General features: G+C 62.3%; 42 protein-coding genes and 3 pseudogenes. 38 read left to right on the forward strand and 7 right to left on the reverse strand.

Annotated features, from left to right (window positions below; translation table 11 throughout):
- The first annotated feature begins 92 nt into the window (after positions 1-92).
- The 4 genes from M1617_04215 (at position 93) to M1617_04230 (ending at position 6,006) form a co-directional block, all read left to right on the forward strand.
- The gene (locus M1617_04215; GenBank protein MCL5887496.1) at positions 93-1,238 is read left to right on the forward strand and encodes an iron-containing alcohol dehydrogenase; all 1,146 of its coding nucleotides are present in this window, start codon (positions 93-95) and stop codon (positions 1,236-1,238) included.
- Between the two features lie 203 nt (positions 1,239-1,441).
- Positions 1,442-2,944, forward strand: a complete 1,503-nt coding sequence (locus M1617_04220; protein ID MCL5887497.1) for a cell wall-binding repeat-containing protein — start codon at positions 1,442-1,444, stop codon at positions 2,942-2,944.
- A 91-nt stretch (positions 2,945-3,035) separates the two neighbouring features.
- Positions 3,036-5,261, forward strand: coding sequence for a bifunctional 23S rRNA (guanine(2069)-N(7))-methyltransferase RlmK/23S rRNA (guanine(2445)-N(2))-methyltransferase RlmL (gene rlmKL / locus M1617_04225; protein ID MCL5887498.1), 2,226 nt, complete (start codon positions 3,036-3,038; stop codon positions 5,259-5,261).
- Positions 5,254-6,006: a M48 family metallopeptidase gene (locus M1617_04230; GenBank protein ID MCL5887499.1), complete on the forward strand. Its 753-nt coding sequence runs from the start codon at positions 5,254-5,256 to the stop codon at positions 6,004-6,006. Before rlmKL ends, M1617_04230 begins: the two co-directional genes overlap by 8 nt.
- 34 nt (positions 6,007-6,040) lie before the next feature.
- Here the strand turns inward: M1617_04230 and M1617_04235 are convergent, their stop codons facing one another.
- Complete coding sequence (locus M1617_04235; GenBank protein MCL5887500.1) at positions 6,041-7,216, reverse strand: acetoin utilization protein AcuC; 1,176 nt, start codon at positions 7,214-7,216, stop codon at positions 6,041-6,043.
- A gap of 178 nt (positions 7,217-7,394) precedes the next feature.
- Between M1617_04235 and M1617_04240 the strand changes: the two genes are divergently transcribed.
- The 5 genes from M1617_04240 (at position 7,395) to M1617_04260 (ending at position 13,042) form a co-directional block, all read left to right on the forward strand.
- Entirely contained in the window at positions 7,395-8,678 is a 1,284-nt protein-coding gene (locus M1617_04240; GenBank protein MCL5887501.1) for a 3-isopropylmalate dehydratase large subunit, read from the forward strand.
- A 1-nt stretch (position 8,679) separates the two neighbouring features.
- Positions 8,680-9,180: a 3-isopropylmalate dehydratase small subunit gene (locus tag M1617_04245; GenBank protein MCL5887502.1), complete on the forward strand. Its 501-nt coding sequence runs from the start codon at positions 8,680-8,682 to the stop codon at positions 9,178-9,180.
- Between the two features lie 32 nt (positions 9,181-9,212).
- The gene (locus tag M1617_04250; GenBank protein ID MCL5887503.1) at positions 9,213-9,905 is read left to right on the forward strand and encodes a hypothetical protein; all 693 of its coding nucleotides are present in this window, start codon (positions 9,213-9,215) and stop codon (positions 9,903-9,905) included.
- A gap of 31 nt (positions 9,906-9,936) precedes the next feature.
- A complete protein-coding gene (locus tag M1617_04255; GenBank protein MCL5887504.1) occupies positions 9,937-11,151 on the forward strand; it encodes a hypothetical protein in 1,215 nt (404 codons plus the stop codon).
- A 505-nt stretch (positions 11,152-11,656) separates the two neighbouring features.
- A complete protein-coding gene (locus tag M1617_04260; GenBank protein ID MCL5887505.1) occupies positions 11,657-13,042 on the forward strand; it encodes a hypothetical protein in 1,386 nt (461 codons plus the stop codon).
- Between the two features lie 1,010 nt (positions 13,043-14,052).
- Here M1617_04260 and M1617_04265 read toward each other — a convergent pair.
- Both M1617_04265 and M1617_04270 read right to left on the reverse strand, forming a co-directional pair.
- Positions 14,053-14,352, reverse strand: a complete 300-nt coding sequence (locus M1617_04265) for a hypothetical protein (GenBank protein MCL5887506.1) — start codon at positions 14,350-14,352, stop codon at positions 14,053-14,055.
- A 687-nt stretch (positions 14,353-15,039) separates the two neighbouring features.
- Entirely contained in the window at positions 15,040-16,398 is a 1,359-nt protein-coding gene (locus M1617_04270) for a hypothetical protein (GenBank protein MCL5887507.1), read from the reverse strand.
- Between the two features lie 57 nt (positions 16,399-16,455).
- Between M1617_04270 and M1617_04275 the strand changes: the two genes are divergently transcribed.
- The 13 genes and pseudogenes from M1617_04275 to M1617_04335 all read left to right on the forward strand — a co-directional run bounded on the left by M1617_04275 (position 16,456) and on the right by M1617_04335 (position 31,195).
- Positions 16,456-17,787, forward strand: a complete 1,332-nt coding sequence (locus M1617_04275; protein MCL5887508.1) for a discoidin domain-containing protein — start codon at positions 16,456-16,458, stop codon at positions 17,785-17,787.
- A 504-nt stretch (positions 17,788-18,291) separates the two neighbouring features.
- The gene (gene ilvB, locus M1617_04280; protein MCL5887509.1) at positions 18,292-20,046 is read left to right on the forward strand and encodes a biosynthetic-type acetolactate synthase large subunit; all 1,755 of its coding nucleotides are present in this window, start codon (positions 18,292-18,294) and stop codon (positions 20,044-20,046) included.
- A 1-nt stretch (position 20,047) separates the two neighbouring features.
- Positions 20,048-20,542, forward strand: coding sequence for an acetolactate synthase small subunit (gene ilvN, locus M1617_04285; GenBank protein MCL5887510.1), 495 nt, complete (start codon positions 20,048-20,050; stop codon positions 20,540-20,542).
- 67 nt (positions 20,543-20,609) lie between these two features.
- Positions 20,610-21,605, forward strand: a complete 996-nt coding sequence (gene ilvC, locus M1617_04290; GenBank protein ID MCL5887511.1) for a ketol-acid reductoisomerase — start codon at positions 20,610-20,612, stop codon at positions 21,603-21,605.
- Between the two features lie 6 nt (positions 21,606-21,611).
- Positions 21,612-21,731: pseudogene (locus tag M1617_04295) on the forward strand (alanine--glyoxylate aminotransferase family protein).
- A gap of 1 nt (position 21,732) precedes the next feature.
- A pseudogene (locus M1617_04300) lies at positions 21,733-21,981 on the forward strand (ketol-acid reductoisomerase).
- A gap of 6 nt (positions 21,982-21,987) precedes the next feature.
- Positions 21,988-23,136: an alanine--glyoxylate aminotransferase family protein gene (locus M1617_04305; protein ID MCL5887512.1), complete on the forward strand. Its 1,149-nt coding sequence runs from the start codon at positions 21,988-21,990 to the stop codon at positions 23,134-23,136.
- A gap of 13 nt (positions 23,137-23,149) precedes the next feature.
- Positions 23,150-24,730: a phosphoglycerate dehydrogenase gene (gene serA, locus M1617_04310; protein MCL5887513.1), complete on the forward strand. Its 1,581-nt coding sequence runs from the start codon at positions 23,150-23,152 to the stop codon at positions 24,728-24,730.
- Positions 24,731-24,749: 19 nt separating this feature from the next.
- Positions 24,750-26,348 (forward strand): 2-isopropylmalate synthase, encoded by a 1,599-nt coding sequence (locus tag M1617_04315; GenBank protein ID MCL5887514.1) that lies wholly within the window; start codon positions 24,750-24,752, stop codon positions 26,346-26,348.
- A gap of 19 nt (positions 26,349-26,367) precedes the next feature.
- The gene (leuC, locus tag M1617_04320) at positions 26,368-27,633 is read left to right on the forward strand and encodes a 3-isopropylmalate dehydratase large subunit (GenBank protein ID MCL5887515.1); all 1,266 of its coding nucleotides are present in this window, start codon (positions 26,368-26,370) and stop codon (positions 27,631-27,633) included.
- Positions 27,634-27,833: 200 nt separating this feature from the next.
- Entirely contained in the window at positions 27,834-28,637 is an 804-nt protein-coding gene (locus M1617_04325) for a tetratricopeptide repeat protein (protein ID MCL5887516.1), read from the forward strand.
- The gene (locus tag M1617_04330; protein ID MCL5887517.1) at positions 28,634-29,890 is read left to right on the forward strand and encodes an NHL repeat-containing protein; all 1,257 of its coding nucleotides are present in this window, start codon (positions 28,634-28,636) and stop codon (positions 29,888-29,890) included. Before M1617_04325 ends, M1617_04330 begins: the two co-directional genes overlap by 4 nt.
- A gap of 204 nt (positions 29,891-30,094) precedes the next feature.
- Positions 30,095-31,195: a hypothetical protein gene (locus tag M1617_04335; protein MCL5887518.1), complete on the forward strand. Its 1,101-nt coding sequence runs from the start codon at positions 30,095-30,097 to the stop codon at positions 31,193-31,195.
- A gap of 347 nt (positions 31,196-31,542) precedes the next feature.
- On the opposite strand, the gene M1617_04340 is transcribed toward M1617_04335, so the two are convergent.
- Positions 31,543-31,941: a hypothetical protein gene (locus M1617_04340; protein MCL5887519.1), complete on the reverse strand. Its 399-nt coding sequence runs from the start codon at positions 31,939-31,941 to the stop codon at positions 31,543-31,545.
- 1,574 nt (positions 31,942-33,515) lie between these two features.
- Between M1617_04340 and M1617_04345 the strand changes: the two genes are divergently transcribed.
- The 12 genes and pseudogenes from M1617_04345 (at position 33,516) to M1617_04400 (ending at position 46,851) form a co-directional block, all read left to right on the forward strand.
- Positions 33,516-33,902, forward strand: a complete 387-nt coding sequence (locus M1617_04345; GenBank protein ID MCL5887520.1) for a hypothetical protein — start codon at positions 33,516-33,518, stop codon at positions 33,900-33,902.
- Positions 33,903-34,153: 251 nt separating this feature from the next.
- On the forward strand, positions 34,154-36,001 hold the full coding sequence (locus M1617_04350) for a hypothetical protein (protein MCL5887521.1): 1,848 nt from the start codon (positions 34,154-34,156) through the stop codon (positions 35,999-36,001).
- Between the two features lie 41 nt (positions 36,002-36,042).
- A complete protein-coding gene (locus tag M1617_04355) occupies positions 36,043-37,503 on the forward strand; it encodes a mannose-1-phosphate guanylyltransferase/mannose-6-phosphate isomerase (GenBank protein MCL5887522.1) in 1,461 nt (486 codons plus the stop codon).
- A 5-nt stretch (positions 37,504-37,508) separates the two neighbouring features.
- Positions 37,509-38,480, forward strand: a complete 972-nt coding sequence (gene gmd / locus M1617_04360; GenBank protein ID MCL5887523.1) for a GDP-mannose 4,6-dehydratase — start codon at positions 37,509-37,511, stop codon at positions 38,478-38,480.
- Between the two features lie 7 nt (positions 38,481-38,487).
- Positions 38,488-39,858: a glycosyltransferase gene (locus M1617_04365; protein MCL5887524.1), complete on the forward strand. Its 1,371-nt coding sequence runs from the start codon at positions 38,488-38,490 to the stop codon at positions 39,856-39,858.
- Positions 39,855-40,724 carry a glycosyltransferase gene (locus M1617_04370; protein MCL5887525.1) on the forward strand — a complete coding sequence of 290 codons (870 nt, stop codon included), beginning with the start codon at positions 39,855-39,857 and terminating at the stop codon, positions 40,722-40,724. The genes M1617_04365 and M1617_04370 overlap by 4 nt, the downstream gene beginning before the upstream one ends.
- Positions 40,725-40,808: 84 nt before the next feature.
- Entirely contained in the window at positions 40,809-40,952 is a 144-nt protein-coding gene (locus M1617_04375; protein ID MCL5887526.1) for a hypothetical protein, read from the forward strand.
- Positions 40,898-41,395, forward strand: coding sequence for a hypothetical protein (locus M1617_04380; protein ID MCL5887527.1), 498 nt, complete (start codon positions 40,898-40,900; stop codon positions 41,393-41,395). Before M1617_04375 ends, M1617_04380 begins: the two co-directional genes overlap by 55 nt.
- Before the next feature lie 110 nt (positions 41,396-41,505).
- Positions 41,506-42,411 (forward strand): annotated as a pseudogene (locus M1617_04385) (GDP-L-fucose synthase).
- Between the two features lie 470 nt (positions 42,412-42,881).
- Positions 42,882-43,988: a DegT/DnrJ/EryC1/StrS family aminotransferase gene (locus M1617_04390; protein MCL5887528.1), complete on the forward strand. Its 1,107-nt coding sequence runs from the start codon at positions 42,882-42,884 to the stop codon at positions 43,986-43,988.
- The gene (locus M1617_04395; GenBank protein MCL5887529.1) at positions 43,985-46,009 is read left to right on the forward strand and encodes a glycosyltransferase; all 2,025 of its coding nucleotides are present in this window, start codon (positions 43,985-43,987) and stop codon (positions 46,007-46,009) included. Before M1617_04390 ends, M1617_04395 begins: the two co-directional genes overlap by 4 nt.
- A complete protein-coding gene (locus M1617_04400; GenBank protein MCL5887530.1) occupies positions 46,006-46,851 on the forward strand; it encodes a hypothetical protein in 846 nt (281 codons plus the stop codon). Before M1617_04395 ends, M1617_04400 begins: the two co-directional genes overlap by 4 nt.
- Here the strand turns inward: M1617_04400 and M1617_04405 are convergent.
- Positions 46,848-48,218: an oligosaccharide flippase family protein gene (locus M1617_04405; GenBank protein ID MCL5887531.1), complete on the reverse strand. Its 1,371-nt coding sequence runs from the start codon at positions 48,216-48,218 to the stop codon at positions 46,848-46,850. The genes M1617_04400 and M1617_04405 overlap by 4 nt on opposite strands.
- 146 nt (positions 48,219-48,364) lie before the next feature.
- Here M1617_04405 and leuD point away from each other — a divergent pair, with 146 nt between their 5' ends.
- Positions 48,365-48,868, forward strand: a complete 504-nt coding sequence (gene leuD, locus M1617_04410) for a 3-isopropylmalate dehydratase small subunit (GenBank protein MCL5887532.1) — start codon at positions 48,365-48,367, stop codon at positions 48,866-48,868.
- A gap of 2 nt (positions 48,869-48,870) precedes the next feature.
- Here the strand turns inward: leuD and M1617_04415 are convergent, their stop codons facing one another.
- Positions 48,871-49,665, reverse strand: coding sequence for a hypothetical protein (locus M1617_04415; protein MCL5887533.1), 795 nt, complete (start codon positions 49,663-49,665; stop codon positions 48,871-48,873).
- Positions 49,652-50,800 (reverse strand): glycosyltransferase, encoded by a 1,149-nt coding sequence (locus M1617_04420; GenBank protein ID MCL5887534.1) that lies wholly within the window; start codon positions 50,798-50,800, stop codon positions 49,652-49,654. The genes M1617_04415 and M1617_04420 overlap by 14 nt, the downstream gene beginning before the upstream one ends.
- A 40-nt stretch (positions 50,801-50,840) precedes the next feature.
- On the opposite strand from M1617_04420, the gene M1617_04425 reads away from it, so the two are divergent.
- The 3 genes from M1617_04425 to M1617_04435 all read left to right on the forward strand — a co-directional run.
- Complete coding sequence (locus M1617_04425) at positions 50,841-51,722, forward strand: glycosyltransferase (protein ID MCL5887535.1); 882 nt, start codon at positions 50,841-50,843, stop codon at positions 51,720-51,722.
- Positions 51,719-52,858 (forward strand): glycosyltransferase family 4 protein, encoded by a 1,140-nt coding sequence (locus M1617_04430; GenBank protein ID MCL5887536.1) that lies wholly within the window; start codon positions 51,719-51,721, stop codon positions 52,856-52,858. The genes M1617_04425 and M1617_04430 overlap by 4 nt, the downstream gene beginning before the upstream one ends.
- Before the next feature lie 56 nt (positions 52,859-52,914).
- The coding region (locus M1617_04435; protein ID MCL5887537.1) for an isocitrate/isopropylmalate family dehydrogenase at positions 52,915-53,311 on the forward strand (397 nt) is incomplete at its 3' end.

Genomic DNA, 53,311 nt, shown 5'->3' on the forward strand with positions numbered 1-53,311 from the left:
AGTATCCGCATGAAAACTTGACAGAGTGCCCACTTTGTGACTATAGTTACAATCGGTAGGTGAAACACTATTACTGAATGGGGTGGTAGCCAATGTACAGCTTCTTTATGCCGACAGTAAATCTGATGGGCGCCGGGTGCGTGAAAGAAGTCGGAAACCGCGCGAGTATCCTTGGTGCCAAAAAAGCTCTAATTGTCACAGACGCCGACTTGAGAAAGCTCGGTCTGCCTGACCAGATCGCTGGCTACCTGGAAAACGTCGGCGTCAGTTCCGTCATTTTCGACGGCGCCATCCCTAACCCCACTGACATCAACGTTCACGACGGCGAAAAAGTTTACAAAGACAACAACTGTGACATGATCGTTTCCGTTGGCGGCGGCAGCTCACATGACTGTGCCAAAGGCGTCGGCCTTGTCGTTGGCAACGGCGGCCATATTCGCGACTATGCCGGTATCGACCAATCCACTAAGCCCATGCCTCCGATGATTGCCGTTAACACCACCTCCGGTACCGCTTCCGAAATGACCCGTTTCTGCATTATCACCAACACAGATACCAAAGTTAAAATGGCGATCGTGGACTGGCGGGTTACTCCCCAGGTGTCCATCAACGACCCTGAAATCATGGCAAAGATGCCACGTGGCCTCACAGCTGCAACCGGTATGGATGCGTTGACACACGCGGTTGAAGCCTATGTTTCAACCATCGCCACCCCAATCACAGATGCCTGCGCCCTAAAAGCGATAGAGCTGATCTCAAAGCACCTTCGCACTGCTGTTGCGTACGGCGATGACATGGCTGCTCGCGACGCCATGACATATGCTCAGTTTCTGGCTGGAATGGCGTTCAACAACGCCTCCCTGGGATATGTGCATGCCATGGCTCATCAGCTCGGCGGATTCTATGATTTGCCCCATGGCGTTTGCAATGCCATTTTGCTGCCCCACGTCCAGCGCTTCAACCTGATCGCCAACCCACAACGCTTCGTTGATATTGCAGTAGCCATGGGCGAGGTTGTGGATGGGCTGTCCGTTCGCGAAGCTGCCGAGAAGGCACTCACGGCCATCCAGACTTTGTCCCAGGACATCAACATTCCTGACGGCCTTTCCCAGCTGAATGTGCAGGAAGCAGATTTCGAAATCATGGCCAAGAACGCCATGGTCGATGCTTGCAGCTTCACTAATCCTGCAACCGCGAAACTTGAGGACGTTGTCGGCATCTTCCGGAACGCGATGTAAACACCGTCCTCGGCCCCTAAACAAGCCTTTCCCCTAAGCCCTTGTGGATCACGCCCCTGCTAATGGGTCGACGATCTCATGTGACGACCTCGGAGTGATAAATCGGTTACAATACTTGAGGAGCCGCTAAATCGTAGCCACTTTGCAGCCGATAACATACCAGTAAGCTACCAGATGAACAGATCACACCAGGGATACTCCGGATGACTCCATCACGCGACCCACTCCTTTTCGGCGGATGGCGTGATGCCTCGCATCGCGGGGGAAGGCTTGCAGCCACTCTCATCGCGCTTGTCCTACTCGTTGCCGTCGTGGTGATCTCCGGACCTGCCGAGGCGTACGCTGTTACTCGCGATGGCATCATCACACGGGCCCAGCGGTGGGTCGACCTGCGGGTGCCGTACAGCCAGCGCGCCCTCTTTGAGGGTCATCGCACAGACTGCTCGGGCTTCGTGTCGATGGCGTGGGGGCTACCCGGTCCTGGTAGGACGACGCGCGATCTTGCGGCGGTCTCAACGACGATCACCCGCGATCAGCTACAGCCCGGCGATATCATGCTCAAACCGGGCACCCACGTGGCGATCTTCGCGGGATGGCACAACGCTGAGCGCACCATCTGGCGCTCACTCGAGCAGAGCAACTCACAAGATGGCGCCGTCTCGCGACTGATCCCGTATCCGTTCTGGGGGGAGACAGGCTACGTACCCCGGCGTTTCAACGGGCTCGGCGATGACTTCCTCGACGTACTGGAACCTGTGTATGGACGGTGCAGGTACGAGACCGCGGTCAGGGCCTCCTGGACCGCATTCCCCGTACCGACCCAGTCGCGCGATGTCGTGCTGGCGACCGGCGAGCAATGGCCAGATGCGCTTGGCGGTGCCTCGCTGGCAGGTGTCCTGAGGGCCCCGGTACTGTTGACACGCCAGAATGCGTTGCCGACCTCGGTGCGGGATGAGATAGTCCGCCTCCGAGCGACTCGAGTCATCATCCTAGGCGGGCCCGGCGCGGTGGCAACCGATGTCGCACAAGCCGTGGATGCCATCGCCGGAGTCCAGCAGGTGGAGCGCATCGGTGGGGTCGACCGCTTCGAGACAGCTGCTGCGATCGCAACGAGAACGGCTGGCGAGCGACGACGATCGGGACTCACGACACCGACCCCGGTGTACCTGGCGACCGGCGCAGACTTCCCGGATGCGCTCGCTGTCTCGCCGATAGCCTATGCGAGAGCCCGGCCAGTGTTGCTCACGGGACTTTCGGCGGTGCCGACACAGACGATTGAAGCACTACGCACCCTGGCAGTCACCGATGTCACCATCCTCGGTGGCACCGGGGTCGTTGATGACAGCGTGATGGTGCAACTCGCAATCGAGGTCCCCGGCGTGCGCATGACGAGGATACATGGGGCCGACCGCTATGCGACCGCGCTCGCTGTCGCAGCGCACGGCAGCTCGCTGGGTCTGCGGTGGCGGGGACTCGGATTGGCCGCCGGCACCTCGTTCGCTGATGCGCTGGCAGGCGGAGTCGCGCAAGGCCGCCTCGGCTCGCTTCTGTTGCTCACGCCGCCGCGGAGCGTGAATGAGGCTGTCGAGTCGGCGGTCCGCACGCGGCGCACGGACATCGTGCGCGCTCGCGTCTACGGCGGCTTCGGCGCCGTCGGCGAACTGCCACGCTCCCGCAAGGGGCACGCACTCAGGAACACCCGCTGACTGCGTAGCGAGCGCATACGCGTGACCACAGGTCGCCCGCTGCATAGCGACTTCTCGCCGCTTCGGCCTTCGATGTGATAGTTTCACACGCATGACGATACACACTTATTTCGCTCCTGCGCCGCTGGGCCTCGAAGAGCTCGCTGCCGAGGAGATCAGGGCTCTCGGTGCCAGGAAGGTCCACGCCTCGCGCGCGGGGGTCTCGTTTTCCGGGCCGCTTGCCGTAGGCTACAGAGTCTGCCTTTGGAGCCGAACAGCGTCGCGTGTGCTGATGCGCCTCGCCGAAGTGCCCGCGGACTCTCCCGAGGAGCTCTACGAGCACGTCATCGCGCTTCCCTGGGAAGATCACATGGCCGCCGACGCTTCGCTTGCGGTCGACTTCACGGGCAGCCGCTCGCCGATCACGCACACTCACTACGGCGCGCTAAAGGTCAAGGACGCCATCGTCGACAGGTTCCGATCTCGCACAGGTGTGCGTCCCGACGTCGACGTCGTGGCCCCGGCCCTGCTCGTCAACGTTGCGGCGCGTTCGCGCTCGGCGGTCATAAGCATCGATCTCTCCGGTGATGCGCTGCACCGCAGGGGATATCGAACCCCGGGCAAGCAGACGGTCGCGCCACTCAAGGAGACGCTCGCGGCATCGGTTCTGCTCTTCGCCGAGTGGCCGGGTATCGCTGCAGGGGGCGGATCGCTCGTCGATCCCGCGTGCGGTTCGGGAACGCTGCTCATCGAGGGGGCATGCATCGCTGGCGACCGCGCTCCAGGACTCCTGCGATCGAGATGGGGCTTCGACCGATGGCTCGGGCACGACTCCGCGGCGTGGGATGATCTGCTCGACGAGGCGGATACGAGGGCCGAGGAGGGGGCCTCGGCGATTCCGCCGATCGTCGGACTCGATATCGACCCTGCGGCAGTGGAGCTTGCGACTGCCTGCGTGACCAGGGCGGGGCTTGCAAGCGCAATCCGCATCGAGCGAGGCGACTTCGCGGGCAGCCTGCCGCAGCAAAGCGCCATCACGCAGGTGGCTATGGGCGCACCCGGCCTGCTGGCGGTCAACCCGCCGTACGGGCATCGCCTGGGTGAGGCCGATGACCTCGGCGTGCTCTACGAATCGCTCGCCAACTTCACGCGGCAGACATTCCCCGGTTGGCGTCTGGCCACGATCACCGCCGACGAGGCGCTCGTGGACCGCATCAGCCTGCCATTTCGCAAGTCGCACCCTGTCTACAACGGGCGCATCCCGTCGCGCGTGAGCCTGTTCGACTCGCCGAGGAAGCCGGTGTTCTCGGCGGCGGCGGTCGGTGCGGGCGGGGGCGGGGCCGCAGGTGAGGGTGTAGCCGAAAGAGACCCGGCATTCGCGAACCGCCTGCGCAAGAACATCAAGCGTCTGCGCGGCTGGGCGAAGGCCGAGGGCGTGACGTGCTACCGGCTCTACGACGCCGACATGCCCGAGTATTCCGTGAGCGTCGACAGGTACGAGGGCGCTGGCCCCGACGCGGGCCGGACCTGGGCGTATGTGTGTGAGTACGCGCCGCCGCGCGACATCGATCCGCTGGCCGCGCAGCGCCGACTGGCCGAGGCGGTCGCAGCGATCCCCGAGGTGATGGGGGTTTCCGCCGACGATGTGCACGTGAAGGTGCGGCAGCGCCAGAGGGGCGCCTCGCAGTATGAGAAGCTCGCGGCGCGCGGCGAGTTCCACACGGTCGCCGAGGGCGGGCTGCTCTTCGAGGTCAACCTGACCGACTACCTCGATACCGGGCTCTTCCTCGACCATCGCCTGACGCGGGCGATGCTGCGGGACTCAGCCGCCGGCAAGCGCTTCCTGAATCTGTTCGCGTACACGGGATCCGCGACGGTCTACGCGGCCGCAGGCGGGGCGGCGAGCACCTGCAACGTCGACATGTCCCAGACCTACATCGATTGGGCGGGGCGCAACATGGCGCGCAACGGGTTTACCGGCCCCGAGCACACGAGCGTGCGTGCCGACATACTCGCGTGGGTTGGCACAAGTGATGCCGAGAAGGCGGGGCCGTTCGATCTCATCTTCTGCGATCCGCCGGCGTTCTCGACCTCCAAGCGCATGGAGTCCACCTTCGACGTGCAGCGCGACCACGGCGCGCTCCTGGCCGCGGTGTCGCGCCTGCTCGCGCCGGGGGGAGTCATCGTGTTCTCCAACAACCTCCGCCGCTTCAAGCTCGACGCCGCGGCGCTGACGTCCGCCGGCCTGACCGCCCACGAGATCACGGCCGACACCATGCCGGCGGACTTCGGGCGGAACCGGCGCATCCACAACACCTGGCGGATCACGCATGGCTGAAGCCGCGGGGCTGCCTGAGTACACGTTGCGCCGGTCCGCCCGCGCGAGGCGCATACGCCTCGCAGTCAGCGCCTCCGCAGGGCTCGTGATCACGCTGCCCCCCGGCGCGACCTCGGCTGACGCCGAGCGCGCGCTTGTAAGTCGCGCGCACTGGGCGCGCCTCCACCTCGCGGCCGTCGCTGAGCGCCGTGCGGCTCTGCGGGCGCACCCCCGCGACCTCATCCCGCAGGCGGTTGAACTCCCTGCGACCGGCGAGTCACGGGCGGTCGTGTTGCGCCCGGAGCCGCTTGCGCGCGTACGCGCGCGCCCGCAGGGCGGCGCTCACCTCGAGCTCGCGGGGCCCGTCGGCGACGCGCGTGCGTGCCTTGAGGCACTGCGTCGCTGGCGCGACGCAGTTGCCCGCGCCCGGCTGCCCGCCATGCTCGAGGAGCTCTCGGGCGAGGTCGGCATCGGTTATGCGAGGGTCTCGGTGCGCGGGCAACGCACGCGCTGGGGGAGCTACTCGGCTTCTGGCACGATCTCGCTCAACCGCAACCTGATCTTCTTGCCGCCCGAGCTTGTGCGCTACGTGATGCTACACGAGCTGGCGCACGTACGCGTGCCGGCGCACTCGCCGCGGTTCTGGGCGCTGCTTGTAAGCTTGTGTCCCGATGCGCCCGAGCTACGCAGGCGGATGCGCACGGCGGGTGACTTCGTACCGCCATGGGCGGACAACCACCAGGAGCCTGCTGACTCAAGCAGCTGAGTCCTCCTCGGCAGCTTTGGGTGTTCGCTGGCTCCTAACCCCGCAGCAGCGGTGAGGCACCCCGCACGCGCTCCACGACAGAAGCCGTCTCGGCGCCGGTCTGCTCGGCGATGCCCGGCAGGCGCGTGAACGAGTCCTCCAGCAGCCCGGCAGGCGCGACCTTCTCGGTGATGCCAGACACCCGCTCGCGCCAGGCTTCGGGCAGCGCCGGCGGCGGGTCGACCCCCAGCAGGGCCGCGAGTAGCAGCGTCCACGCCCTCGGCGTGCCGACGTAGGCGTCGTAGCCCCCGCCGCCCGTGGCGCAGATGCGCCCCGAGCAGACCTTATCGGCGACTTCGACCAGCCCCCGCACGAGATGGGCGTAACCGGGAAGCGTGAGCGCGAGGTGGGTGAGCGGGTCGGTGTGCAGCGTGTCCGAGCCGCACTGCGCGACGATCACGTCGGGAGCGAATGCTTCGAGCGCGGGCGCGATGACCTCGCGAAGGACCAGTCGGTAACAGGCGTCGTCTGCGAGCGGGGGCAGCGGCACGTTGATCGCGAAGCCTTTCCCGGCGCCGATGCCGGTGTCGAGCACGGCTCCTGTCCCCGGGAAGAGGTACCGGCCGCTCTCATGCACCGATATCGTGAGTACGTCGGGGTTAGTTGCGAAGACCGCTTCGACGCCGTCGCCGTGGTGCGCATCGATGTCGACGTACGCTACCCGCAGACCCGGATGGTCGCGTAACATCACCGCTATCGCGACCGCGGGGTCGTTGTAGACGCAAAAGCCGGCCGCCCGTTCGGGCATCGCATGGTGCAGGCCGCCCGCAACACTCATCGACCTGCGCACATCGCCTTCGACGACGCTTCTGAGTGCGGCGATCGTGCCTCCGCAGATCAGCGCCGAGACCTCGTGCATCCGATGGAACGCCGGGGTGTCACCAGCACCGATGCCTCGCCTGGGAAAGAAGCCACCACCACCTTCGGAAGCTGCAACCACGACCTCGATATACGCCTGGCTGTGTACAGTGAGCAGATCCTCGGCAGATGCGGGTTCGGGCGAGACGACGCGCGCTGCAGGGCCGTTTGCGGGTGGCGCATCCTCGGCGTGTAGGAGTCCGTACGCTTGCATGAGATCGACTGCCAGCGTGAAGCGCTCCGGCCGCATCGGATGAGAAGGTCCGAAGTCGTATCCGGCCATCTGTGTGCTGTACGGGAAGAGCACTCGCATGGGACACCTTCCATTAGCTGCGTCCGCCGAGTCCACTGCATTTCGAGCATCAGCCGACACCGCAGATGGGTATAACTAGAACGGTGTGTTTTGGGTTATTATATGACGCTACGCTCTGATCCGGCCAACGGGCTCGATCGGACGTGCGATTCCTTGATTTGAAACCGCCAGCAACCGCATGTCGAGACTTGAAAGGGTGATAACGATTCCAGGGAAGACGATCTCCGAGAAGATCCTTTCAGCGCACTCGGGCAAAGATGCCCGCGCCGGTGACATCGTCATCGCAGATGTGGATTTCGTGATGGGCCAAGACGGCACCTCGCCGCTGGCTATCAGGGCGCTGCAGGAGATGGGCGTCGATGCTGTTTTCGACCCGACCCGCGTGGCGCTCGTGATGGATCACTCCAGCCCCAGCCCGATCGAGGGCGTGAGCGCGCTGCACACGATCATGCGCGACTTCGGCAAGAAGACAGGCTGTAAGATCTACGACGTCGGCGAAGGGGTCTGTCATCAGCTGATCCCCGAGAACGGGCACGTGGTTCCCGGCGATCTCATGGTCGGATGTGACAGCCATACCTGCACCTACGGCGCGCTCAATGTGTTCTCGACCGGAGTCGGCAGCACCGACGGAGCGGCCGCAATGGCGTCGGGCAAGCTCTGGTTCAAGGTTCCCGTCACCATGAAGGTCACCTACACCGGCGAGTTGCAGCCCGGTGTCTACAGCAAGGACCTCATCCTCGATCTTGCGGGCAGGATCGGCGTCGATGGCGCCACCTACGAGGCGATCGAGTTCCATGGGCCGGTCATCGACGCGATGTCGATCGACGCACGTATGACGATCTCGAACATGGCCATCGAGGTCGGAGCGAAGGCCGGGCTCATGAAGGCCGACGCCAAGACGCTCGCCTGGTTCGAAGGCAGGGGCGATCGCACTCCCGCTCCCGTCGACCCCGATGACGACGCAGTCTACGTGAGGGAGCTCGTCATTGACGCTTCACAGATCACGCCGCAGATCGCCAAGCCGCATGCGGTCGATAACGTCTCGCCCATACAGGACGTTGTTGGCACACCGATCGCGCAAGGTGTTCTCGGCACTTGTACGAATGGACGCCTGGAGGATTTCCGGATCGCCACAGAGATCCTGCGCGGCAAGAAGGTCCACCCGGACGTGCGCTTCATCGTGGCTCCCGCCAGCAAGCGCGTCTTCCTCGACGCGATCGCCGCGGGTTACGTCAGCGATCTCATCGAGGCGGGTGCGGTGTTCGTCACTCCCGGTTGCGGCCCTTGCGTCGGCACGCACAACGGTGTGCCCTCCGACGGCGAGAACGTGATCTCCACCGCGAACAGGAACTTCAAGGGCAGGATGGGCAATAGCAACGCATTCATCTACCTGGGATCACCCGCCACAGTCGCAGCTTCTGTGATCGCCGGGAAGATCACAGACCCCCGGGAGGTGGTGTGAGATGAAACTCACCTCGAAAGCGTTCAAGTACGGCGACGACATCAACACCGACTACATCATCTCGGGCAAGTACAAGTTCAAGTCCACCGACATGAAGGCCATGGCGGTGCACGCGATGGAGGACCTGGACCCGGATTACCACGCCAAAGTCAGCCCCGAAGGCGGATTCCTCGTCGCGGGCAAGAACTTCGGCATGGGATCGAGTCGCGAGCAGGCGCCATTGGTTCTCATCCACTCGAACACCAAGGCCGTCATCGCCAAGGGTTTCGCACGGATATTCTTCCGCAACGCGATCAACACCGGCCTGCCCGTGGTCGAGTGTGACACGGATCTCATCGACGATGGTGACGAGCTCACTGTCGACCTTGAGGCCGGGGTCATCGTGAACCACACGAAGTCGATCGAGATACCCTTTCCGCCGCTTCCGCCGGTCATGGCGCAGCTACTCGCCGACGGCGGTCTGGTAGAGCACTTCAAGAAGCACGGCGGATTCGCCCTGTAGGAGCAAGGATCAGGATCGGAGCGGTGGCCTCTATGGGCGCCAGTGAAAGCATCACAAAGCCAGACGTGAGTTACAAGGACGGGATCCTTACCGGAACCGCCGAGGAGATCGCCGCTTGCGCGATGACGCGCAAGCGCCTGCGTGCAGATGTCATCAAGGTCCTTGCGGGTGAGGGTCGATCGCAAAGAGCGCTGGCTGCGCATGTCGTGCAACTCATCTCGGAGCAGAAGCCCGAACTCGTGGTTGAGTTCGCGCCTCAGCTCACAGACGCGCTTTTCCGCCCCGAGGCTCAGACCAGATGGAGGGCCTTGTCGGCGCTTGAAGCGATTACCAAGGTGAACGCGAAGGCTGTCGACAAGACGATCCCGCACGCGGTGACCTCGCTGCACGATGTCGACTCCGGGATCGTCAGGCTCTCGGCGTTCAGATTGCTCTGCGAATACGGCGGCACCACCAACCGTCGTTCCGAGACCGTCTGGCCCTACATCGATGAGGCGCTGCGTGTCTATCACGGCGACCCGGAGTTCCCGCACATGCTCACCGCAGTGCATCGCCTGGTGTCGTGCTCGGCATCGGATGAGGTCAAGATTGCGGTGGTCTCGCGCCTCAAGTTCGATGCCGACAATGCCTCCGGGATCGTCGGCCACAGAGCCAAGCTCATCCTGAGTTGTGCATCCCCACCGCCGAAGACTCGCAAGAAGAAGGCGCCGGTAGCCACAGACTGACATCAGCCGAAGCGACAGGGGTGGAGTTTCAGTGGGAGTGTGTCGCCGCGGACACCGAAGCGATGAGCCGAGCAGGGCTCCGACTCGCACCTTGGTCTGCGCCCTGGCACTTCTGGCCGTGGCGGCAGTGCTGCTGGTTGTCGCAGCGATCTCCCTGAGACCTGATCCCGCCGCCGACGGCGTCAGGCTTACACCCGATGCCGACCTTCTCGCAGAAGAGACGCCGACAGCACTGCCGACGTCTCCGACGCCGACTCCAAGCCCGAGTGCGACGCACACCCTGACTTCGAAAACGCTACCCACGACGTCGACTTCGGGCGCCAACGTCGGCGGGATCGCCTCTCCCGATGCTGTAGTGCCCCCCACCCGAGCCCCGCTCATGGCTTTCTTTCGCGGGGAGGCGCTGTGGGTAGCCCGTGAGGATGGATCCACACAGCGTCAAGTCGCACGCATCGCCGATGGAGTGTTCGCACTCTCTCCTGACGGCAGGGTCATCGCGCTGGTCCGCTCGGGGGCGCTCAGTATGATTGACGTCGCCACGGGCAGGGTTTCCTCGGCAGGCCGTGCGCACGGGTCGCGTCCTGTCTGGACGCACGACTCCTCCAGCGTGTTCTACGTGCGCGAACTCGCGACCGGAGCTGGCGATCTCGAGGTCTGGCGGGTCTCGGCATCGGGAGTCGGCGCACGCAGGGTGCACGCCGGATTCTCGCCCGCAGTCGCGCCCGACGGAACGATAGCCTGCCTGTCCGCCGAAGGTGGCGTCTGGATCCTTCGGCAGGGGAGAGCACCGGCGCAGTTTCCGGTTCAGGGATTCGTAACGGCCGTCGAAGTCTCATCCTCCCAGGTCGTCTATGCCACCGACGTTGTGACCAGCGGGTCCCGAGCTACCGAGCTATGGACCGTCAGGACCGATGGCTCCGGAGCTCGCAGGATCCTTAGCGAGACGCCGGGAGACAGGCCGTTCTCGATCCGGGAACTATCGTTGTGTCCCAGACAGACACACCTGCTGGTCACGGTCACCGGAGACGACGGATTCTCTAGGACGCGGGTCGTGGAGATGGCCACGGGCCGGGCGACGCCGTTAGCGATCCGACGCGACACCTACCCGATTGGCTGGAGCGCGGATGGCATCGGCATCAGACTCGCCGAAGGAAACGTGTTCCAGGGCGAGACGAGCTCAATTATCGCCGTACGCCGAGACGGCACCGGCAGGACCTTACTCGCCGAAGATGCGAGGATATATTAGCCGTGTGATGTTACACGCTATACCTTTCCGGGTATTGCCAACTTGTGATGCAAATCACATAATGTGCATCAAGCTCCGCAAGCGAGTGTTCTATTCTATCATCAGGAACACAGCTCTGCTATGATGTCGGTGTCACCAAACATGGGGAGTAATTGAAGTAGTGATAAGCAGATGGAAAGCGATCCTCATAGTTGCAGTGTTCGCTTCTCTGGTCGGAGCCTCGGGTGCATTCGCCCAACAACCCACTGCGCCTTTTGACACTAATGCGGAGTGTTTGGTGTGTCACAGCTACACAGCAGCGATACCGATTCAGACCCCCCTCGACTTCACGGCACCGGCAGTTGACTATAACCGATGCCTGACATGTCATTTCAATCTGCCGGACCAGGGGGTTTTTGCGGGTCGGCCAGTCCTAGGGCATCTACACAGCTCGTTGCAGAATTGCGCAGGCTGCCACGATGGTTACGAAGCCTTTGCCTTTACTTACCCTCGGCCAGCGGTTGACATGCTCACCCTGACGCAGTTCGGTTGGTTCCAAAGCGCGGCCTCCTTGAGTGCTACTCCCGGTCTCTTGCACGAAGTTCACATCAGCGAGGGTTGGGTCGAGACCACCTTTGGGCTGGAGGGCTCCTTGGCTCACACAGTGCGACCCGAGAATACCTGCTCCCGCTGTCATGCGTCTGCCGCATGTTCGGCGTGTCATGTCAACGTGCCATTGTCGCACGAGAATCACGCTATACCGGCTTATCCTGCGGTCACCACCACTACCACGGATGGAATGGTAGTAGCTAGCAGGGCTTCCACTTGCATCAACCCGGCATGTCACTCCGTTGCTGTTGCTGCATCGACCGCATTCGTCCCCGGCTGCACCGCGGTCTGCCATCCGGGCTTCGAACGTGACCACGCCCGCCCGGCCACGTGGAACTGGAGGAACGACTACTACGCATGGACCATGGGCGGCCAAGATGGGAGAGGGACCATCCTCGCATCCATCGGTGCCAATCCTTACAACCCGGGCGTGCACGGTAATTACCTAGCCAATACCGCCAAGTGTGGCGTGTGTCACTCGGTGCACCGAGCCCGTGGTGACGGAGTCATGTTGCTGAACACAGGTGATCCGACCTGTGCAGGTTGCCATTTGATTGGCTCCACTGTGACCGACGTGGTTGTCAACTGGGGCGTTGGGCCCCATGGCGCTGGCGATCCTGCCTCGTGCCAGGCACGAGCATGTCACCTTGATAACCCACATGGAGCGAACGGTTCGCAGTACGCGATCGTCTCTCAAAAGTTGCTCAATCCTGCAACCGATGCCCTGCTCGTCACCGCAGTGGCTGAGGCGGGGTCATCGGGCATCTCTACCACTGAACTCAACGCCCAACCTGGCTCTCTGTGGCCAGAGTCCACACGGTCGCTAGTCCGCACTGGCTACAACTGCAACATCTGCCACTCTTCGACACAGCTTGCAGTGGTCAACCGCGGGTGGGCCGAGCCCAGGCACGCCAACATAGATGCTACAGCACAGCCGTTGGTTCTAAAGCAAGGTCATATTGGAGTGGCCGGAGTCAGTGTTGATACATCGGAGACTTGGCGTCCTGGCGTGTGGCATGATGAGACCACCCAGACAGCATTCGCACCGGTCTCCGACTGCGAGAGCTGCCACGATCAGACCGATGATCGCACCCGAACAGGATTCACCTTCCCCCATGGCCAGACGCCAGTAGGGGCCAGCAACTTGGGAGCAGGCAGGGCGCTTCTATGGATGGGTTGGTCTGGTGGGGCTGGAGCCACACTCACTCCTATCACCACCGAAGATATGAAGGCCTACGACGGCAACTGCCTCAAATGCCACCGTACCAGTGCGGGCGATGCCGGCGTGGGAGTCAGCTACTAGCTACCGCTCGTCGCTAGCATAATCAGACTTTTCATGCTCTTTATACCCACCACGGTATTGTCAACTTGTGATGGAAGTCACATAATCCACAATATGTACACATTTGAGTAGTTCAGATGTCTGCGGAACGTTGAATTATGGGGCTAGCAAACGACACGAGGTGGGGAACTACCATGTATGGTTATCAGCGATGTATGGTTTTGCTGGTGCTGGGGATTGTTTTGTTCGGGGGCGTCGGTGTAGCGAACGCACAACAACCCCAAACGCCGTTCCAGCTACCTGAACCGCCGTTCGAAACCAACGCCGAGTGTATTGCTTGTCACGACATTGCGGCGCAGGCTCCGGTGTTCAGTCGGACCGACTTCTCCGCGCCGAGGGTGGACTACGCTAGGTGCCGAACATGCCACTTCAATCTTCCCGATCAAGGCGTCTTCGGTAGTCAGCCAACTCTCGGACACCTGCATAGCGAGCTGCGATTCTGCGCCGGCTGCCACGATGACTACGAAGCCTTTGCCTTTACTTACCCACGGCCCGCAGTCAACAATCTGACATTGACACCGTTCGGGTGGTTTCAGAGCGCAGCCTCATTGAACGCAACCCCTGGCCTCCTTCATGAAGTACACATCAACGAGGGTTGGGTTGAGACGACTTTCGGCCTGGGTGGCACGTTGGCACACACGGTCCCTGCCGCCGACACGTGTTCCCGCTGTCATGCTTCTGCTGCATGTTCAGCGTGTCACGTGGGGGTCCCATTGTCTCATGAGGACCACGCCTTACCGGCCTATCCGGCAGTTACCACAACAACTACTGACGGGATGATCGTTGCCAGCAGGATCTCCACTTGTATAAACCCGGCATGCCACTCCGTTGCGGTGGCCGCATCTGCAGAGTTCGTCCCCGGCTGCACAGCAGTCTGTCACCCTGGCTATGACGCATATCATGGGTACGACAGCATCGATCATGTCGCCGATGACGGCTTGATCAACGGAATCAGCTGCTCTGCATGCCACTCACTGGATCTCGCGACCGAGCACGAAAGGCCGGACTCGAGTACCGTTGGACAGCAGTGCATCGCGTGCCACCCCGCACCTAGGGACACGTACACGGTCTGGAACCAGGGTTGCATCCAAGCCGGATGTCACGGACCCACTTCGGCGGATCCCTTCCACTCTCAGATAACAACGGGTCATGCGATCTTGGCGAACAACCGGGTGTGTCTGGACTGTCATGCCGGTGATGATCTGGCCCAGGTGCATACCCGGGCTGTCGATCCGATCGATCCCACAAGGACCTCGTGTCTTGTCTGCCATGAGCCGATTCCATCGCAGTTCGCAACGGCACACCCAGCTACACCACCTGTAAGGGACTGTACGGTTTGCCACTTCACCTTTGAGGAACATTACGATGAAGCTGCGCACCTCAGCACCTGGAGCATGGTTGGCTGTGGTGGTGCTGGGTGCCATACCACGCCCGATCTGATGCTGGCACACACCGAGATCGTTCCGACCTTCACCTGCATGGATTGTCATGCATCTCCGGATCCCATCGTAGTTGCGGCAATTGAGCAGAGACTGACAGCGTGTGATGCCTGTCATGTCGGCATCGAACAGGATGTTGCGCACAGGTCAGCCCACTGGGCCAACCCCCTTCTGATTGGCCCACAGGGTCCGAACTACGCATACTGGACCGGCTCGGTCTCTGGACCGTTCACACGCGATTGCGCCTTGTGTCATACAAGCAACCTAGTCGACGAGCACCAGGGCGTCAGTGAGATGGTTACCGGCACGGCCGTGATCACGAGGCCGACCCGCTACGATGCGCAGGGCAGAGCGCTCACTTGCGCAAGCTGCCATGTGTCAAGGGACGCAAAGACGGTGAGTGCCATCGCTACCCGGGATACCGCCTGCGATGCCTGCCATGTGGTCCATGGACCCGTAGGAGAGATCCACCAGTCGCGCTTCGCAGACGTTCAAGAGGTTTCTTGCATCGATTGCCATTCACCGGATTTGACCATAGAGCATGGTGGGGGAATGGTAGCCACAACCTCGGTGACGGGCCGCCAGCTTACTGGCTGCGATATCTGCCATTCGTACTTCGAGGGAGAGATGGGCCAGCGCTCTGAGCTGGCGATCGAAGCACGTGATACCCGCTGTACTGCGTGTCACGTAACCTATCACGATGATCTCAGTGTCCACTTGGCGACCAGTGCTGATTCTCTCCGATGTGGCGCTTGTCACGGTCAGGTCGTCGGAGGTGCGATAGACGTCGCACCTGTTCATGCTGGAGCCCCGCTGGGCTGTAATGTCTGCCACCGCAACCCCTCCAGGATCCCGAACCTTTCGGCCAGAACAGCCGAGTGCGCAAGTTGCCATGCGACAACAGGGGTGGACTACCATCGCAATATGCAGGCCGACCACACCTTCGGTGAGATGGATCCCTCGTGTGCCACGGCGGGCTGTCATGGGACGAACACACTGCCGGAGGTCCACGAACCTTACATGGATAGCTATCCTCAGTACGCCGACACATGCGCACTGTGCCACCGCAACAGTGATCCAGCGCGCATCGATTGGAACACTGCCACCGCTGATTGCGCCACCTGCCATCAGGTCCACGGTGATATCGATCAGATTCATCAGGCACCCGATAGCCAGGAGTGCGTGGCGTGTCATGGGACGACTGATATCATCCAACTGCACCCCGCATGCTCTACCTGTCATAGGGTCGGCGTGGATACTACCGTCGGTGCACGGTGCGTAGCGTGCCATGACTACTCCCCAGCAGAGACGCGGCACCCAATACGTCCGGCTGCGCACGATGCGACCCTGCAGCGGGACTGCCTTGCTTGTCACGTGGTCGATCTGGTTGCAGAGCATCGCAGGCCAGGGGTAACACCCGTCGGCTGTGTTGCGTGTCACACGTACACCAGGTTCCCGGCCACCTGGGATCGTGGATGCAGTCAATGTCATCCTGTCGTGCATGACCGGATGGCTCAGGCACATGTTTCCACCGATGTAGCCTGTGGTGGGGCAGAGTGTCACGCTATACAAGATGTAGCCGTGATTCACGCGAACGCCGCCCCCGGTGGAGGTTGCTCCGTGTGTCATGTCAGTCCCAGCGTACCCGCGACCACCACTGCATGCGCTGCGTGTCACGGACAGGTGGGTGCGGACCGCCACCGGGCTGTTCACGATGGTAGGCGTGCCAACGACATCGGCTGTGAGGGTTGTCACTTCCGCTTCGTCGACCAAGAGCATGAGGTTCTTGGGTTCAACTGCTCCACTTGCCACCGGTCCACTGACCCTGTGGTTCAAGGCGCTATCCAGGCGAACGATCTCAACTGCCTGACTTGCCATCCCAACTCGCCTCACAACCGCAGGCAGGCCATGGAGTTCGATCCACGGAATGCTTCGATGCACAGGGTAAGAGCGGACCTACCCGGAATGCGCGATCGCTTCGTCGTCAACGGAGTGACATACACATGGGCTATCCCACCCGCATCGTCGTTCCTCCTGCCCGGCTGGAGGATCGACTCGATCACGAGGTGTAGCGATTGCCACACCTATACCGGTGCTGAGGGTCCCCATGGGGCAGCGATGAGGATCAACATAGATCCCAGGTTCCCCAACCCCTATCGTGTCATTACGGGCAACGAGAACTTCACAGCTCAGCTCAGTGCCAACTCACCTACCGGCATGAGTATGACGAAGAACGGTTCGCGTCCAGCCGGGATAATCTGCGAGAAGTGTCATGACCTTCGCTCTCCGAGCGGTGTCTGGAGTACGAATGCCCACCAAGAGCATGACGATCGGGGTTACGAAGGTGCTTTCTGCAACCAGTGCCATGTGGCTATCCCGCATGGCTGGGGTCGCCCCCGACTGTTGGGAACAGTATATGATCCACCAGCCTACAGGGTCTGGCCGGGCACTCCTGGACGCAACGACGCAGGTACCTCGCGTATCAGTATCAGGAGCTACACCCCGCAGGGCTGGCAGGAGCAGGATTGCGGTGCCGCTTGTGACGTCTCGGAGCACCCACTTCAGGGCACCTCCTGGCCCAACATCATGCCCGGTGGAATACCTGGTACTGGTGGAGTCACCGGACGTGTGACCGACGCTTCGACGACGGCTGCCGTCGCTGGTGCCACAGTGACACTGAACACCGGAGTCTCTGCAACCACCGGAACCGATGGGCGCTACTCGCTAAGCGGCGTTGCGCCGGGTGCACGCACCATGACCATCACAAGATCCGGGTACAACAATTGGTCCGGACCAGTCACTATAGCCTCTGATGCAACGGCCACGGTGAATGTAGCCCTTTCGCCTATGGCCGTTCCTCAGCCTGTCAACCTCGCACTGAACAGAACGTTCACTGCGTCCAGGTCGGACAGCAACCATCCTCCCGCCCGTGCGGGAGACGGCAATCTGCAGACCTTCTGGTGGTCGAACAGGACTGGAGGGGCCACGACAACAGAGCGTTTGTCGGTTGACCTAGGATCCTCACGTAGCATCAGGACAGTCGAAGTCGCCTGGAGCGGAAACCTATGGGCCAGATCCTTCAGGATTCAGACCTCGACCGATGGCACCAACTGGACCACGGTGTTCAGCACCACCACTGGAACGTCTGCGATGCAGCGGATTACGTTCAGTGCCCGGAATGCACGGCACGTCAGGATTGAGTGTCAGGCAACCGGTACTGGTGCGGCCAATGGTTATGGGATCGCCGAGTTCAGGGTATTCCAGTAGAGTTGAGTAGGCTTGTAGCGGAGCGAGTCCGATTCCGGACTCGCTCCGTGGTCTGTCTCACACGTTGTGAGATTTCCCGAAACGTCTTATACTCCGGTCTTACACTTGAATATCGAAATATGGCTTTGACGGAGAACAGTAGAGGCCAACCCTGACCACAGCGAGCCGGGCAATTCGTGGAAGCCGGCGCAGGGCGACTCGAAACCACTCCTGAGCCGCTCGACCCAACGCGTTGCGTGATGCCGGATGATCTTCGGCGATTGCGGACGACGAGTAAGTCGAGTCGGTGACATCCGTTATCTGTCGCGTGATTCAACATCGCCAGAGTCTTTAGCGAGACCCCCCGATGCTGAGCTGTTCTTTTTGCGGAGAACGCCCCTGACTACGCGGCACAACGGATGTCCACCTGATCTGAAAGCGATGGTGCGATATGGTGCGAAGCGTTAGGCAGGGATTGTTTTATTTGAAGGCTGCGTTCAGCCCCGATTCAGGGGTAGGCCGATCATGAGTGGGAGGATCACAGGCGCCCAAGCTCTGGTCAAGTGCCTACAGGCGGAAGGTGTCGAGACGATCTTCGGCTATCCGGGTGGGGTGGCTCTGCCGATCTTCGATGCGCTCTATGACTGCGAGGGGATACAGACGATTCTTCCTCGGCATGAACAGGGTGCTGTACACATGGCCGACGGATACGCACGCGCAACGGGTAAGTGCGGAGTCGCACTGACCACCAGCGGCCCTGGGGCGACCAATACCATCACCGGGATCGCCAACGCATACATGGACTCGATCCCGATGGTTGTGATCACGGCACAGGTCGCGACGTCGGTAATCGGTACCGATGCATTCCAGGAGTCGGATATCACGGGCATTACTCTGCCGATCACCAAGCATAACTACCTGCTCAGTTGCGCGTCGATGGTGCCTGAGGTCGTACACGAGGCATTCCACATCGCCACTACGGGCAGGCCCGGGCCTGTCCTCATCGACATCCCGGTGGATGTGAGCAAGGGTGAGCTGGACTTCGTCTTGCCCGACTCGATTCACCTTCCCGGCTACAAGCCCACTGTGCGGGGGCATGCAAAGCAGATCAAGCAGGCGGCGAACCTGATTTCCAAGGCGGAAAAGCCTTTGCTGTACGTCGGTGGTGGCGTGATAGCCAGCGGAGCATCCAAGGAGCTCAAGGAGCTCGCTGAGTTGATGCAGATCCCGGTGACCACGACCATGATGGGCAAGGGATCCTTCCCTGAGGACCATCATCTTTGGATTGGCATGCCTGGGATGCATGGGGCGAAATACACCAACTACACGATGACCGACACGGACCTCCTGATCGCAGTCGGCGTGCGTTTCGACGACCGCGTGACCGGCAAACTTTCGGCGTTCGCCACCAAAGCACAGGTCATCCACATCGACATCGACCCGGCTGAGATAGGTAAGAACAAGGCGGTCGACGTGCCGGTGGTGGGAGAGGCTAAGTCCATCCTCGCCGGCATCGTCGCAGAGTTGCGTAAATCGGGTGCCGAGCCGGTGAGTACCGCGTGGATGAAGGTCATCGATGATTGGCGGCGGCGCTTCCCGCTGCACTTCGCTTCACAGGAAGGCGTCCTGCATCCTCAGCATGTCGTCACTCGGGTCAGCGATCTGACCGCAGATCGCGACACGATCATCTGCACCGAAGTCGGGCAGAACCAGATGTGGGCGTGCCAGTATTACACCCTGCGCAGGCCCAGGTCGTGGATATCCTCTGGCGGTCTGGGGACCATGGGCTTCGGACTTCCAGCGGCCATCGGGGCTCAAGCTGGACGCCCTGACGCACTTGTCATCGACATCGCTGGCGATGGGTCGATCCAGATGAACAGTCAGGAGATGGCAACCGCAGCAATCAATCAGCTCCCAGTCAAGGTTGTCATTTTGAACAACGGATTCCTCGGCATGGTGAGGCAGTGGCAGGAGCTGTTCTACGATCGCAGGTACTCGTCATCGGTGCTGTCGCAGGACATCCCTGATTTCCTGAAGCTAGCCGATGCATATGGATGGCTCGGCGTGCGGGTGACGAGCCCGGACGAACTCGACGCTGCGCTGATGCAGGCGTTCGATCATCCCGGTCCGGCGCTTGTTGATTGCCGCGTTGCTCCTGAAGAGTGCGTATTCCCCATGGTCGCGCCGGGGGCCAGCATCGATGAGATGCTCGGCGGCGTTCCCGGATGCCCCGTGTCAGAGATGTTGGACGACGATATCCTCGAGGAGGTGTGGGAGTAAGATGACGCATACTCTCTCGGTTCTGGTTGAGAACAAGCCCGGCGTGCTGACCCGCGTAGCATCGCTCTTTGCGCGCAGGGGATTCAACATCGATTCGCTCGCGGTAGGTCCCACAGAGGATCCGACCCTGTCGCGCATCACCATAGTGGTCAGTGCTGCCGACATTCCTTTGGAGCAGATCACCAAGCAGCTACACAAGCTGGTCAACGTCATCAAGATCCAAGATCTCGATCCCGAGGATATGATCGCTCGGGAGCTCGTGCTGTTCAAAGTCAACGCATCCCCGGAACGCAGACACGAGATCATAGAGATCGCCAACGTATTCCGTGCAAAGATCGTCGATGTGGGCAAGAACTCATTGACGATCGAAGCCACCGGCTCGGCAAGTAAGATCGAAGCGCTAGAGGACTTGTTCCGCGCCTATGGCATCAAGGAACTCGCACGCACAGGGCGAATTGCCCTGGGGCGCGGGCAAAGGGATAGCACGAAGAGCTGAACGAGCAAGACGACCTGATTACGACACGTACCACAACGCAACGTGCCAAAGAGAGAGGAACCCCAGAATGGCCCAGATATTCTACGAGAAGGATTGCGACCTTGGACTGATCAAGGGTCGTAAGATCGCGGTGATCGGGTACGGCTCACAAGGCCACGCCCACGCACTCAACCTGCACGACTCGGGATGCGATGTGCGCGTAGGGCTGCGCGCGGACTCCAAGTCATGGGACAAGGTCAAGACCGACGGACTGAAGGTCATGACCCCGCGTGAAGCTGCTGCAGAGGCCGAGATCATCATGATCCTCGCCCCCGACGAACTCCAGGGCCACATCTACTATTCGGAGATCCACGAGCACATGACGGCGGGCAAGGTGCTTGCTTTCGCGCACGGCTTCAACATCCACTACGGTCAGATCGAGGCTCCCGCCGACGTCGATGTCGTCATGATTGCGCCGAAGGGTCCCGGCCACATGGTGCGCCGCGTCTTCACCGAGGGCTCGGGCGTCCCGTGCCTCGTGGCCGTCCACCAGGATGCCAGTGGCAGCGCCCTTGAGATCGCACTCGCGTGGGCTGCCGGGGTCGGCGGTTCGCGGGCCGGGATCATCGAGACAAGCTTCGCCGAGGAGACCGAGACCGACCTTTTCGGCGAGCAGGCAGTTTTGTGCGGAGGCGCCACGGCTCTTGTCATGGCTGGATTCGAGACGCTCGTCGAGGCTGGCTACCAGCCGGAGATCGCATACTTCGAGTGCCTTCATGAGCTCAAGTTGATCGTCGACTTGATGTATGAGGGCGGCATGGCCAAGATGTTCGACTCGATCAGCAACACAGCCGAGTACGGCGCCTACGTCACCGGGCCGCGGATCGTCACCGACGAGACCCGCGAGAACATGGCCCAGGTTCTGTGGGAGATCCAGAACGGTGAGTTCGCTCGCAACTGGATGCTCGAGAACAAGGTGGCTCAGCCCCACTTCAAGGCGATGCGGCGCATCAACGCCGAACACCTGGTCGAAGAGGTCGGAAGCGACCTTCGCACCATGTTCACCTGGCTCGAGAGGGGCTGAGAATCGATGAAGAAGCAGTACCTGATGACGCCTGGGCCGACTCCGGTACCTGCCGAGGTGCTGTTGACCCAGGCAGCGCCTATCATCCATCACAGGACGCCGGAGTTCTCAAAGGCATTCGCTGATGTCGATCAGCAACACAGCCGAGTACGGCGCCTACGTCACCGGGCCGCGGATCGTCACCGACGAGACCCGCGAGAACATGGCCCAGGTTCTGTGGGAGATCCAGAACGGTGAGTTCGCTCGCAACTGGATGCTCGAGAACAAGGTGGCTCAGCCCCACTTCAAGGCGATGCGGCGCATCAACGCCGAACACCTGGTCGAAGAGGTCGGAAGCGACCTTCGCACCATGTTCACCTGGCTCGAGAGGGGCTGAGAATCGATGAAGAAGCAGTACCTGATGACGCCTGGGCCGACTCCGGTACCTGCCGAGGTGCTGTTGACCCAGGCAGCGCCTATCATCCATCACAGGACGCCGGAGTTCTCAAAGGCATTCGCTGATGCCATCGAGGGGCTCAAGTATGTCTTCCAGACGCAAGGCGATGTCCTGCTCTTCGCGAGCTCGGGCACCGGTGTCATGGAGGCGGCGATAGCCAACTGCTTCTGCGCTGGCGACAAGGTCATCGTAGCCCGCAACGGCAAGTTCGGCGACCGCCAGAAAGCGATCTGCGAGGTCTACGGCCTCGATGTGATCGATCTGCGCTATGAGTGGACCGAGGTCGTGCGTCCCGATGACATCGCTGCTGCGCTTTCGGCGAATCCGGATGCACGGGGCGTCATCGTCACGCAGTCCGAGACCTCCAGCGGCGTGCTCAACGATGTGCAAGCCATCGGCGCGATCGTGCGCGACTACCCTGAGTGCGTGCTGATCGTCGACAGCATCACCGGTATCGGCGCTGTGGAGTGCCGCACCGATGACTGGGGACTCGATGTCGTCATGACCGGCTCGCAGAAGGGCCTCATGCTGCCACCCGGCCTCGCCGCATGCACCGTGAGCGACAAGGCCTGGCGCGCGTACGAGAGATCGACTTTACCTGCGTTCTACTTCGACTGGATGAAGTACAAGAAGAACATCGAGAAGGACACGACGCCGTTCACGCCTGCTGTCTCGCTCGTGCTCGGCCTCAATGTCGCGCTCGCCATGATCGCCGAGGAGGGCCTGGGCAACACGATTGCCCGCCACTCCCGCCTGGCAGAGGCGACCCGCAAGGGCTGTGAGGCACTCGGACTAGCCCTCTTCGCCCCGCCGGAAGGCCGCGGAAGCGCAGTCACGCCGGTGTGGGTGCCCGAAGGTGTGGACGGCAAGGCGATCGTCAAGATCATGAAGAGCGCACACGGCGTGACCATCGCCGGCGGACAGGACGAGTACACTGGACGCATCATCAGGATCGGGCACCTGGGTTACTTCGGCGAGCTCGATATCATCGTCACGCTCTCAGCGCTGGAGATGACTCTTGCGTCACTAGGTTATGGTTTCGAGCGCGGTGCCGGGGTAAAGGCCGCCCAGTCCGTCTTCGTAGAAGCGCAGTGAAGGGGAGACATATATGAAGGTATTAGTAGCCGAGAAGATCGCGAATAGCGGCATCGAGAAGCTGCGCGAGCAGTTCGACGTGACGGTCTCCACCGAGCTGACTCCCGACCAGCTTGTCGCCGAGATACCCGCTTATGACGCGCTCATTGTGCGTTCGGCCACGCGTGCCTCGCGCGAGGTCATCGAGGCCGGCGTGAACCTGAAGATCATCGGACGCGCAGGCGTCGGGGTCGACAACGTCGACGTCCAGGCCGCCACCGAGCGTGGGATCATAGTATGCAACGCACCGACCTCCAACATCGTTTCGGCTGCGGAGCACACGATGGCGCTGCTGCTCTCGCAGTCGCGCAACATCGCGCAGGCGAATGCGAGCATGAAACAGTGCAAGTGGGAACGCTCGAAGTACACAGGTGCCGAGCTCTACGAGAAGACACTCGCGATCTTCGGCTTGGGGCGGATCGGTTCGCTCGTGGCCGAGCGTGCGCGCGGATTCGGCATGCGCATCATCGGATTCGACCCTTACACGACCGCAGAGCGGGCGACTGCGATGGGCGTGGAACTCGTCGATGACGTGGACGCGATCCTTGCGCAGGCGGATTACATCACCGTCCACCTGCCCAAGACCAAAGAGACGATCGGTATGTTCGGTGCAGAGCAGTTCGCCAAGATGAAGGACGGCGTTCGGCTGATCAACACGGCGCGCGGCGGCATCTTCCAGGAGCAGGCGCTCATCGATGCAGTGAAGAGCGGCAAGGTCGCAAGCGCCGCGATCGACGTCTTCGAGGTCGAGCCGTGCACCGACTCGCCACTCGTCGAGCTGGAGAACGTCATACTCACACCTCACCTGGGAGCGAGCACCGCCGAGGCACAGGACCGCGCAGGCGAGCAGATCGCCGAGTTCGTGGCAGCGGGTCTCAGAGGCGAGATGGTCCCCACGGCCGTCAACATCGCACCGGTCTCGCCGGAGGTCTACGAGAAGGTCGGCCCATACCTCAAGGTATCCGAGGACCTCGGCAAAATGGTCGCGCAGATGGCGCGCCAGGGACTCGAATCCCTCGACATCCGGTTCATCGGCGCATTGGCCGAGACCGACACCCGCATCCTTCGCACCGCAGTGCTCAAGGGAATGCTTACAGTAGTCAGCGCAGAGTCGGTGAACTTCGTCAACGCCGATTACTACGCCGAGCAGCGCGGTCTTCGCATCACCGAGACCAAGCAGCCCGAGACTGCGGACTACGTGTCATCGATCTCGGTGACGGGCACCGGCGCCAGCGGACCCGTTGAGGTCTCGGCATCGCTAATTGGCAAGAAGAATGAGCCGCGCATCGTGTCGCTCTTCGAATACGACCTGGACATGGCTCCCGCACAGTACATGGCGTTCTTCCTCTACGCCGATAGGCCCGGCATGATCGGCAAGGTCGGGACGGTCCTGGGCGCTCAAGCGATCAACATCGGCTCGATGCAGGTTGCACGCAAGGAAGCGGGCGGACAGGCTCTCATGGGGCTTACCATCGACAGTCAGATGACCGCAGAACTGCTCGGCCAGATCATCGAGGCTGCCGGAATGGACGAGGCCTGGAGCGTCGAGCTGTGAAGGTGAGGACGGATCGCTAGTGAGTGAGTCGACGATACCTGCGGCAGCCGCAGACAAGGTCTACATCTTCGACACGACCTTGCGCGATGGGGAGCAGTCCCCGGGCGCCAGCATGAACACCGAGGAGAAGCTCGAGATCGCAAGGCAGCTCGTCCGCCTCGGCGTAGACGTGATCGAGGCTGGCTTTCCCGCATCGAGTCCCGGTGACTTCGAGAGCGTGCGGCGTATCGCTGCCGAGGTAGGCGACGCCTGCGTGGTCTGCGCCCTGTCGCGCGCGGTACCCAGCGACATCGAGAGCGCGGCTGCTGCCCTGGCTGGCGCAGCGCGCCCACGCATTCACACGGGCATCGGCGTCTCGGAAAGCCACCTGACGCACAAGCTGCGCATCGATCGGGCGACAGCCCTCGAGCGGGCTGTGGCAGCGGTGAAGTTGGCGCGCTCACTCGTCGGCGAGGTGGAGTTCTACGCCGAGGACGCTGGGCGTGCCGATCCGGCCTTTCTCTACGAGATGGTCGAGACTGTCATCGCGGCCGGAGCCACCGTCGTCAACATCCCCGACACCACGGGCTATACCTACCCCGGCGAGTTCGGAGCGTTGATCGGCGGCCTCTTTGAGCACGTCAAAGGCATCGAGGACGTGATCGTCGCGGTCCACTGCCACAACGACCTCGGGATGGCCACCGCCAATGCGCTCGCTGGCGTGAAGGCCGGCGCGCGCCAGGTGGAGTGCACCATCAACGGCATCGGCGAACGCGCAGGCAACACCGCGATGGAAGAGGTCGTCATGGCCCTTCGCGCCCGGCGGGAGTACTTCGGCGCCGACACCACGATCAACACGCGGGAAATCATGCGCACCTCGCGCCTAGTGAGCAACATCACCGGCATCTTGGTGCAGCCCAACAAGTCGATCGTCGGCGCCAATGCGTTCGCTCACTCCAGTGGCATCCACCAGGACGGCGTACTCAAGGAGCGCACCACCTACGAGATCATCGACCCTGTCGAGGTCGGCGTTGGCGGCAGCTCGATCGTGCTCACGGCACGAAGCGGGCGCCATGCCCTGCGCCACCGCCTCGAACTGCTCGGATACGAGCTCGCCGAGGAGGAGTTCGAGCGCGTCCACCACGACTTCCTGGAGCTCGCGGACAAGAAGAAAGAAGTCTACGACGAGGACATCGAGGCGCTGGTCTCAGAGTCCGAGCGTACCTCGGCAGGAGAGGTGTACCACCTGCGCTCTCTGCACGTCATGAGCGGGGAGCCCGGGATACCGACCGCAACCGTCGAACTGGTGGAGGTCGCCACAGGTTCGGTGCTCATCGACTCGAGCCACGGGACCGGCCCGGTCGATGCACTGTACCGCGCCATCAATCGCGTCATCGAGGTCGAGAACGACCTGATCGAATTCAGCGTACAGAGCGTGACCCGGGGCATCGACGCCCTGGGAGAAGTCACCATCCGCATCCGCAGCGCCGACGGGCGCGTTTTCACCGGCCGAGGAGCCCACAGCGACATAATCACCGCGTCGGCACGTGCTTATGTGAACTCGCTCAACCGATTGCTGTTGGCGCACCGGCAGGAGCTATCCGCCGAAGCCGATTCACCATCAACCGACCGCCCCTGACACAGGAGGAACCAGACCGATGCCCCGCCCCATGACCATCACCGAGAAGATTCTAGCTGCGCACGCCGGCCTCGACGAAGTCGAACCCGGACAGCTCATCACATGCAAGCTCGATATCGTGCTTGCCAACGACGTGACCGCGCCGATCGCGATCCGTGAGTTCCGTCGCACGGGTGCAACTAAGGTGTGGGACAAGGACCGTGTCGTCCTCGTGCCCGACCACTACGCACCCAACAAGGACATCAAATCCGCCGAGCAGGCCAAAGTCATGCGCGATTTCGCTCGCGAGCAGTCGATATCCCACTACTACGAGATCGGTTGCATGGGCGTCGAGCACGCGTTGTTGCCAGAGCAGGGAGTGGTCGTTCCTGGCGATGTCATCATCGGAGCGGACTCCCACACCTGCACCTACGGTGCGCTCGGGGCGTTTTCCACCGGCGTCGGCAGCACTGATGCGGCGGCCGGAATGGCCATAGGCGAGGCGTGGTTCAAAGTGCCCGCATCGATCAAGTTCGTCGTAGATGGCGAGTTCGGGCCCTGGGTATGCGGAAAAGACCTTATCCTGCACATCATTGGGCTGATCGGTGTCGACGGTGCGCTCTACCAGGCCATGGAGTTCACCGGTTCGACCTTCGATGCGATGGGCATGGACGACCGAATGACCGTCTGCAACATGGCGATCGAAGCCGGTGCCAAATCCGGAATCATCGCGGTCGATGACGTCACGCGCACCTACCTCACGGGTCGCGCCGAGCGCCCCTGGGTCGAGTACCACTCGGATCCCGACGCCCACTACCCGCGCGTCATCGAGATAGACGCAGCGGCCCTCAAGCCGACGGTGTCCTTCCCGCACCTGCCATCGAACACGCGCCTCGCCGAGGACTCTCGCGACGTCACAATCGATCAGGTCGTGATCGGGTCTTGCACAAACGGCCGCCTGGAAGACCTCCGTATAGCCGCCGAGGTCCTCAAGGGCCGCAAGGTCGACGACCGCGTGAGGCTGATCATCATCCCAGCCACCCAGGAGATATATCGCGCTGCCATGACCGAAGGACTTTTCGATATCTTCCTGGACGCCAATGCTGCGATCTCGACCCCGACATGCGGGCCTTGCCTTGGCGGTCACATGGGTATCCTTGCCGCGGGAGAGCGCGCAGTCGCGACCACGAATCGCAACTTCGTGGGCAGGATGGGCGACCCCACCAGCGAGGTGTATCTGAGCTCACCCGCTGTGGCCGCAGCCAGTGCCGTGGCTGGGCATATCGCGCTACCAGATGATCTGTAGCCGAGCCGCCTTTCAGGCACTCGATTTGCTAGCGAATGGAAATAAAATCATGTCCTCACGCTCATGTGAGAAGATTCACGCTTCTGGTATGTCCACTCTGGGGCGTGTGATGTAAACTGGCACGCACTGTCCGCACACTGGGACAGTCCATAAGAACCTGACCCAGCAATCTGCCGCTTAGTCGACGACGGAGGAAATAGATGCAGCAAGATCGCCCAGACGATCGCGAAGGTTTCCAGTTCGATGAAACCACAAAGCCCGCTCCTCGCAAGCAGGTTCGGCGTAAGAGCTCGATCTTCGACGATCCCGTGGTTCGCAAGATGTCATTCGCCGCAGTCGGTATTCTGATCCTATTCCTTGTAACAGTCGTGAGCGCCCTTGTTACAGGAGTTATACAGCCCGGTGGGCCGCGGACAGCCCTAGAGCGTGACATATCGGTGACGGGCGCTGCGGTACGTGCCGGCACAACGGATACGAGCGTGTGGGCTCGTCATATCTCGGCTCTCATACTCGACGGCCAATTGGGTCGGGCCGAGAACATCCTGAGCACTGCCAAAGCTAGCTTGGATGATTCTTCGACAGCTGACATCGTTCTGAGTGAGGCGCGCCTGTTGAGGGCACAAGGACAGTATGAGGAGGCCCTTGAAGTCGCCGATGCCGCCCGGACCCAGATTCGCGAGCATCACGAGGCGCAGCTTGCTGAGGGCGGAGTCATCGCCAACGCGGCGCGTCTAGCCGGATACCACGATAACTATCACATCGCCCTCATCGTCAAGGCCGACATCTATCGCGATATGGAGGACTGGGACAGAGTGCTGGAGCAGTACAACGCCTTCATTGAATCCAACCCTGGAGCCGCCGACATCCTGACTGATCGCGGGAACGTCAAGTTCGAAATGGGCGACAGGACCGGTGCAGAAGCTGATTACCGCGAAGCGCTTAGATTCTACCCTGACTACGAAGAGGCCCTTGCGGGGCTAGAGAGGATCGGATCGTCTCAATGACCGATACAGTTGCAGAAAACCCCCCAGCTGCTCAAAGCCCGGAAGTGGTCTCTAGGCGCGGACGAAGGATTCTGGGATTGGTTCTCGCCGCCCTGCTCCTTCTCCTTGGTCTTGCTACATTCCTTCTGCTCCGCTTGCTGGATCCCCCTGGCGATATTCCTGCTACCGAGGAATTGCTCGGCATCGAGTGGGTACGCTCGATCTACGGGATGAGTGTAGCGCCGGAGGACCAGTTCCAGCGTACCGCTGCAGCTGCTCCGGGCCCAGATGGGTCTATACATATCACTGATGCACAGCATGGTGCGATCATGAGGTTCACTCCTGATGGTCGCTATATTGAGACCTTTCGTGGCCCTGAGGCTGATCCGCTGGTCGTACCGGGTCGCCTTACTGTCGGACCGGATGGCTTGATTTATGTCGTGGAAACCCAGAACGACCGGGTCCGCGTCTTGAATCCAGACGGATCTTATATTGGTACGTTCAGCGTTCCCAGACCAGTCTCGATCGCGGTGAGTGAAGACAAGATCGTTGTAGGCTCGGTCAACGGGTTTGCGATATTGGACCCCACCGACGGCAGTCCAGTCCGTGTGATAGGATCCCGCGGCCAAGCTGATTATCAGTTCGATTACGTACACGGGGTGGCCATCGGTGAGGATGGCCGGATATTCGTTGCGGATTCGTTCAACAACAGGATCAGCGCATATGATGCTGAGGGCAATCGCCTGTGGATTGTAAGAACCGGAAAGCCGTCTAACCGCGCAGAGATGATCGATGGACGTCTCACGGTGCGAGAGCTCGAGGACCAAGCGCTCACGGGTGAAGAAGCCCTGCAGTTGCCCCTAGGAATGACTCTCGATGGTGCTGGAAGAATCGTAGTCGCAGACATGTTCGAGTGTGCGCTGGCGGTTTTCGATCCGGAAGACGGATCCCTGATAGGGAAGTACGGCACGCCAGGGCCAGAGGACGGGAAGTTCTTCTATCCGACGAATGTCAGTTATGACCCTCAGCGCGACTGGTTCACCGTCTCGGATACGCAGAACAACAGGGTCCAAATCGTGAGACTTCCGGACTCTGCCGGTGGCGGTGATGCTGCAGCTGCGGCGAGACGGGTGCTCGATGGACCGATACGAGCATGTGCGATCCCGCTGGCTCTGGTGATTATTGCTGTCGGAGTCGCTCTGTTCTTGCGCAGGAAGAGAAATCAGGCTACAAGCACGACACCGAGTCCAGAAATTCTCGACCGTTCCACATAAATCATGGACATTTATGTGTGCGTTTTGTGATAGACTCCGTATGTACAGTTTCGTTAATCGAAACCGCACGTAGATTGCGTGTGAACTGTTCAAGCTTGATGCAGTCGATGACTGCAGAGCGGTTCACAAATCCGCTTGGGAAAGGAGGTGCAGTACATGAAACAAGCAACGACCCATATGTCTCTTACTAAAGGAGATTATTCGGTGAAAAGAAGAAGTGTTCTTGTTATTGCGATCGCGGTCGCTCTCGTCTTTTTGTTCGCAGCCTCCGCATACGCATCGTTCCTAGCCCCGACACGGGCCAGGACCTGGAACTGGATGGCGGATTACTACACTTGGGGATCACCCATCGGATCAGGAGTTGCTGGTGGAACCCTGTTGAGTGCCACTGGCGCCAACCCCACGAACCCCGGCGTTCATGCCAACTACCTGGCCAACACAGCCAAGTGCGGCATCTGCCACTCGGTTCACCGTGCAGCTGGTGACGGCGTCATGCTGCTGGGGACAAACAACCCTACATGCGCAGGGTGTCACGTTATCGGCTCGACAGTGACCGATTTGGTGGTCAACTGGGGTGGAGGCCCTCACAGCGGTGGTAACCCACTGGCTTGTCAGGCTCGCGCCTGCCATCTGAACAACCCGCATGGTGCTAACGGCTCGCAGTACGCCATCGTCGCTGCAGCGTTGCTCAACCCGGCCACCGACGCACTGCTCGTGACCCCGACAGCCAACCCTGTTGCATCCGGGATCTCGGTTGCAGAGCTAGATGCCGTTGCAGGCTCGGTTTGGCCGGACAGCACGCGTTCGCTGGTCCGCACAGGCTACAACTGCAACATCTGCCACTCATCCACGACGCTGGCAGTGGTCAATCGCGGTTGGGCTGATTTGCGCCACGCCAACATCAACGCGACCCAGGCACCTTTGGTGCCCAAGCAGGGTCACATCGGTGTCGCTGGAGTGACAGTCGATGCAGCCGAGCAGTGGGTGTCGAATGGCGTTACCACGACCATCGTCGAAACCACTCAGACAGCGTTCGCTGGCGTTAGTGACTGCGAGAGCTGCCACGATCAGACCGATCCGCAGACCAGCTCAGGGTTCACGTTCCCCCATGGTCAGACCACAGCCGCTGGTGCTGGGTCCAACATGCCTGATGGCACCAGAGCTTTCCTCTGGATGGGTTGGTCCGGTGGCGCTGGTACTACGCTTACGCCTATCACCACCAACGATATGAAGGCGTATGACGGTAACTGCTTGAAGTGCCATCGCAACAACGCTGGCACCGCAGGTGTTGGACTCACCTACTAGGATTATCCTAGCTGGTAAATGATCTGTTTCATCAGAACTGCTGTTGAACAGACGGTTGAGGGGTCGGCCCCGATATGGGGTCGGCCCCGATTCATGCACATCGTTACTTGCTCATACTCCGGGTGTCCGCAGCAATGTCCTTAGCGATTTGGGGTAATGCCTTGCGCCTGATCCGAAAATCACTACTCTGGCTCATCGTCGCAGTGCCGCTTGCCCTACTCATCCCGATAAGCGGCTATTTCTATATGGGGTTTGCGCCCTGTGCATCGTGTCACCAGGAGGAGTCTTTCTTCGATGCAACCCAGATGAGTGCTCATGCCGCCATCCGGTGCGTTGACTGTCATGCCTCAGGTGGGGTTGTAGGAAGAGTGGACTTCGGATTTCGCCACCTGGCCAACGTCCTGCCTATTGGTGCGGATGGGTCGAGGGATCTGGCCGCCGTCGACGACCGGAGTTGTCTGCAGTGTCATCAGACCGTGATGAATCGCGCGATCGATACCGGTGCCATCAATATCAACCACGCATATTGCTCGGCGACTACCCCATGTACCGACTGTCACTCCACCGTCGCGCATGGGAAGGAGATTTCCTGGGTCCGCACGTATGACATGGAGACGTGTCTCTCCTGTCACGTGGAGGCAGGCTCCGTAGATTGTGCTCTGTGTCATGTAGGCCGGTTGCCCAAGGATCGAATCACCACCGGCACCTTTGCTATCACCCATGGTCCCCAGTGGGAACAGACCCACGGTATGGGAGACTCCTCGACCTGCGCTGCCTGTCACACCGCTGCTGCTTGTCAAACATGTCATGGCGCAGGGGTACCGCACGAGCCGGATTTCGTAAGGGTCCATTCTGAGTACGCTGTGGACCCCGAACAACTCTGTGTCGACTGTCATGATCAAAGATTCTGCGACGACTGCCACGGCCTGGCTATGCCTCATCCGAATAGATTTGTACGGGCGCACGCACAATACGCCGAAGAGGATGAGGAGCTCTGCCGTCGTTGTCATTTGGAGCCCGACTGCACTGTATGTCATGAGACTCACATCCATCCCGGTGGCGCCCTTGATACCTTGCCACAAGGCGGTGAGACCCGCTAATGGAAGAGATTTTGACATCACTCTCTGGTTTGTGGACTCGGCTCCTGACCCTTCTGCTTGATCCTGCCACGGATATTGGTGCGGCCCTGGCACTCTACGCGATTCTGGGCACTCTGTTAGCGATAATTCTGGTCATCGCCATCATGTTCGTTGTTGGATCCCCCGAAGATGAGGCGATCGATTCCGAGCATATGGGCATAGACCACCCCCCGCTCGAGAAGCTATCAGAACCACCTGACTCGGATGTGCCTCCTCCGCTTCCTCCCCGTACACCCAAGGAGCGGTTGGCTGCTCTGGGCATCACTGTTGCCGTCGCATCTCTTGTCTGGGTGATTGCCGGGTACTCGACAAGCACGACATGGGTTTGCGCCTCTTGCCATACCGAGACCGTCCACACTGTCTCGGATACTGCGGCTGATCCACACTCTGGAGTTTCGTGTGTGGCCTGTCACGAACCGGGCGGATTGCTCGCAAGGGTTTCGATAGGCTTGCCCGACAGGAGTATGCACTTTCTGTCCCAACTTGCCGGAATCCCCGAACAGTACCCATATGGACGGCCCACTCAGGCCGCGTGTTTGAATTGTCATTCCCCAGACGTCGCTGGTGTTGCTCTTGACGACTATCGAGGGATACGGGTCTCGCACCAAGAGCCGCTTGAGGCAGGAGCTACATGTTTGGACTGCCATCGTCTAGCGGATGGAAGTGTGGCCGCTCATAACGCGGGCATGAGTCCATGTTTGCGCTGTCATAACGCGACGATAGCCAGCGCTGCTTGTGATACTTGCCATGTGGGCGATCCCGCAGCCGCAAGCGCTCCTAGCACCGCCAACGCTACTGTTCAGATTGAGAACCTCTCCTGCGGTGGCTGTCACGATGAAGAGCGTTCCTGCGATCCATGTCATGGTGGCTTCAGGCTTCCGCACTCTCGTGAGTTCATCATGGTGTCCCATGCAAGGGTGGCATTCGTAGACTTCGTTGAGAACGACGGGCGGCGTTGTGCGCAGTGCCATACCGAGACTCGGAACCCCTGCTCGCAGTGTCACACTCCTATGCTAGGCTCCGCTCATGGCCCCGGTTTGATGCAGGACCACCAAGGGGCAACCGCGGCTGGCTGCGATACTTGTCATCAGCAGTGGGCGTTCAGTCAGGAGCGCGATTTTTGTGCCGATGTCTGCCATACTGACGCCGCCATCAGGTATAGCCCCCGCTAGGCGGCGCAGATGCCCGATCACACCACGACAGTCCCTGGATACCAGAAGTATGTGCTGCCGGCTCTCTTGCTAGGTGTGCTTCTGTCGCCCGGTGCCTGGTTGATTGTCAATCTCCCCCCGGTTCCTGTATCTCAAGCCTTCCATCTTGCGACAGCTGGAGCAGCTTTGCTTGCGTCGGCAACAGGGACCCTCATGCTTGCCAGCCTCGATCGTCGGCTGCTGGCTGGCCTCGCGGGCATCTTGGGTGTTGTGGTGACATCCTGGGTAGCTGCGGGAGATATGTTCGCAGCCGTTTTTTATGATCTGTATGCGAGTGCGATCCATGTCATGGTGGCTTCAGGCTTCCGCACTCTCGTGAGTTCATCATGGTGTCCCATGCAAGGGTGGCATTCGTAGACTTCGTTGAGAACGACGGGCGGCGTTGTGCGCAGTGCCATACCGAGACTCGGAACCCCTGCTCGCAGTGTCACACTCCTATGCTAGGCTCCGCTCATGGCCCCGGTTTGATGCAGGACCACCAAGGGGCAACCGCGGCTGGCTGCGATACTTGTCATCAGCAGTGGGCGTTCAGTCAGGAGCGCGATTTTTGTGCCGATGTCTGCCATACTGACGCCGCCATCAGGTATAGCCCCCGCTAGGCGGCGCAGATGCCCGATCACACCACGACAGTCCCTGGATACCAGAAGTATGTGCTGCCGGCTCTCTTGCTAGGTGTGCTTCTGTCGCCCGGTGCCTGGTTGATTGTCAATCTCCCCCCGGTTCCTGTATCTCAAGCCTTCCATCTTGCGACAGCTGGAGCAGCTTTGCTTGCGTCGGCAACAGGGACCCTCATGCTTGCCAGCCTCGATCGTCGGCTGCTGGCTGGCCTCGCGGGCATCTTGGGTGTTGTGGTGACATCCTGGGTAGCTGCGGGAGATATGTTCGCAGCCGTTTTTTATGATCTGTATGCGAGCATGCCCCTTGTGCAGTGGATGGCCTTTCCCTTGGTGTTCATTCTGGCTGCAAAAGTCGCCTTCACGCGTAGGAGCATCGAAGACGCCCTTGTCGTGGTCGTAGGTTTCGGCGTGGTGCTGTCACTCGTGCTCGTCTTTCAGCAGGTCACCACTGCAACGATACGGGTGTTCGGCTCTACTGGGTACAGTACCGCTGCGCTGATGCCGCTGGTCCCGATTGCCGCGATCATCGCTGCATCGCGCAAGGACTGGAGTAGACCCGCGTTGTACGCAGCAGCAGTGACCATCTGCCTCGCCCTAGGTGTATTCTCTGGCTCGGTGATGGCGTCTCTGGCAGCGGTTTTCGCAGTAGCCGTGACGGTCGCGGTCCACCCTGCACTCGGATCGTTCAAGGGTATGCTGGCTCGCATCGTGAAATCCGCCGCGTTGTTTGTGGGCGCAGCGATGTTCTTGGGGCTAATGGTGATTCAGGTGCCCGCTGTTTCTTCGGCGGTTGTGGATATGGAGTCGATCGTTGGGACTGATGGCAATATGCTGTCGCGCGTGCAGATGTGGGGTGGGGCCCAGGGCATGCTTGAGGACCGCCCGCTGTTGGGTTTCGGGCCGTCGGGATACAGGATGTACGCGGCCGAGTACCTACCCCCTGAGATGTTCCAGCACACTCCCGATCGGGTAGGTAGCATCGACCCTGAGGTCTACAGTCCGCAATCCCCGCATTCTTGGCTATGGGAGATTGCGACTCGACTGGGGCTAGTCGGCGTACTGGCGTTCGCCTTCATGCTGGGATGTTGGGCCTGGACACTACGGGATAGGGTGGCGGCTACAAACGACGAGGCCCACTTGCGCCTGGCTTTGGCCGGAGGTTTTGCCATCGCCATGTTCGCGCTGCTAGTTAACCCCGTGATCTTTGCGATCGGGTTGTTCGCTCCGCTCATGGCCGGGCTGGCGGTGGCACCGTGGACTTCCGTGGATGTGGGTCGCTCGGCGGGTTGGTTCCGGCCTCTCGCTGCTGCCGGCGGGGTTGCAATCATCGTCGTGGCCCTTTGGCTCGGTGTCGGCGGATTCCGGCTGTTCTCGGTCTCGTCAGACGATGCGAATCTAGCCGCGCACCAGCTTGAGCGAGTGCGCGGGATCATGCCGGGACATCCGGTGGTCGAGCGCAGGTCTTTGGAGGTCGCCCTTCTGCTGGCTCCCGACGAGGCTCAGGTGAGGGCTGTGCAGGATCGAGTGGATCGGGCGCCTCGGCACATACATGAGTTCGCACCCAATCTAGTCAGCCTTGCCACCTACTCCTTGGCCCAAGCGAGTCGAACCGGACGCACTGATCTGGTGTGGGAGCAGAAGATGCTGGATACAGCAGCCGAAAGGCTTCCTCCGACACCAGCGCTTGTGGCAGAGCAACTGCACCTAGCGGTGCTGTCCGGTGATCCCGAGCGGGTCTGGGCTGCGCTTCCGGAGGCGCAGCGTTGGGGGAGCTACTATCCGTTCATCGGCGATTATCTTGCGCGCGCCGAGGCGGTAGTCGGTCAGCCGCTGCGCTAGGTTATGATGCAATCATAGGCTCGAAGAGAAGGAGTCCTTACTTGAGTACGGAAGATTCCGTTTACGCGGTTATCCTTGCGGGAGGCAGCGGCACGAGGTTTTGGCCACTCTCGCGGGAACTCTCGCCAAAGCAGATGCTCACTGTTTTCGGGCATGAGTCGCTCATCGCACAGGCTATCCGTCGGGTCGATGATTATGTTGCCCCCGGCGATGTGGTCGTCGTGACGAACGAGCGACTCTTCGACGAGCTTCGCAATCACCTGTCATCACAGGCTGACTCGCGAATGAGGCAGGCGCGCTACCTGGTCGAGCCGCTTCCGCGCAACACCGCACCAGCGATCGCTTATGCTGCGGCCACGTTGGTGCTCGATGACCCCGAGGCAGTGATGATAGTGCTACCTTCTGACCACCTGCTCGAGCGCGATGGTGTCTGGGACGCTTGCGTGGCTTCGGCGATCGCGGCGGCGCGCGATGGTTTTCTGGTCACCATCGGCATCACGCCGACCCGACCCGAGGTCGGCTACGGCTACATCCAGGCGGGCGAGGCGATGCCCGAGTACTCGCGCGCCGAGGCCGTGCCGCAGTCGGCCACCCGCTTCGTCGAAAAGCCCGACCTTGCTACCGCCGAATCGCTGCTGGCGGCAGGCGGTTACCTGTGGAATGCGGGCATCTTCGTCATGCGTGCGTCGCGGGTGCTCGAGGAGCTTGATGCCCACGCTGACACCTCTCCAATTGCTGATACGGCGCGTTGGCTCGCCGCCGAACAGGCCGCGGGGCGCTGCGATGCCGATGAGGCGCGCAGGCGCTTTGGGGAGATCGCGTCGATTTCGGTAGATCATGCGATCATGGAGCGCTCGGGCAGGGTTGCTGTGATTCCTTCGGCGTTGAACTGGAGCGATGTCGGGTCGCTACTGGCCCTGGGGGACGTACTGCCTGCCGATGATGATGGTGTGGTGCGCGTGGGCAGGGGAGTCGATCTGGATACCCGAGACACGATCGTCTACTCGACCGACCGATTGGTGGCGACGTTGGGTTTGACCGACATGCTAGTCATCGACACCGCTGACGCCACCCTCGTGGCCAGCAAGGACCGGGCGCAAGACGTTCGACTGGTGGTCGAGGCGCTAGCACTGGCTGGGGCGGAAGAGGTCGTGCAGCCCAAGGTGAGCTTGCGGCCATGGGGCTCGTGGACGAGCCTGCTGAAGGGACCGGGCTTCCAGATCAAGCTACTCGAGATCCACTCGGGCGCCAAGCCTAGTCTCCAGCGGCATCATCACCGCTCCGAGCACTGGATAGTCGTTGCAGGGACGGCGCTTGTGACCCGTGGCGAGGAACGCTTCGAGGTCCACGTGAATGAGAGTGCTTACATCCCTGTTGGCGCGGAGCACCGCATCGAGAACTGCGGCAAAGTGCCGCTCAAGGTCATCGAGGTCCAATTGGGCGAATACCTAGGCGAGGACGATATCGTGCGCCTGGAAGACGACTGGAACAGAAAGGACTGAACGCTGTGGAGAAGCGTGCGCTCATCACTGGATTCACTGGGCAGGATGGCTCGTATCTGGCAGAGCTGTTGCTCGACAAGGGCTACGAGGTCTACGGCATGGTCCGGCGCCTTTCGATGGAGAACTACGGCCGGGTCGAGCATCTTCTTGACCGCGTCGAGTTGGTCGAGGGAGACCTGCTCGACGAGTACTCAATCATCGACGCGCTCAAGATAGCCGAGCCACACGAGGTCTATAACCTAGCGGCGCAGTCGTTCGTGCCCACGTCATTCACACAGCCGGTCCTGACCGCAGAGTACAACGGCATCGGGCCACTCCGCTTCCTCGAGGCGATTCGGCGGTTCTCGCCCCAGACGCGGTTCTATCAGGCATCCACTTCCGAGATGTACGGACACGTGCGGGAGGTCCCTCAGACCGAGCTGACCGCATTCCACCCTCGCTCGCCCTATGGAGCTGCGAAGGCGTATGCGTACTACATCACAGTGAACTATCGAGAATCTTACGGACTCCATGCCAGCAACGGCATCCTGTTCAACCACGAGTCGCCCAGGCGAGGAATCCGCTTTGTGACCCGCAAGATCACAGACGGCGTGGCCCGCATCAAGCTGGGCCTGGCGAGCGAGCTTCGACTGGGCAACCTAGAAGCCAAGCGCGACTGGGGATTCGCGGGTGACTCGGCAGAGGCCATGTGGCTCATGCTCCAGCAGGACGAGCCGGACGATTACGTCATCGCGATGGGCCACGAGCACTCAGTGCGCGAATTCTGCGAGATTGCGTTCACGTATGCCGGGCTCGACTATCGCGAGTATGTGGTCGAGGATCCTGCGTTCTGGCGACCCGCGGAGGTCAATCGCCTGCTAGGCGATTCGAGCAAGGCTCGCGAGAGACTTGGGTGGGTGCCGAAGGTGACCTTCGAAGCGCTGGTCGAGATGATGGTCGACGCGGATATGGATCGGCTTTCGGGATCGCAGGGGTGATCGCCTCGTGAGGATCCTGTCGGTCAGCCCGGCGGTGCGCGGCGGAGGCGCTGAACGAGTGGCGCTTCTGTTGCACGAGGGCTATCGCGCCCGCGGGGCCGAGGCGTGGCTTGCAGTCGCGACCCCCAACGCCGAGGCAGACGGCGTTATCGCGATCGAGCGTGACCAGAGGCGGAGCGCGTGGGCGCAAAGCCTGCTGCGTGCTGCATGGAGACTTCAGGCGGCAAGTGTCGCCGAGGGCGATGCGCGTGCACTGCTTTCGCGAGCGATGCGGGTCGCAGCCGAGCCTTCACGCTGGCTGGCGGTCGTGCGTGGGAGCGAGGACTTCGACTTCCCGTGGACCGAGGGCCTCGCGTCGATTGCACCGCAGGCTCCCGACATCGTGCACCTCCACAACTTGCACGGTGGCTACTTCGACATTCGTGCGCTGCCTGGGCTTTCGGCCCGAATCCCGACTGTCATCACCATGCACGATGCATGGCTCCTCACGGGACACTGCGCTCAGCCGCTGGATTGCGAGCGCTGGCTTGACGGCTGCGGATCGTGCCCCGGCCTATCGCGATACGTGCCGATAAGAGGCGACCGGTCCGCAGCCAACCACGCACGCAAGCACGCGGCGGTGGCGAGCATCAGCGCGGCGCTGGTGGCTCCTTCGGCGTGGCTGCTCTCGATGGCTGAGCGAAGCGGGCTGCTTGAGGGCGGCCGAGTAGCACGCGTGATCCCGAACGCTGTCGACACGCAGGTGTTCGCGCCCGGGAGCCGCGCAGACGCGCGCCGGCGTCTGGGGCTCCCGGAGGACAAACGGATCGCACTCGTGGTCGCCAAGGATGTGCGCACCAACCCCTACAAGGGCTGGCGGACGCTGCTCGAGGCGCTGGAGCGACTGTCGGGGCCCGTAGTGCGGGAGCTTGTCGTCGTGGCCGTCGGGGATGCGACGGGGCCCGAGGGGCGTAGCGCCTTCTCGGCGGGCGGATGTCCGGGGATCGGAGTACGCTTCGTCGACAGCGAAGCCACGCTTGCCGACTACTACCGCGCGGCTGATGTGCTTGTGCACCCGTCGCTTGCGGACAGCTTCCCGCTCGCGCCGATTGAAGCGATGGCGTGCGGGGTTCCGGTGATCGCGAGCGACGTGGGCGGGCTCCCCGAGATCGTCGTCGATGGCGTGACCGGACTTCTGGTCCAGCCGGGCTCGGCACCTGAGCTTGCGGCCGCGATCGAGCGATTGCTCGCCTATGATGACCTGCGCTCCCGGATGGGCGATGCCGGGCTCGAGAGGGTCCGCGCGCGATTCGCGCTCGGGGTTCAGGTGGACTCTTACCTCGCGCTCTTCGCGGAGCTTGCCGAAGGGTTCGCGATCGCAGGGCGGCGATCCCAGTGAGCGCGCCGCTGGTGTCGGTCCTGACGCCCTCGTTCAATCAGGGGCGCTGGCTTGCGGACAACCTGCACTCGGTGGCGTGTCAGACTTACGAGCGCATCGAGCATATCGTCATGGACGGCGGTTCGACCGATGAGAGCCTCGAGCTGCTCTCGGCGGCAGGGGATTCGGTCACCTGGCGAAGTGAGCCCGATGAGGGCCAGGCGCACGCACTCAACAAAGCTTTCGAACTCGCACAAGGTGAGATCATCGGCTGGATCAACTCGGATGACGCATACTTCACGCCGAGGGTCATCGAGCAGGTCGTCGAATACTTTGCGGCGCATCCCGATGTCGACGTCGCGTGCGGGCACTGTGCTCAGACCACGGCGGACGGTCGCATCATCCAGGTGCTCTGGACGCCAGCTGAGCCCGCCGAGCTGCTGACTGCGGTCAACACCCTGAGCCAGCCGGCCACCTTCGTGCGGCGCAGGGTCATCGACGACGTGCTGCTCGATCAATCGCTGCACTTTACGATGGATTACGACCTGTGGCTTCGGCTGCACTTCGCTGGCGCTCGCTTCGGCCGCTTGAGCCGGATACTCGCGATCGACAGGCACCAGCCTGCGCGGAAATCCTCGACGATCCTCGACGTGCACAAGGCCGACCTCGCCACACTGGCCGCCCGCTACGACACGCGGCTCGGGCCGCAGTGGAAGTCGCTTCGCAGCCGCTACTACGTGTGGCAGCGGATCGCTGGAGCGGCTCAAATACCCCGCATCAGACCGCCATTCGCATTCGCGGCCCCGGACGACCTTACGCGAGGGCTGCTGGCGCGTCAGGTTTTTATCCGGAAGTCGAAGTGGCCAGCCGAGATGCGCGGCTTGTGAAAGGCCTCGCCACCTAATAGAGTTAGCGGCAGAGTCGGGCCGTCTTGGACGGCGACCGGTCGGAAGAAGAAGGAGCTGACTAGAGTGCTCGATCTTGCAAACAAGCGCGTGATGGTGACCGGTGGATCCGGGTTCCTCGGCGGGTTCGTGCTCGACGAGCTGGCTGCCAGGGGTTGCACGCAGGTCTTCTCACCGCCTGGACGCCAGCTGAGCCCGCCGAGCTGCTGACTGCGGTCAACACCCTGAGCCAGCCGGCCACCTTCGTGCGGCGCAGGGTCATCGACGACGTGCTGCTCGATCAATCGCTGCACTTTACGATGGATTACGACCTGTGGCTTCGGCTGCACTTCGCTGGCGCTCGCTTCGGCCGCTTGAGCCGGATACTCGCGATCGACAGGCACCAGCCTGCGCGGAAATCCTCGACGATCCTCGACGTGCACAAGGCCGACCTCGCCACACTGGCCGCCCGCTACGACACGCGGCTCGGGCCGCAGTGGAAGTCGCTTCGCAGCCGCTACTACGTGTGGCAGCGGATCGCTGGAGCGGCTCAAATACCCCGCATCAGACCGCCATTCGCATTCGCGGCCCCGGACGACCTTACGCGAGGGCTGCTGGCGCGTCAGCTCATCACCCGCAAGTCGAAGTGGCCAGCCGAGATGCGCGGCTTGTGAAAGGCCACGCCACCTAATAGAGTAATCGGCAGAGTCGGCGGCTTTGTTGGCGGCCGGGCAGAAGCGAAAAGGAGCTGACTAGAGTGCTCGATCTTGCAAACAAGCGCGTGATGGTGACAGGCGGATCCGGGTTCCTCGGCGGGTTCGTGCTCGACAAGCTCGCGGCCAGAGGCTGCACGCAGGTCTTCTCGCCGCGCGCCGAGGAGTTCGACCTCACGAAGCCCGCAGGCATCGCCGGGGCGCTTTCGGCGTTCGAGCCCGAGGTCGTCATCCACCTCGCGGCCGTGGTCGGCGGCATCGGAGCCAACATGGATGAGCCGGGCCGGTTCTTCTACGAGAACGCGATCATGGGCATCGAGCTCATCGAGCGCTCGCGCAGAGCCGGCGTCGAGAAGTTCGTGTGCATCGGCACCGTGTGCGCATACCCGAAGTTCGCGCAGGTCCCATTCGCCGAGGATGCGCTTTGGGACGGCTATCCCGAGGAGACCAATGCGCCGTACGGCATCGCGAAGAAGGCGCTACTCGTGCAGTTGCAGGCGTATCGGCAGCAATACGGCACGAGCGGCATCTTCCTGCTGCCCGTGAATCTCTACGGCCCGCGTGACAACTTCGACCTGCACACGAGTCACGTGATTCCGGCGATGATCCGCAAGTTCATCGAGGCGCGCGACGCCGGTGCGGCACACGTGACGCTGTGGGGCACGGGCTCGCCCAGCCGCGAGTTCCTCTTTGCCGAGGACGCCGCCGAAGGCATCCTGCTTGCCACCGAGCGCTACGACGGCGCCGACCCGGTGAACCTGGGAGCGGGATTCGAGATCACGATCCGCGACCTCGCCGAGAAGATCGCCGCGCTCACCGGCTTTACGGGCGACGTCGTCTGGGACTCCACCAAGCCCGACGGCCAGCCCCGGCGCTGCCTCGATACCATGCGCGCCAGGGAACTCTTCGGGTTCTCGGCGGCGGTGGGCTTCGACGATGGGCTCGCCCGCACGATCGAGTGGTTCGAGGCCAACCGCGCGGGGGAGGGCGTGGGGGAGGCGAACTCGCCCGGAGCTCCGACCGCCAGCGAGTCGCACCTTCCCGCGGTCGAGCAGATCCTCGACGCCGACGAGATCGTCGCGATCGTACTCCGCGGCTCGCTCAAGGAGCCCGGCGTGAGCTTCTACTCGCCACCGGAATTCTCGCAGCAACTCGGCTTCATCCGCCATCCAGCGGGACACGTCATCCCGCCGCACTCGCACAATCGCGTCGACCGCGAGGTCAGATACACCGGCGAGACGCTTTTCGTGCGCGAGGGCCGGGTGCGCGTCGACCTTTACCGCCGCGACCATACGCTGCTCACGTCGCGCATCCTGACCGACGGCGACACCGTGCTGCTCTCAACGGGTGGCCATGGCTTCGAGATCCTTGAGCCCACCTCGATGATCGAGGTCAAGCAGGGCCCGTACGCAGGCGACGGGGATAAGTCCCGCTTCGAGGCCGCGCCGTGATACCCGTCAACGAGCCAGCATTCGGCGAGACCGAACTCGAGTACGTCAGCGATTGCGTGAAGAGTGGCTGGGTTTCCTCGGCAGGTGAGTATATCGAGCGCTTTGAAGCCGAGTGGGCGAAATGGTGCGGCAGGCGCCACGGCGTCGCGGTGGCCAACGGTACCGTTGCGCTCGAGCTCGCGGTCTGGGCGCTCGATCTCGAGCCCGGCGACGAGATCATCATGCCGACGTTCACGATCATATCGTGCCCGCTCGCCGCGATCCGCAACGGCTGCACCCCTGTGCTCGTGGACTCCGACCCGCAGACGTGGTGCATGGACGTCGAGCAGATCGAGCAGCGGATCACTCCGCGCACCCGGGCGATCATGCCGGTGCACATCTACGGGCATCCGGTCGACATGGACCCGCTGCTTGAGCTGGCCGCCAGCCACGGGCTCGCGGTCATTGAGGACGCCGCCGAGGCCCACGGTGCGACCTATCGCGATCGGCGGTGCGGCAGCATGGGCGATGTCTCGTGCTTCTCCTTCTATGCGAACAAGATCATCACCACCGGCGAAGGCGGCATGGTTCTCACCGACGACGACTCGATAGCCGCCAAGGCGCGCTCAGGCCGCAACCTGAGCTTCGGCGCGGCGCGGCGGTTCGAGCACGAGTCGGCGGGCTACAACTTCCGCCTGACGAACATGCAGGCCGCGCTCGGACTCGCGCAGGTCCCCCGCATCGACGAGATCGTGGCACGCAAGCGCCGGATGGGCGCGCGGTACACCGAGCTTCTGGCCGGCCTACCGCTACACCTGCCCGTCGAGCGCGATTGGGCCACGAACGTCTACTGGATGTACGGGGTCGTCCTCGCCGACGAGCTCCCCTTCGATGCCGAGGAGTTCGCGGCCCGCCACGAGCGGCTCGGCGTGCAGACGCGCCCGTTCTTCCTGGGGATGCATGAGCAGCCTGCGCTGCACAGGTGGGGCTTGTTCGCTGGTGAGACGTATCCGGTCGCCGAGAGGCTCTCTCGTCGCGGCCTCTACCTGCCCTCCGGCCTCGCGCTCACCGACGAGCAGCAGGTCACCGTTGCCGAAGCGGTGCGAGAGGCACTTCGGCCATGAGGATCGGCGTCGTGCCCAGGCTCGATCGCGCCATCGGCGGTGCGTACCAGTACTCGGTCACGATGCTCGAGGTGCTCGCAGGTCTCGGTACGTCCGACGAGTTCGTGCTCTTCACCTTCGGCGGCGAGAGTTTGCCGGAAGGGCTGGCGTGGCCGGGTGAGGTCGTGCCCCTTCGGCGCGGAGCGAATCCGTTGGCGGCAGTCGGCGTGCGCCTTGCCGACGTGCTTCGCGACCACAGCAAGCCCGACCCAGCATGGCAGCGATTCTTCGCGCGGCACGGCATCGACCTGCTGCTCTTCACGACCGAAAGCGACCTTGCGCTTGGCGTCGGCGTGCCCTACGTCGTGGCGATCCACGACATCCAGCACCGGCTGCACCCCGAGTTCCCCGAGGTCTCGGCCGACGGCGAGTGGGAGCGCCGTGAGCGCCTCATCAGCAGACTGATCGCCGAGGCGAGCGTCGTCCTCGTCGACTCCGAGGTCGGGCGCAGCGACGTGCTTGCGCACTACGCCTCTACCGGCATCGACTCCGCTGCCGTCCGGCCGCTACCGTTCCTGCCCGCGACCGGCGTGGCCGCAGCGTGCCCATCGGACGCCGAGATCGAGGCGGTTCTCGGCAGGTACGGGCTCGAGGCCGGATATCTCTTCTGCCCGGCGCAGTTCTGGCCGCACAAGAACCACGTGCGCATGGTCGAGGCGATCGCGATGCTCGCCGCCGAAGGGCATCGAGTCCCGCTGGTGCTCGCAGGCACCCACAGCGGGCCGATCCGCGAGCGCACCTTCGCCGAGGCCATGTCGGCTGCCGAGAAGTCCGGGGTCGCCGATCTCGTGAGCTACCTGGGATACGTGCCCGACGCCGACATGCCCGCGCTCTACTCGGGTGCACGCGCTCTGCTCTTCCCGACGTTCTTCGGCCCGACGAACATCCCCGTGCTCGAAGCGTGGGGTTTCTCGTGTCCAGTTATCACATCGGACATCAGCGGGATCCGCGAGCAGGTCGGAGACGCGGCCTTGCTGGTGGACCCGACGTCGACTGCGAGCATCGCTTCGGCGGTGCGCAGGCTGCTCGCCGAACCCGGCCTCGCGCCGGAGCTCGCCCAGCGCGGCCTCGCGCGCCTGGCCGCCTACACGCGCGAGGACTTCGAGCGGCTACTCGCCGAGGCACTCGACCACGCTCGGCGGGGGGTGGGCGAGAGGGATCCAACCCGCGAGGACACACCCGCGCCCTTCGGCAGCTACGCGACCTTCTACGACGCGCTTTACGCCGACAAGGACTACGAGGCCGAGTGCGCATTCATCGAGTCGCTCTTCGAGCGCGAGGGCATCTCGCCCGGAGAAGCCGTGCTCGACTTGGGTTGCGGCACCGGCGGCCACGCACTCGCGCTGGCGCGGCGCGGCTACCGGGTCACTGGGGTGGACCGCTCGGCAGAGATGATCGAGCGGGCGCGGGCGAAGGCCGACAAGGCCGCCGAAGCCATCCCTGGCACCACGCGCTTCGTAGTTTCTGACCTTCGCACTTTCGCTCTGCAGCAACGCTTCTCAGCCGCGATATCGATGTTCGCGGTCGTCTCATACATGACCGCCGAATCGGACCTTCTCGCGATGCTCCAAGCCACAAGGACGCACCTGGACCCCGGCGGACTCCTCATCTTCGACTGCTGGCACGGCCCCGGCGTTCTCGCGATCGGACCCGACGTCACCACGAAGCACACCACGACCCCCGATGGAGGATCGATCGAGCGCACCGCGCGCCCGACGCTTGATGAAGCCGAACACACGGTCCGCGTCGACTACGAGCTCGCATACCGCCCGCCCGGCGGCACCTCGCCGCGGGTACTCGAAGAGTCGCATCTCGTGAGATACTGGTTCGCCGAGGAGATCGAGCGACATCTGCGCACCAGCGGGTTCGAACTGGCCGCGATCGGCCCCTTCGGCGATTTGAGTAGGCAGCCCGATGAGGGCGACTGGAACATCTCGGTGGTCGCGCGTGCGATCGCATCGGAACAGGAGGCCGGATCGTGAACCTTCGCAGGATCGCACTGAAACTGGCCCCGCCGATCGCTGTCGAGGCTTTCCTCAAGTTGACAGGCCGCGCCGCCCCTAAGCCCAGCCGCTACCAGGCGCTGGGAACGCAGTGGCCGCTTCCGTCCGGTGCGAATCCCGGGTGGGACGACGCCGCGATCGCCAGGTCGCAGGCCGCCCGCTGGCAGGGCTGGTGTGATGCGTGCGCGAGCCCCGCGGCGCTGGATGTCCCGCACGAGGCCGCCGAACCCGAGCCCCGCAACCTCGCGTTTCACAACATCCACATGAGCTTCGGGTACGTGCTCGCCCTCTCCGCGCAAGGTCGCGATCGTGTCTCCCTGCTCGATTGGGGCGGGGGGTTGGGCCACTACTCGGTGCTTGCGGCCTCCCTTATTCCGCAGCTACACATGGACTATCACTGCAAGGATCTGCCTGCATTCTGCGAGCAGGGATCGCGGCTTGTGTCCGAAGGCACCTTCCACACCGACGACTCGTGCCTGAATAGCCGCTACGATCTCGTAGTAGCCAGCGGATCGCTGCAGTGCTCCGACGATTGGCGCGCGGTGCTCGCTGCGCTTGCCCGCGCCACGGGCGGCTACCTCTACATCGCGCGGCTCCCGGTCGTGCTGGGTGGCCCCTCGGTGGTGGTGCGCCAGTACGCCGGTTCGCTCGGCTTCAACGACGAGCTTCTCGGCTGGTTCTTCAACCGCGACGAACTGGTGGCCGAGGCCCGCTCACACAGCATGGAACTCGTGCGCGAGTTCTTCCTCGACTTCGGGCCTGAGCTTGAAGGCTCTGCCGAGAAGACGGACATCCGAGCGTTCCTCTTCCGCCCGGCTTAGCCCTCGGTCGGCTGCTCGCGGCCCTTTCGACTGATGAGCCCGCGAACCGCCGAGTAGGCGTATCGCACATCCTCGCCGTTCATCAACAGGAGGCCGGAGAGAGGTATCCCGGTGCGCTGCATGAACACACCGATGATGTAGAAACCGCTCACCGCGTACGAGATGGCGGTCGCAATCGCCGCACCTAGGATGCCCAGCGGCGGAATCATGGCGATGTTGAGCACCAGATTGAGGATCAGCGTGAAGATGCTCAGCTTGGGGAAGAGTACGCCGTGGGCGGATAGGTATGCGGCCGGCTGACTTGCAACACCCCAAAGGGTGATCGACGGAATCAAGATCGCGATGACGATCGAAGCCGGGGCGAACTGTTCGCCGAAGACGAGTACAACCAGTGGCTCAGCGACAACGACCAGCACGATGGACATCACTGCCAGAATCGCGACGAGCAGCCGAGTGATGCGGGCGCTGATCTCAGCCCCGGTGGGGGCGTCTTCTTGCAAGGTGCGTGCGGTCAGTGCGGCCGCAATCGCTGCAGGTGCGTAGAAGGCGAGCTCGGCGAAGGACACGCCGATCGAGTAGATCCCGACGGCTGCGGGCGAGGCCAAAACTCCAAGGAACAGCAGGTCCTGTCGCATCTCAAGGAAGCCGGCGACTGTTTGGACATGCTGTCGACCCGCATACGACAACTGTTCCCGCATTCGACTCAGCGATGGACACGTAAGCGACATCACGCCGGTGGCCACCAGACTGATGATCACGCCGGTGACTGCGCTAATGAGGGTTGCGACAGTCAATGAGTGGAGGTCGAACCTGTCGAGGAAGAGCAAGATGAGCGCGTACACGGCAAACAGAACAGAGGCCAAGATGATGGCCACCGCTTGACCGGTGATCCGGCCCTGTCCGGTAAGCACGCCCGAAACCAGGCTAGTGACAACGATGAGTGGCAATGTGGCTGATGCCAGAAGGATTGTCGTCAACTCGACCCCTGCCAAAGCCGGCATGAATTCGCGCATGATCACTGCGATGACGGGGATTCCCACGATCGAGACACCGGCAGTGAGCGCCAGCGAGTCGGCCACCGCATCCCGAGGCGACCGACCGTGTCTGCCCACGAAATACGCGTTGGCGCCCTCGAAGCCGAAGCTCAGGATCAGCGCAGCGATCAGAGGGATAGTCTGCAACAGTGTGAGCTGACCTTTTACATCTGGTCCTAGTAGGTGTGCCACCAGAAGAGTGATCAGTAGGCTCGCAGCCATCGCGATCAGCGTCGCCAGACCCATCGTGAAGGAGCCACGCAAGACGCTCGTGCGGTTCTCGGAGGGCTCCTCGGCGTTGGGCGTGGGCGATTCTTGTTCGTCTGCGTTCAAGGCGCTTCCTTCATGGCCGAAGCTTGGGATGCTCCCTGCCGTCGTTGTCAGTAGCGGGCCGATGCTGCCGCTAGTGATGTATCATATCCGTCTTTGGCGCGTTACATGTTAGAATCCCTCACACGAACCGCGGAAAGAGGAGCCCGATGAAATTCCAAGGCGCAGCCCACAAATACGGCCGAGACATCGACACCGACGTGATCATTCCGGCACGTTACCTGAACACCAGCATCCCCGAGGAGCTGGCCAAGCACTGCATGGAGGATCTCGATCCCGAGTTCGTCAACAAGGTGCAACCGGGTGACATCCTCGTCGCCGAGGAGAACTTCGGCTGTGGCTCCAGCAGGGAGCATGCGCCGATCTCAATCAAGGCCGCCGGAGTCAGCGTCGTGATCGCCAAGTCGTACGCCCGCATCTTCTATCGCAACGCCATCAACACCGGCCTTCCCATCATGGAATCTGCCGAGGCGGTCGCAGGCATCTCCACCGGCGACAGGGTCGAGGTAGATGCCGATACTGGACTGATCATGAACCTCACCACAGGTGCGACCTATCAGGCACAGCCGTTCCCGCCGTTCATCAAGGAAATCATCGAGAAGGGCGGCTTGATCGAGATGGTGAAGGACAAGCTCGCAGCCCAGTCCTCGTAGCGCTATCGGTCTGCGCGGATCGATCCGCGCGCTGCGATCAGTTGAGGCATAACGCTGGCTGGCACGTTCGCAGCGATGGCGGCCTCCAGGATGCGGCTTGTGACCTCGGCAGGTGCGGAAGGCATCGCGATGACGATCTCTTGTACGCCGTGCTCTGGCACCACGGATCCCAGGTCTCGGATGGCGCCGAGTACGGGCACACCGTCTATGGTGCGCCCCAGTAGCGCAGGGTCGTCGTCGAGGAAGCCGATGACCTTCATCTCGAGGTCGGGATGTGCCTTTATCTCCCTGAGGAGCAGCGGACCTGCGCTCCCGGCACCCACGATGAGCGTGCGCTGCCTCTCCCCACTTCGGCTTGCATGCAGATGGAGAACGGCCCTCACCGCAAGTCGCGTTCCGGCAGCTCCTATCAGGACCAGTATCGCCTGGATGAACAGTACGCCCATGGGAACCGGACGCATGTCCTGCTCGATAGGCATAAACATGTTGAGTATCACAAGCAACGCAAAGCCGATTCCGGTAGCGGCGAGCAGGCGCAACAGCGAATCGATCCCGATGTAGCGAAGGATGACCTTGTAGAGCCCGAAAACTCCAAACATCGTGAGGTAGACGAGCACTCCCGCGATTGCGAGAATCGGCATCCATTCGGCGAAGAATTCGGGGACGACCCCCTCGAATCTCGCGTAGTAGGCGAGGACGGTCATCAGGACGACCATCGCTGCGTCGAACGAAAGCAGTATCCAGTTCGACACGCCGGTGGCTTTAGAAACCGTTCTTCCCAGGTCAGACACTCTCACTCGCAGCCTCCTCGTAGAGCCTTTGGTAAGAGGCTAGCACATCAGGAAACGCATAGGTCTGCTCGACTCGGGTCCGGGCGGTAATGCCTCGACTTGCTGTAGCCAAGGGATCGCTAGCAGCGCTATCGATCGCCGAAGCCAGCGCCTGCACATCGTGCTTGTCGACGATCCACCCAGTGTCGCACACGACATCGGTGATACCGCGCGTCCGCGTTCCGATGACCGGCACCTGCATCGACATCGCCTCCATCACCGAGCGGGGAAGGCCCTCGCGTGCGGACACGAGCGTGAGGGCGTTGCTCGCTGCGAGAAGCGCCGGGATGTCATCGCGAAAACCTGCCCACCGCAATCTGTCGCTCACTCCGAGCTCGTCCGCCTTCCGCCGAAGGTGCGACTCCCGCTCCCCGGATCCGGCAAGAACGACCACCACGTCGGGGTTGGAGAGTTGCGCCAGCGCCGCAAACAGGTGCTCGTGTCGTTTGACCGCCGAGAACTCCGCTACCATCGCGATCACGAAGGCATCTTCGGCGATGTCGAGCTGTGTGCGGATGCGTGCGGCTGCCTCGGGGGCGACCCGCTCTCGCGAGTACGCGTCGGTGTCGACTCCGATCCCGGGGATGTGCCTCACTCTTTCGGTGCGGATACCGGGAAATCCCAAGGCGGCGTCGTGATCCTCGGCGTTTATGGTCACTAGGTAGTCGGTCCAAGGAGCTGCCATCTGTTCCAGTGTGCGGAAGATGAGGTGCCCGAGCGGCGGCTGGCCCTCGTAGAAGTGGAAGCCGTGAGCGGTGTAGATGACCTTCGGGCGATCAGCTTGCCCCATCGACCGCAGGGCCATCCGGGTCACGAAGGCAGCGATCGGTGTGTGGACGTGCACGATGTCGTAGCCGCCCTCGACCACGACGCGTCGGACCCGCGTCCACGTGTCGAAATGATCGGCAATGGCGAAGATCCTCCTGCTCCAGGTGATGTCGTAGAGCGTGTCGAACGAGCCGTGGATTCCGGGATACCGCGTCGCGCCGTTCGTGAGACAATCGACCCGCCAGCCGTTCTGGCGAAAGTGGGTGGCGAAGGGGGCCAAGAAGATCTCAAGCGTGATCGGCACTGTCGTCACGAAGAGGGCGGATCGGGTCATGTAGGCGAGTCCATCTCTGCGGGTGCGGATTCCTTCGAGAATGGTACAGTACGCAGCCCCTTGTGCCATACTCGATTCCGGAAATGACGGCCGACAGGGCACCAAGATGCCCGAGCGAACCAGCGGAGGGTCGATGGGCGTGTCGCAGGACCCGGCTTTCTCGGTGATCATCGCTAGCAGGAATGCGGCGCGGCACATCGGCGAAGCGCTCGATTCGCTGCTCGCTTATGGCGGGGCCCGTTGCGAGGTCATCGTGGCCGACGGGAACTCCAGCGATTCCACGACCGATGTGCTCGCCCAGTATGAGCCGCAGTTCGGCGGTCGGCTGCGGTGGATTTCCGAGCCCGACTGCGGCATCTACGACGCCATGAACAAGGGACTTGCGATGGCATCTGCCGAGTGGGTCGTCTTCCTCGGCGCTGACGATCGGCTCGCCGAGGGCGCATTTGCGGCTGTCGAGAAGCGTGCAGCGGACGCCGGAGGGGCCGACATCGTGTGCGGGGCGACGCACGTGTTTGGCCAGGGAGCCGACTTCGTCGAGTTGCCGCGGTCGTTCCGTGCCGCCTCCATCCCGAAGCGCGCCCCTGCGCGACACCAGTCGATCTACGTCCGCAGGCAGGCGCTGCTCGCGATCGGCGGGTTCGACACGCGGTGGCCGATAGCAGCTGACTACGACGCTTACCTGCGCCTTTGCGAGGTGGGCGCCGAAGAGGCGCTCTCCGTTGCGGTCCTCTCGGAGTTCCGTCTGGGCGGCGTTAGCTCCACGCTCAAGGTCCGAACCGCTGCCGAGTATCGCGACATCCGCATCGCCCACGGCGCCACGCCGACAGTCGAGCACCTGGTGATGCTCAAGTCGCTGGCGGCGGTGTGGGTTTTCGCTGCCCTGAGGCGCGCCGGCCTCGCCCGAGGAGCGCGGCGATGAGCGGCCCGCATGCCCGCTCCCAGGACCGCCCGCCGCGCGTGCTCGTCGTCAACCTCGGCCGTTTCGGCGGAGTCACCGAGTACGGCTGGTCGATGGCCCGCGCACTTTCGCGCCGCTGCGACATCGCGGTCATGTACTCCTCGGCGGCGGAGAACCGCCACAAGTGGAGCGAGCTCGATGTACCCCGGCTCGAAGTCGAGACGTTCTCCAGCGTGCCAGGGATGCTCGCGGCGATGCTCTCGCCCGCGCGCTTCACGCGGCTGCGCCGGTTCGCTCGTGCCTTCGACCCGGATGTCATCTACTATCCGGGAGGGCACGCCTTCAAGCCCGTGCTCGATGTCGTTCTGCCGCGCCGAGCCAAGATCGTACTCACCGTCCACGATCCGCAGCTCCACCACGGCGAGGATTCCCTTTCCGACCGGCTGCTCACCGAAGTGAACCGCTTGCGGGTCGACGGGTATGTCCTGCTCAACGAGATCCAGCGCGCCGAGTACATCGCTCGGCACGACCTCGATCCAGCGAGGGTCCTCACCATCCCGCTCGGCATCTTCGAGGACCTTGCGCTGCCCGGTCCGGCCCCTGAGCCTACCGCGCGCCAGGGGCTGCTGTTCGTGGGCCGAATCCGCCCGTACAAGGGCCTCGGGGTGCTGCTGGACGCCTATCGCACGGCCGCGATCGACCCCGTCACCCCGCTCCTGATCGCTGGCCAGGGTCAGCTATCCGCCGAGGAGACCGCATCGCTCGAGCGCCTCCAGGCCGAAGGGCGACCCGTAAGCGTCATCAACCGCTGGCTCCAGCCCGACGAGATTCCTCCGCTCGTGGCGACCTCGCGCTTCGTGGTGCTGCCGTACACCTCGGCCACGCAATCCGGGGTCGTCCCGCTTGCCTCGGCGCTTGGTGTACCCGCGATCGCGGCAGCGGCGGGCGGCATCACCGAGCAGGTGATCGACGGCACCACCGGGCTGCTGTTTGCGCCGGGCGACTCCGAGGCACTCGCTTTGGTCCTCGGCCGCGCGCTCGCACTCGACGCCGAGGCGTACGCGGCGATGGCGGCGGCTTGCGAGCGTCACGCCAGGGAGCACTGGGATTGGGACCTGCTCTCGGGCAAGTTGCTGGAGTTCATTGAGGGTCTGTGATTCCCTCGCCCGTGCGGTAAACTATCGACTACACCAACAACGAGGAGGAGCCACCAGTGACCACGCACCGCATCTGTCTGCTGCCCGGCGACGGGATCGGCCCTGAGATAACCGCCGAGGCAGTCAAAGTCCTTGACGCTATCGGCCGGGCCGAAGGAGTCACCTTCGAGTTCACCGAGGCACTGCTTGGCGGTATCGCCATCGACGAGGCCGGCACCCCGCTTCCCGAGGAGACCCTCAAGGCGGCCTCAGATGCCGACGCGGTCCTGCTCGCAGCTATCGGCGGGCCGAAGTGGGACACCACCGACCCGGCCAAGCCCAGGCCCGAGCAGGGGCTTCTCGGCATACGCAAGGCGCTGGGGCTCTATGCGAACCTGCGGCCAGTCAAGCTCTTCCCAGCGCTCGTGGGTGCGTCCGCACTCAAGCCTGAGGTGCTCGACGGCGTCGACATGC

It is taken from the genome of Actinomycetota bacterium, from assembly GCA_023488435.1.
GTDB lineage: Bacteria > Actinomycetota > Coriobacteriia > Anaerosomatales > UBA912 > UBA912.

Excerpts from the sequence above, each read along its gene's own strand:
- M1617_04425 (MCL5887535.1), top strand. The coding sequence starts at position 50,841 with ATGGTACAGTACGCAGCCCCTTGTGCCATACTCGATTCCGGAAATGAC.
- M1617_04430 (MCL5887536.1), top strand. The coding sequence starts at position 51,719 with ATGAGCGGCCCGCATGCCCGCTCCCAGGACCGCCCGCCGCGCGTGCTC.
- M1617_04325 (MCL5887516.1), top strand. The coding sequence starts at position 27,834 with ATGCAGCAAGATCGCCCAGACGATCGCGAAGGTTTCCAGTTCGATGAA.
- M1617_04220 (MCL5887497.1), top strand. The coding sequence starts at position 1,442 with ATGACTCCATCACGCGACCCACTCCTTTTCGGCGGATGGCGTGATGCC.
- M1617_04230 (MCL5887499.1), top strand. The coding sequence starts at position 5,254 with ATGGCTGAAGCCGCGGGGCTGCCTGAGTACACGTTGCGCCGGTCCGCC.
- M1617_04235 (MCL5887500.1), bottom strand. The coding sequence starts at position 7,216 with ATGCGAGTGCTCTTCCCGTACAGCACACAGATGGCCGGATACGACTTC.
- M1617_04395 (MCL5887529.1), top strand. The coding sequence starts at position 43,985 with ATGAGGATCGGCGTCGTGCCCAGGCTCGATCGCGCCATCGGCGGTGCG.
- M1617_04270 (MCL5887507.1), bottom strand. The coding sequence starts at position 16,398 with ATGGCAAGTCAGGCAGTTGAGATCGTTCGCCTGGATAGCGCCTTGAAC.
- M1617_04305 (MCL5887512.1), top strand. The coding sequence starts at position 21,988 with ATGAAGAAGCAGTACCTGATGACGCCTGGGCCGACTCCGGTACCTGCC.
- M1617_04260 (MCL5887505.1), top strand. The coding sequence starts at position 11,657 with ATGCTCACCCTGACGCAGTTCGGTTGGTTCCAAAGCGCGGCCTCCTTG.
- M1617_04215 (MCL5887496.1), top strand. The coding sequence starts at position 93 with ATGTACAGCTTCTTTATGCCGACAGTAAATCTGATGGGCGCCGGGTGC.
- leuD (MCL5887532.1), top strand. The coding sequence starts at position 48,365 with ATGAAATTCCAAGGCGCAGCCCACAAATACGGCCGAGACATCGACACC.
- ilvB (MCL5887509.1), top strand. The coding sequence starts at position 18,292 with ATGAGTGGGAGGATCACAGGCGCCCAAGCTCTGGTCAAGTGCCTACAG.
- M1617_04420 (MCL5887534.1), bottom strand. The coding sequence starts at position 50,800 with ATGACCCGATCCGCCCTCTTCGTGACGACAGTGCCGATCACGCTTGAG.
- M1617_04265 (MCL5887506.1), bottom strand. The coding sequence starts at position 14,352 with ATGGCAGACAAGACACGAGGTCCTTGTGGGATCGATCGGATCGACAGC.
- leuC (MCL5887515.1), top strand. The coding sequence starts at position 26,368 with ATGCCCCGCCCCATGACCATCACCGAGAAGATTCTAGCTGCGCACGCC.
- ilvC (MCL5887511.1), top strand. The coding sequence starts at position 20,610 with ATGGCCCAGATATTCTACGAGAAGGATTGCGACCTTGGACTGATCAAG.
- rlmKL (MCL5887498.1), top strand. The coding sequence starts at position 3,036 with ATGACGATACACACTTATTTCGCTCCTGCGCCGCTGGGCCTCGAAGAG.
- serA (MCL5887513.1), top strand. The coding sequence starts at position 23,150 with ATGAAGGTATTAGTAGCCGAGAAGATCGCGAATAGCGGCATCGAGAAG.
- M1617_04275 (MCL5887508.1), top strand. The coding sequence starts at position 16,456 with ATGCACAGGGTAAGAGCGGACCTACCCGGAATGCGCGATCGCTTCGTC.
- M1617_04245 (MCL5887502.1), top strand. The coding sequence starts at position 8,680 with ATGAAACTCACCTCGAAAGCGTTCAAGTACGGCGACGACATCAACACC.
- M1617_04350 (MCL5887521.1), top strand. The coding sequence starts at position 34,154 with ATGCCCGATCACACCACGACAGTCCCTGGATACCAGAAGTATGTGCTG.
- ilvN (MCL5887510.1), top strand. The coding sequence starts at position 20,048 with ATGACGCATACTCTCTCGGTTCTGGTTGAGAACAAGCCCGGCGTGCTG.
- M1617_04240 (MCL5887501.1), top strand. The coding sequence starts at position 7,395 with ATGTCGAGACTTGAAAGGGTGATAACGATTCCAGGGAAGACGATCTCC.
- M1617_04345 (MCL5887520.1), top strand. The coding sequence starts at position 33,516 with ATGCCCGATCACACCACGACAGTCCCTGGATACCAGAAGTATGTGCTG.
- M1617_04250 (MCL5887503.1), top strand. The coding sequence starts at position 9,213 with ATGGGCGCCAGTGAAAGCATCACAAAGCCAGACGTGAGTTACAAGGAC.
- M1617_04330 (MCL5887517.1), top strand. The coding sequence starts at position 28,634 with ATGACCGATACAGTTGCAGAAAACCCCCCAGCTGCTCAAAGCCCGGAA.